We start from the raw sequence: 55492 nt of genomic DNA on the forward strand, positions 1-55492 counted from the left end.
TCGCCCTGGTATGCGCCCGCGAAACGGAGCTGCACGCCATCGTGTTTCATGATCCCGTACTGTTCGAGGGCCGAGCGCATGATCCCGCCGCACGTCCATTCGAGCACGATCTTTTCGTTACCGAAATCAATGCCGATCGGGCCATTCATGCCGCCGGAACGATAGTCCTCCATCTTTCGCGTGAGCTTGGGCGGGGTCACTTCGGTGACTTCGCCGCGATAGTTCTCGCCGTTTTGGAACAGGTTGAAAGCCTTTAGCTTTTTCGGCAATGCCATGTTTTCTTACTCCTGGTTGAACCGGGTTAGGCCTGAATGCGCGAGGCGAAGTCGGCGAGGTAACGGTCGGTGATGCGCTGGCGCAGCTGCAGGTTTTCGATCGGCGGGACCGGCGTGTAGTCGTAATCGATGTAGAGCTTTCCGCTCTTGAGCGAGTCGACGGTGTTCGGTTCTTCGTCGTACCAGGCCGAGCCGCCGATCAAATAGCCGTTTGCGACCAGCTCGCGAAACTTCTGGTTGATGCTTTCGATCAGGTCACGGACGAGTGAGGGGTGCATGTCCTTGTCGACGTATTCGAGATGTGCATCGGCCATCGTGTCGGCGAGCACTTGCGCGGTGCGCGTGTAGTTCTCAAACGCGAACAACGCATCGGATGAACAGGTACGCGAACCCCAAAAGCGAAAACCCTTGCCAGGATTCACGAGCGTCGTTACGTCTTGCTCGTTCAAATAACCCGCATCTGTTGCCGGGTCTTGCAGGTCGAAAAACACGTCTTGCGAGATACCCGTTACGCCATTGACCGGGACGTTAGAAAGCGTCTTGTGCCAGCCCGTTTCCTCGTCGATCTTGGCACGCAAGCCGAGGGCTGCAGCGGTGGCCGGCAGGGTCGACGTGATCTTCGTCACGGTGTCGAAAGCGGTGAAGTCAGGCCAGATAACCATTACTTCGCGCTGTGCGAACGTCTTGCGATACGCGGTCGCGTCTTCCTTCGTCTTGGCGCCGTTGGCCGACACGTAGGCAAAGCCGCGCAGCTTTTGCGCGATCGAGGCAAGTGCAACAGCGACTTCAGACGTATCGAGACCAGGCACGCCCAGGATGCGCGGTTTAACGCCGAGCTTGGCTTGCGCAGCCAGCAACGCATTCATGCCGGTGTATTTGCCGTCAGCACTGACGCCGCCAATGATTGCGGCCGAGGTTGCAGCTTCGTCCTGGGCGGCAGCAACGCGCACGACGACACAAACCGGCTTCGTCTGCGCGGCGATCGCCTTGAGGATTTTGCTCAACGTGCCGATCTTGCCGGCCTTCGCTTGAGCCGCGATCACGTTCGTGATGAGCACGGGCGTGTCGAGCGGGAACGCGAGCGGGTCGGCATCTTCGGCCGTCGCAACAAAGCCGACAACGGCCGTTGATACGGTGCGAATCGGGCGCGTGCCTTCGTTGATTTCGAGCACTCTTACGCCGTGGTGGTAATCCGTAGGCATTGGGTTTTCCTAGTCCGTTGAGGTGAGGGGAAACGGGAGCGTTTGCGCGTTAGTCGACGATTTCAGCGTCGGCGAACAGGTAACGATTCGGGTTGCCGGCCATCGCCGGATTCAGGGGTTCGGCCGGCATCGGCGCGGCGAGCTGGTGCTCGCAGAATGCGCGATGGTCTTCGCCGGTGTCGGGGGTGGTGTCGAGCATGACTTGCGCAATGCCGATCGATTGCAGTCCGTCGCGGGCAGCCTGTTCATCGAAGTAACTTGCGATATCGACATAGGTCGCTTTTGCGTCCAGGTCGACCGAGTAACGGCGAATGGTGTGAAACGAGGCCGGCACGCCGATAGCGGCGATACGTATGGTTTTCTTCAAAGGCATTTCGTGTGCTCCTGGTCAAAAGGGGTTATTGCGGTGAAACAGGCCAGTCGATCGAGGTCGGGAAACCGGCCTGGCTTGTGAGGTCGCGAAGCGCCTGGCGATAGGCGGTGTATTTCTCCTTCACTGCGATCGGTACGTCAGGGGTTTGCGTCCAATCGGTTTGAGCGAGCAGGTAGTCGCGCCGCTCGCGCGCTTCTTTTCCTGGGAAGGTGTTGCAATGGCATTCGTGAAATCGCGCCTTCATCAGAGCGATATTCGGTTGCGGTACTTCTTTGTTGTCCCATCGAAACAGGTAGGCATCGGCACATTGCGTTTTGCCGTCTTTGGGGTCGAGTGGGTGAGCGACGAGAAAATCGACGCCATGCTTAAGCCCAAGCTCTTGCTCAATCGAATGAGCGAGTTGATCGTGTGTAATCATGGTTATTGGTTCCTCAGCCAAACGATGCGCATATAAATTCGGTTGTTACCGCCGACCGTGCGCAAGCCTTGCAATACCCAAGGGGCGCCGGCGTCCATCGTCACATCGGCGCCGGTCACGACTCCGGCGAGTTCTGAAATGCCGCTTCCCCATTGCACTTGTGCGCTCTTATCTGCCTTCCCATTGGGGTCAAAATTGTGCGAACCCCATAGCGCCGAGCCGATCGTGCCGTCGACGTACGCACGAAAATTGCCGTCCCAATTGATGACGATTGATTGCACGGTGTCAGAGCCGACATACCCGGAATTTCGGTTGCTAAAGTTGCGAACCGGGGCATAGTTCGAGGGCGTCAAATTGCCCTCGTGCCAAAGGCGATATCGAACGTTCCCCATCGAGCGGCCGCCGACCGCCCATTGATTGTCTGTATCGAGGCCGAAATAGGCAGCCCATGCGCCTTGGCGGTGAAACTGGATAACGGCGGATGCCGCTTGATTGCCGTCTGTGCCGATTGTGAGCGCAACGTTATCGCTATTGTTCGACGAGGAAATCGCAGCGATCGAGGGCGGTGAAGACGAGTTGAGGTAAAGGGATTGCGTGGTGTTATAGGCGTGATTGCGCAGGTAGTCGCCGGCCGCCTGATAGCTTCCCGCCGGTTGATAGTTGCCGGCTGGTTGATAGGCGGCCGGGTTGAAGTTGCCCGCATGCCAAACGCGCGACGCGCTAGGGCCGGTGTATAGATCGGCGCCAGGCATGATGTAACTAGCCCCGTCGTATTGCACATAGCGAGTCGCGGCAGCGTTCAGAAACGCGATACCCGCATTTGTGTTTCCGGCCCATCCGCTCACACGCACGGCGCCGCTATCGATATACAGATCGCCGCTCATGCGATCGCCGGTTTTGGCGACGCGTGAGGCCGGGTTGAAATTCCCATCGTCCCAGGGCGTATTACCCCAATTCGGGCGAGTGCGCAGAGTCATCAAGCCCGATTCGGCAAGGGTCATATTGACCGTGCTACCGGCGCCGTTGACGACTTCGATTGCACCGCCCGATGCTTTCGACGCGCGAATAACCGGGGCGTAACCGTCAGCGTTGAGAGCAAGGCCGGCGCTGTAGTTCTTTCCCGCACCGCCATACAGTGACAATCCGCCGGTCAGCGTGCCGCCGGACAAATTCAGCTTTGCATCGAGCGCCGATTGCAGTCCGTCGACTTCGACGATTGCGTGACGGTGGCCGACATTCGATTTCGTCGCGAGCGCGGGGCCGAGGGTTGCTTGCAAACCGGCCGGCGTGACTGCGCGTTGCGTGTCGGTGCCGGTGATCGCCTGGGCGTTCGTCGCCAATTGGACAACGCCTTGTCGATCGGTGGTCGCCGGCGGGTTCGTGAAAGTCGCATCGCCGAAAGATATCTGCGCCGTGTCGATCGATTTGAACGCCATATCAGCCGCGAGCAAAAGCATTGCCGCCGGCGACTTTTCCATAATCGGCGTGGCCTGGCTGTAGGTGCCAAACAGCACGCCGTTTTCGAAGTACAGGCCGAAACCATAGAGCGTGTATTCATCGTCCGTATCGTCTTTGAGCGTTACGTGGATCATGTCGGCCGCGACGTTATCGCCGGCAAGCGTAGCAATGCGCTTGCGCTCGCCTGGCAGCACTTTGAGCGTCTTGTCGGTCGAGTCAAAGGCAACAGTGCTCACGCCGATTTGCGTGACTTTGTGCGCAGCCGTGCCCGTATTGCCGGCCGAGACAAGGGCAGCTCTACCGGCATCAGTGACAGTGAAAAGATTTCCGGCCATGTTTATTGATCCGTGAAAGAAAGACGGCGATACAGGGCCGGCCGCAAGGCGCCGGCAACGCCGAGCGCGCTTTGCATGCCGAAACCCTGGGTGAATGAGTAGTGCGCGCGCACGGGCTTGGTCCGGTCGATTTCCGCGATGATGTCGGCTATGTATTCGGCGGTCGGTGCTTCGCCGGCGCGTGATCCAACAGTCAACACAACGTCGAATGTTCCCGGCTTGCCCTTGGGTTGCATCTCAAACCATTCGCGTAACGCGATGTTTCCGCCGAACGCGGCGACGACTTCGCGCACGGCCGCAGCGGTGCCGTTTTTGCGGGCGATCGAGATAGCGGCCTTCACGCGGGCGCGCTTCACTTGCTCGGGCCAATAGTCTTTCCACGCATCGATCCCCAGGTGCCAAGCAAGCCAGGGCAGCAACGCGAGCGGGATCGTGTCGGGGTTCATCAGGGCCGTGATCGGCGTAGGGATATCCGATATGCGGGCGTTGACCGTGGCGAGGTTGCGCTCGGTGGTGGTCGAGTTCGGGGCGAGTAGCTTGCTCATTCCGTGCCCCCGTCATAAACACCGCCGTCGATCAGCTCGATCAACTCGCAATAAGCCGCTTGCGCTTTCGATACAGCAATGCCGCCGATCGGCGAAATGAGTTTTACTTTTTGGACTCCTGGCGCACGCATCGCCGAGAACAAACCATCCTCGGTTATTTCCATGCCCATACGGTGCATTTCGTCCGTATATGCGGCCGTGCGTTTTTGCGCTTCCTTGAGCACGACCGAGCGATCGGGGCCGGCGAAGAAAACGAGCGTGGCGCGTGCCTGGTAGCGCAGGATTTGCGCACCGCGAACCGTTACTTCATCGGTCAACGGGCGCACGTTGTCGGCTTGCAGGGCGGCCGTTACCTTGTCGACCAGCTCTTGCGATGCGGTGCCGTCGCCTTCGCGCGACAGGATCGTGACAACGACTTCGCACGGCGCGGGACTCGTGGCCGAGGCATCGAGCACGCGGCCGTCAGTGTTCAACGCATGCGAGATATACGCGCCCTCGGGGCCGGCTACCGAATAGCCTTGCGGGGCGAGCTGCGTGCGCTTTCGCAAGTCGGTGTCCTCTTCGTAGACGCCCTCAATGTCGTTTGCCGGGTCAGGTTCGACGATGGTGAGGCGCTTGATACCGAACAGGGCCGCTACCTGGTCTAGATCCTCTTTGACCGCGTAGGCGAGCATTACGGCGCGCGCGGCATCGTTGACGCGTTGACGCAAGACGACTTCGCGATACGTGCTTTCCTGCAATTGAATGTTCATCGGCTCCGACTCGAGTTCGAGCGCGGCCGCGACTTCGGCTTGATCGTCGGCCGGATAAAGCGAGACGAGTTTCGCCTTGCGCTCGGCGAGCAACGTTTCGTAGTCGATGACTTCGACGACAGCCGGAACGGGTAGGCGCGAGAGATCGATCGGGGTCGCGCTCATGCCGCACCGCCGTTCGTGAGCTGCACACGGGTCGATACCTGGTCGCCCGATTCGGTTGTCGTGCCTTCAATGTCGAGCACTTGCACGCCCGCGCCCGTCTCGCTCACGTCCGTCGAGAGCTGCACGCGGGAAAGCCGCAAGCGGGGTTCCCATTGCATCAGCGCAGTCGCAACAGCGGCATACAGGCGCACGCGGGTCGCGAGGTTGTTCGGGGCGTCAACCAGGTCGGGCAGCTCGGAACCAAAATTGCGGCGAGCGATGCGCGTGCCGAGTGGGGTCGTCAGAATCTTTTCGATCGATTGATACAGGTGTGACAGGCCGAACGTTGCGCGGCCGGTCTTGGCGTTCATTCCTTTCATATCGGTTCGCTCACTGGTTTGCCGTCGCCCTGTTCCATGTGCGAGTGATGCGCGCCGCTCTTGCCGCCGGCGATCACGTCATCGCTTACGGCGACGGTGCCGGAAATGACCATTGCGGGGCCGCCGCTTGTGCCGGCCTTTCCGCTCACGCCGCTTTCAAATGAAAACGGGCCTTTCACGACCATCGAGCGCGTAACTTCGACATCAGCATCGAGCGTTACCTTGTCGGCCTTTACGTTGGCGGTTTTCGTATTGATATTCACCGCGTCGGGGGCGGTGACATTGACCGTTGCGCCGGCGGGCAAATCGACGTTGAGAATGTGGGCGGAAAAGTCGTATTCGACGAACGCGCCATCGCGGTATCGCCGAATGTGTTTATTAGGGTCGAGGCTCGGCGATTCGAAATCCTCGGTATAGAAACCGCGCAGTGCGACGGCTTGCGCCGGGTCGCCGCTCGGGCACACCAGCATCACGCCTTCGCCGATCGAGGGCGCAAGCCACTCGATCGTTTCTCCGGCACAAGGCACGAACCATTGAATCCAGTCGGTAGTTAAATCGCCGCTCTCTACGCGACATAACGCGCCGGCCAGACCTATCACGGTGCCTTTGCGTATGCCGTTCAAAAATTGGCGTGTGGATTCGTTTGAGTTCATTCCCCAATGGTGCCGAGCACGCACGCGCGAGTCGACAAAGCGCAGTTGTTCGCGCCTTGGGTACATAGTTAGAAAGCCGAATGGTTATTTGACGATGTGTTTAAGCAACATATCGCGAATCATGTCGCGATCAGCCTCGCTAAATCCGACCAGCACGCGGGCATCGTATTTGTGCTCAGGGCCGCCCTTTGCGACGCGATCGATTAAGCCGTATTGATGCACGCGAGCAACGCGCGCAATGCGATCAGAAAACCCGACAGTCAGGCTAACCGCGTCGGATTCGGCGCGCAGATATTTCGCCTGGCGCAGCTTCGCAAACATCGCCCCGTTTTTGATGCGGCCTTTCTTATCGCGCAGTTGTTTTTCGTGCCTTGGCTTGCGGGGTTTGTAGGCGCTACCGTCCGGGTTCTTTTGCTGTGCGATGCGCGCCGTTTGAGTGCGGCGCAGCTCGCGCGCGATATCGCGCAACGCCGCGCGCCTGGCGGGCGCGTCGAGCTTGGCGAGCAAACGCCCCGCCCAGGCTTCGAGGGCGTGAAGTTCATCCATTGCCGGCGAACAGCGTATCAAGGTTCCATTCGGGCACAGGCTCGTCGATATGCGTGATCGTGTGCGCGCCGGCCTGGTCGGTGTCGACGATCACGCCCTCGGTAAGCGAGAGCTTGATAGACAGGTCAAACGTTGATTGCGTCAGGTGATCGACTTCGAAAGTGATGCCGTTCGCCCGCTCGTCGACGTTGGCGAGTAGGTCGGATTGATTGCGTTGAACCCAGGCCATCAGCGCGACGAAAATCGTGTCGGCGTCGCCCGCGAAGTCGAGCAGGATCGCATTGAGCACGAAACGATATTCGAACGACAGCGACGGCGCGGCCGTGGCGACGATGCGCCCTTGATCGATGAAAACGAGCAGCTTGTCGGGGTCATCGTTGAGCGAAGGAACGGCCGAGGCCATCGCCTTTCGAAAGCTGGCGGCCTTATTCATGAGTGCCCCCCTCGGCGCCGGCCAGGTTGTGCGCCTGACAAGCGACAACCATATCGACGCGGGCCGCACAATCGCCCCAGGCAGCGCGCGCCAGGTCGAGCGCGTGCGCCAGGTCGCCGTTACGGCGCGGCGACATTGCCGGCATCGTGCATGCCGTTATCGGCGCGCACTGTTGAAAGGAGGTCGGCGGTTCCGGTGAGCGCGGGGCTTGTGTACAGGCGCACAACGTCATCAGGAATAGCGCCATCAGCCCAGGCGCGCACGGTTTCGCTTTCATGCTTCAAAGCCTCTAGTTCGGATTCACGAGCGGCCAGGTCCGCCGCGACGCCCTGGCGGGTGCGTTCGAGCTGCGCGAGCTGGCGGGCGTGCTCGCGTTCGTTTTTCTGTAGTTGCACGATCGTGGCGTCGCGCCGGTCGACCGTCTCTTGCGCGGTGCGTGCGGCGTCTTGGGCGGCCGCCAGGTCGCCGCGTAAGGCTTGGACATAGAACCAGGCGCCGGCGAGCGTCAGGGCCGCCACGACGCACGCAACCAAGCGAGCGGCGATCGCATTCATGCCGCCGCCTTTTCGCGCTCGTCGTATTTCGCATAGGCCTGGGCGAGCTTCGAGTCGTACAGGTTTCGCGCGTAATCCGGGCCGTTGTAGCCCTTGGCGAAGGCCGCCCACTTCCTACCCTTCAGCGCCGCGAGCAAGGCCGTGTCGGCCGCGATAAAGCGCACGAACGCGTCGAGGTGATCGCCTTCGCTTTGCTCCATGCGTGCGACGAAATCAGTGACGCTCGAATACTGCAAGCGTTTCCAGTGAAAGCCCATGATTTGAAACGCGCCCCAGCTCGCCGACTCGTGCGCCGCGTCCGAGTTGATGCGTTCGGCCAGGGCGAGGCGTGAATACTCGGCCGCACCGCCCAGGTATCCGCCGGCGGTGCTCGATACGATGTTCGGATATTTCACGGCGAGCGGCGCCGGGTCGATCTTGCGATCGGCCAGGGCTTGATAAAACTTGTGGCGCTCGAAAAGGATCTTCGGCCGGCCGTCAGGCAAGAAACCTTGTCCGCGTGATTCGACTTCATTCACGGCGCGCACGGCCGCGACAGACACGCCCAGGGTGCCGGCCGCTTTCACCAGGTCGGAATCTCTCAGGTGTGACGGCAGCGCCAGGCCTGGCAGAGCGATAAGCGTTTTCGGGCCGACAATGCCATCGATCACCAGGCCGCGAGCGCATTGCAGCGTCATCACCGCGGATTCGGTTGCATGGTCGAAAATGTGAGTCTCATCGACCGGAAAGCCCGCACGCGTGAGGCGCTTTTGAAGCAATGCAACATCGTCGCCTATATCGCCGTATCTCAGAATCATTGTTATTCGCTCCTAAGCAGACGCGCGACATTGCCCCGCGCGCCAAAAACGAGAATCGTAAAAAGGATCGCTCGCACGGCTTCGAATACGCCGATCGCCTTAGCGTGGATAGCCAGCTCGATCGCAGAGCCGCCCAGGACCACGAGCAAGAGCCATGCAAACCAGGCGACGTGATGCCGATAGCGCGCCCCGTCTCGGCGGTATGTGAGGATGCGAAACGCCGCGATGATGTAGGCGATTAGCGCGATCAATGCGAGAGGGTTGTGCATAGGTCAGCCCCTTTTGAACAACGCCAACAGGTCGAACGTTTTCACGCGTTCGATCAGTTGAAGCGTTACCGTTATCGCCAGCGCAGCAGCGAAAAACGCGGCAACGCCCGTGCCCTTTAACGGCGTCCACTGCACGACATCGGACGCGGCCAGGTATCCGGCAATAGTCGAAATCACCAGGTAGGCGAAACGCTTGCCGATCGATAAGTCTTTCGAGGTCACGACGACGAGCGCGGCGCCAGCGAATGCGCCGATCAGTGCGTTACCGTCGACGCCAGGAAACAAGCTGGCAATGCCAATGCTGGCCGATGCGACGGCGAGCGCGGTACTAGGTTCGGCCATAGCGGCGCACTCCTGGTTAATCCCAAAGTTTCACGGTTGAGATGGTTGGTTGATCGTTCGGTGCATCTGGCAAGTCGACGGCTTGGCCGTGCGGCAATATCGGGCCGAGGTCCGCAAGCCCTGCATTCAATTCGAGGGTTGCCTCCACGACGCCCCGCGTGCGCCCGTAGTGGCGATAACAAAGGGAATCGACGGTATCGCCCTGTTGTGCATAAACGCGCATCAGATCAGCTCTATCGTTGTGCGCGAGAGGCCGCGCATATCGTTGATCGCGTGGCGCGCGTTGCGGCGATCGGCGTCGATCGTTGTCGCCAGCTCGTCGGCATCAGCGGCGCCCGACTTCGTGCTATCAAAGTCGCGATATTTTTCGGTCAGGTCCGCACGCGCGAGGTAATGCACCGCACGGCGATATCGCGCGAGCTGCACGCTCTCATCGCCGATTTTGTCGGCCGGCAGCTCGGCCAGGCTTGCGACGTTCGCCGCCTGGTGCGCAGCTCGCCAGGTCGACAGCTCGCGATTTACTTCGTCGATTGCGGCGATCACCGCATCGCGCAAGCGGGCATGTGTCACCGTGCCATCGAGGCGCACCGCTTCGCGCATGGCGGCCAGGTCAATAGGCGGAAACCAATCGATGTTTTCGACGATCAGCGACGCGGCCGGCGGGTTCGGTTCGGGGGTAATGCTCGGCGCGGCGATCGCGTTAAAACTCGTCATGGTTTCAGCTCGGAAAATGTGGGCGGTGGGCCGGCGTCGGAAATGCGTAACCGTCAGGCGTTGCATTTCGTCGGCCGGCGCCGCCCAGCCGGGGGGGGGCTCGTTACGTGCGGTCGGTATTAGCCGGCCGCGTTGCTCGCTTTCTCAATACGAGCAATGTCTTGCTTCACGCCGACGCGCGAATCGAGTTCGAGCGCACGGCGTAGGTGTCGGAGGGCGAGCGCGCTATCGGTGCTTTGCACGGCGTAGCCGATCGCCTTGTGCATCTTGGCGCGCACCTGGTCGTGCATATCGGCCGGCGCGGTGAGTTCCGCGACTTCGCCGAGCTGCACGAAATCGATCGCAATGCCCTTTTTGAAATCCGCGAGTGCCGCCTCGGCGAATTCCTCGGCGATCGCGGTCGCGAGCGGCCGGTCGTATTGATCGGGCAAGGTCATTCGATGTTTGATCGCATACCGGGCGATATCGAGCGCGCCGGCGTAGTCGCCCGCATCGATGCGCCAGATCATCACCGTGGTTAAAACGTCGTCTTGAGCGCCCCGCCCGCCACTTAATGAGCCGGTCACGTAGTCGACGTATTCGGGTAACAGCTCGTCGCGCTTTACCTTGATCTTTTGCTCGATCGAGGCAATCGACTTCAAGCGGCGCCGGTCGGTCGACAGCTTCACAAGCATCAGCTCGTATGCGTTCGCGCCGGCGAGGGATTCGCCAGGCGCGGCCGATGCCGCAGCTTGTTCGGCCGACACGCGTTCAAAGTGGCGTTGGGCGGGGCTTTTCATCATTAGACCGCCGTGATGTTTTCGACCATGCAACCAGCGCCGAAATCTTCGACGACATACGCATCGTTGCTCGATTCGAAGTTCTCGATACGGTCGCGCTTGGCGTTGTCGACGATCGTGCGACGGCGTGCGCCCTCTTGCCAGTAGATCGACAAGTTATCGAGGCGTTGCACCATCATGGCGTTGGCCGGGAAGTAAGGAACGGACACAGCCGGCAAGCCGCCGATGCGCTTCTGACTCACGATCATGTCGGCCGCCGCTTGCTCGCTCGGCTTGTTGTCCTGGTTCAGAATCGGGAAATACTTATCGTGCAGCAGCTCGCGGCCGCAGATCACGACGAGCGCCGTATCCTCGCGGTGCCATGCGTCAACCAGGCTATTCACCGCGTCATACACCAGGGCGTCGAGGTTCGCGTAATCACCGCCGGCGCCGACTTGCACCTTACCGGCGGCCTTGCCCTCGGCCATCACGCGGGCCGCAGCTTGATCGCGATACGCTTGCAGCCATCCGATATTCACGTCTTGCAGCAAGGGGTTTGTGCCGCGATTGGACGTCGCCGCGCGCGTCTTGCCGTTGAATCCGATCGTGATGCGATCGAGCGCCATGCGTTGCACGATCGCGTCGCGCAAGCGGGTTTGAAAGTCCGCAAACTTCGCCCAGGCGTCGAGCTTCGCATACGGCACATGCGAATCGAAGTTCGTTTGCGAGGCGAAATACTTGTGCGAGTCGATATCGGTCGGGTCGGTCGTTTCGCGGTCTTTCACCTTCGTGTCGGTGGTGCTCGCGATCGGGCCGCCGATGCCGAGGCCGAGCTTTTCGCCCTGTTGTTCCGATACCGGCATCACGTTGATTTTCGACAGGAACGTGCTCGATTCCTGCATGCGCGTTTCGAGCTTTTGTTGCACGCTCGGGTCGACCGCAAACTTTGCGGCCGCGCTCGGCACGCCGTTGAGCTGCGCGATTGCTTCCAGGTAGGCATTGAAAGCGAGGCGGGTTTTATTCTGCATGTTGTGTGTTACTCCAAGGGTCGAGGAAGTGCCGAGGGCGTCGGTTTAGCAGTCGGTTTTGATATCGGCGTTGGCGCCGGTTGCCGCCGGCCGCAGGGGTTGCCCGTTGCCGGTTGTCGAGAGCTGTATTTGCAGCTCTGAGAACGCTTGGCGATCGCGCTCGCCGGCGGCCGTCAGCTCGGCGACGGTCTCTTGCAGCGCGGCCAATGTCGCCGCCTGTTCGTTGCCGTGCGTGGCGATCGCTTCGACCGCTTGCGTTACGTCAGCGAATCGCGTGTCGTCTTTCGCGCCCTTCTCTTTCGCCAGGCCGAGCAGCTCGGCAACGCGAGCGAACAGCGAGGGCGTAGCCGGCGCCGGGTCCGCTTCCAGCTCGATCACTGTTTCGTCGGCGACCGTAAAGAGGTTCGTCGGGCTTACCTTGCGACCAGCGAACGGCGAGGCCGCCGGGTTTTGAGCTGCGAAGGAAAGGATTTCAGTGCCGAGGCTCGCGGGGCTATCGGTCACGGCCAGGCCGACCAAATACGCTTGCTTGGTGTCGGCGAAAGACGGGTCGACTTCGCACGAGGTATAGATTTTTTGCTTGGCCTTCGTCAGTGCGACGAGTTCGGGCGTCGGTGCAATTTGCGCATAGAGGCCGAGCTTTCCAGCGAGCACGCCCGTTTCGTCGCGGGTTTCGAGTGCGAGAACGTCGCCGTATGCCTTGAACGGGCCATCGGGAATGATGCCGCGATAGTGTTCGAGATTCAGGCGTGCGCCGTACAGCTCAGGGCTGTAGTTCTTCGCCATTTGCGTGAGCCATTCGCGCGAAATGTTGCGGCCGTCCGTGGTCGCGCCTTCGACAGCGATGCGGAAAAACTTCGTTGCCGCGTGCTTCACTGTGTCGGCGTTCGCGCCGGCCAGTGCGATTGATCCGATGCCGAGGGCGCCCAGGCCATGCGCGGCGAAATCGATCGGGGCAAGTACGGTGCTCACGGCGAGCGTCGCCGCGTGTGCGTCCATTGTGAAAGCGAACGCGATCGCCGCAACGGCGAACGACATAAGCGACAGCTTGCGAGATTGCATCGTTAGGTCTCCAACAGGGGTTATTACAGGGGTCGTTTAAGGGTTCAACGTGAGTTCACATATTGCGTTCGAGGGCGCAATGTCTCAACGAGCGGCGAGTGTTTTCGCTTTGGATACAAACACTTAGGCTCCTTGCGCGCGCGCGTCGCGGGTACGCTTGCCGCATGCTAGAAACTGCCGACATTGCCCCCGTCCTGGAAAACAACGCCGATCCTCGCCGTATAGCCCGCGCGCTCTACTGGCAGGGTTGGCGCGTCTCGTCGATCGCGAAACACATTGGAGAAAAACGCCCTACGGTCGAGGCGTGGAAACAGCGCGACAAGTGGGCCGATGCGCCGGCGATCGAGCGCATAGAGGCATCGCTCGAAACACGCATGGCGGTGCTTATCGCGAAGGATGAGAAAGACGGCCGCGACTTCAAAGAGATCGACTTGCTAGGCCGCCAGGTTGAACGCCTGGCGCGCGTGCGTAAGTACGGCGAGACGGGGAAAGAAAGCGACTTGAACCCGAATATAGAGACGCGCAACACGGCGCCCCGAAAAGAGAAAGCGACACGCAACGCAATCAGCGACGATCAGGCGCAACAGATTCGCGAGGCGTTTCTCGATTCGCTATTCGAATATCAAAAGGTCTGGTATCGGCAAGGGCATCAGCGAACCCGCAACATCCTCAAATCACGCCAGATAGGCGCTACCTGGTATTTCGCACGCGAGGCCTTAGACGACGCGATCAACACGGGCCGTAATCAAATTTTCTTGTCGGCCAGCAAAGCCCAGGCGCACGTTTTCAGGCAGTACATATGCCAGTTCGCCCGCGAGGCCGCAGACGTTGAATTGACCGGTGAGCCGATCGTTTTGCCGAATGAGGCGATTCTTTATTTCCTCGGCACGAACGCACGCACCGCGCAGAGTTATCACGGCAACTTTTATTTCGATGAGTATTTTTGGGTTGGCGGATTCCAGCAGCTCAACAAAGTCGCCTCCGGCATGGCGATGCACAAGCAATGGAGAAAGACGTATTTTTCAACGCCGTCGAGCATAGGTCACGGCGCCTATACGTTTTGGAGTGGCGAGCATTACAACAGGGGCCGCGCAAAGGTCGATCACCTGCATATGGACGTAACGCACAAGATGCTCGCCGGCGGGCGTCTTTGCGAGGATAGGCAATGGCGCCAGATTGTGACGGTCGAGGATGCCGTGCTCGGCGGTTGCGACTTGTTCGATATCGACGAGCTGCGCCTTGAATACAGCGCCGAGGAATACGCAAACCTGTTGATGTGCCAGTTTATCGATGATACCGCGTCGATTTTCCCGCTTGCCGACTTGCAACGCTGCATGGTCGATTCCTGGGATGAGTGGGCCGACGACTTCAAACCGTTCGCCGCTCGGCCGTTCGGATATCGCCCGGTTTGGGTTGGTTATGACCCTGCCCTATCGGGCGATTCCGCCGGCCTAATCGTGCTCGCACCGCCGGCCGTGCCTGGTGGCAAGTTTCGCGTGCTGCATAAGTGTCAATGGCGCGGCATGGATTTCGAGGCACAGGCCGAGGCGATTCGCCAGGTCACGCAGCAATACAACGTGACGTATATGGCGATCGATACGACAGGCATCGGCCAGGGCGTTTATCAGCTCGTGCGCCAGTTCTACCCGCATGCCGTTGCGCTCAATTACTCGCCTGAAGTGAAAGGCCGCCTGGTGCTTAAAGGCTTAAACGTGATCGGCAAGGGCCGGCTCGAATTCGATGCCGGGTGGACTGATTTAGCGCAATCGTTTATGGCGATTCGCAAGACGATGACGGCGAGCGGCAGAAAAGTGACGTATGAGGCCAGCAGGAACGAGGAAACAGGCCACGCGGACTTAGCGTGGGCGTGTCTGCACGCGCTCGGCAACGAGCCGTTAGAAGGCATCACCGCAAACAATACCGGCTTTATGGAGTTCTCAAATTGAGTAAGCGCAGACAGCACACGCACGCCGCACCGCCGGCCGCACCTTCGAACCCGCCCAAGGCCGAGGCCTTCACGTTCGGCGACGCCATGCCCGTGATGGACCGCGCCGAAATACTCGATTATGTCGAGACGTGGGCCGCCGGCCAGTGGTTCGAGCCGCCGGTGTCGCTCGCCGGCCTGGCAAAATCGTTTCGAGCTGGCGTACACCACAGCTCCGCGATTTACTTTAAACGCAACGTGCTATCGGCCACGTTCATTCCTCACAAGTTACTCACGCGCGAGGAATTCGACAAGTGGTCGCTCGATTTCCTGGTGTTCGGCAATGGATACCTTGAGCGACAAAAGAACAGGCTCGGCGGAACGCTCGCGCTCAAGCGCGCCCCGTCGAAATACATGCGCCGGTCGACAGACTTGCAGAAGTTTTACCAGGTCAACGGGCGGCAACAGCAACACGAGTTCGAGGCCGGCTCGATTCATCACTTGATGGAGCCGGACATTAATCAGGAGGTGTACGGCTTGCCCGAATATCTCGGCGCCCTGCACGCGGCCTGGTTGAACGAGTCGGCGACGCTGTTTCGTCGGCGGTATTACGAGAACGGCTCGCACGCGGGTTTCATCCTGTACATGACGGATGCGGCGCAGAGTCAAACCGATGTTGACAACATGCGCGAGGCGTTGAAGAACAGCAAGGGACCGGGCAATTTCCGAAACCTCTTCATGTACGCGCCGAACGGCAAGAAAGACGGCATCCAGCTCATACCCGTTTCAGAGGTCACAGCGAAGGATGAGTTTTTCAATATCAAGAACGTGACGCGTGACGACTTGCTCGCCGCCCATCGCGTTCCGCCGCAGCTCATGGGGATCGTGCCGAGCAATACTGGCGGCTTTGGCGCGGCTGATACTGCCGCCCAGGTTTTTGGCGCAAACGAAATAGAGCCCTTGCAAAGGCGATTCGCGCAGTTAAACGAATGGCTCGGTGACGAGGTTGTGGGCTTCAATCCGTATTCCATCAAGTCGCCGTGGGTCTAAGCGCGAGTACCGGGAATAACTCCGGTGGTTGTGTCAAGAAGGCGAATTACGCACGCGTGGTTCGCAAACTATGGCGATGGCGCGCATCTAGAACGCTATCCGTTGTCTGGGGTGCCCATCGCACCGGGCTAGGCGCGTCATCACGAGAAAAGTTGTCCGGCCATCAAAGCAAGCTGCAAGGCGATTGGCGACCATGTGCCAGGGAAATTTTCACACATTGATTGCGTCCACGAGGGATTTTCGGAATAGGGCGGGATTGTCCGCCATGTATCGCCACACGATTAAATCGACTACTTTTGCTTGCTCGCCGCTTGCTACGGAAATCGTCTGACAGAAAGAATTTACTCCATCGAAACCCAGCTTTTCCGAGATTCGTAGAAGGTGCCGATCTGGCTTTCCAGCGTCGAAACCAAGATTCTTGGCCAAATGCCATGTCGTTATAGGGCCGATGTACGGCAGACGACGAAGCTCGCCAATAGGATCGGATAGGACAGCTTGTTTCATGGTTTCGAACCCTGCCTCCTCTATTTGCTCAGCGACGCGGACGATCGCCATCAATTTTTTTTCGTTGCGAAAACAGGAGCGAGCTGCAACAACGCATGCGCCAGATGCTTCGGTGATTGCCTTCGCTGACTCCCAGTCGCAGAAGCAGAGCGAGATGTAGTCAAAAAGACGTCTGACAGTTGCCTCACGAAAACCTGAGCACAAGATTACCCACGCTGCTTCACGCAGAAGATCAGTCTCCGTGAAACTGCTTAGACTTGTCTGGCGCTGCCACTCTACTTCGTGATACAGACCAGCGGTCTTGACATAGTCAAACGCTCGCTCGAAGAAATGGAGGGCGCCGTGAATATCAGCTGGCATTGGTTCACGATCTCCACGAATTGTCTCGTAGCCAAAGCTTGGCTCTTGTCAAAAGCAATGACGCGGAAGGATGAGTGTCTAAGTGTTTGCTCAGCTCCAACTTGATTTTGTGACGACGTTTTTGGTAAAGAAAATCTCGTTCTGGAATCTCAACGCCAATCGCAGATGCCATGTCGTATCGGTCGAGCACGCGCCGGCATTCTGTATCGTCCAAAGTTTGGCCGGCCAAAATATACCCAGCTTCGCGCTTCACTTCTGCATATATATCCAGACTTCGCTTGTGGGCGTCAGATCTACCTTTCCAATCGGTCTTGAACTGCACGATAGTAAGAAAAAAAGTGCCTATGCTCAGGATGCCCACCCAAATTTGACTATCGATATGAAAGGGAGTCAATGATATGTTGATCCTTGGTTCAACGAACGCCAGTGCGACGAGCCATGTTGACAATCCGATGATTGACAGATCCAAGATGAAGGCTCGTCGAGAGAAACGATCACGCAGACCGGCATGTGCGGTGCAAAGGGAATCCGAGACGCGTCGAATACGCTCTAGTTCACTTCTCATTTTTATTCGTCAAGTCCGAACAGCGCTCGCCACTGAGACGCTGACCCGGCGGCAGAGGCGTTTCGCATGCGCCGCCCCAGCCTACCGATCACATGGCTGATGGCTTGACGAGCCTCGCTTCCTTCGACACCAAGATAGGCATCAACATGGACAGACTGGCCAGAGCTATCCCTTATCGGCGATAGAACGAGGGCACGTGCGCGTTCGAATAAGAATGGCAACATGGCGCTTGTTGTCTTGTCCCCTTGGTAACCTCGAAATGCAGCAATGGCCAAACTTTCCATGTGATAACCGCTCAGGCGCTGAGGTTCTGGCAGTTGTCCGTTTATAGCCTTCGCAAGCTTGATTGTGGGAACAAGCTTTCCAGCGCACTCCTGATTCCGACGCGTTAAAACCTCCTGAAACGCGAGAGGATCAATCTTCGACCAGTCATCGCGCCGTGATGACGGAACCTTCAGATGTCGTTCGTTCTCGCGGACTGCGGGGAGTAGTTGAATTACCATGCCATCGGCGTACGTCACCGTGATAGCCATGCGACCGTGCTCCACTTTGGCCGTGCCTCCAAGCCCATCCGTCAATATCTGTTCCATGTGCTGGAGAGCTTTCTGTGGGCTGTGATTCATCAGCTCGGTATCGTTGATGACAAGGAGAGAGTCGATATCGCTTAGGCCGTCCACGTACGTATGCTTTGCCACCGATCCACCAAACAGGTGGTCAAACGCACCGTCGATTTCATTCTCGAGAAGATCCTTCAGATTTCCCAGTCGCGCAGTGACCAGTTCGGAGTCTCGCGAATTGTAGCCACCCAGCAGCGTACCTAGCATGGCGGCCAGTTCCGCTTCAAACGCCGCCACGGTGCTCTTGTTCTCAGCCTTACGGACGATCTCGCGGAGCTTCGCCGGACTCACATTGTCGAACGGACCGCCGCTGGAACCACCCATCTCACACCTCCAATGCTTCGATGACACTTCCAAGAGTTGCCTGGAAAAGGTCACGATGATATTTGAACCACTTGAAGTCATGCCCGTTCAAGTAACGACGCATCTCGTCCTGCAGATTCGCCATGTAATAGTAGTTATCGTTCCAACATCGCGCGTCAATGACGTGTGACGACGTGCTGACACCGAGTTCCAACGCCCCGTAGTTATGCTTGTACAGAGTTTGCCCCTCACGGAAAGCAAATCGTAGCCAAGTGAGCCCATCGAAAATGTCGGCGCCCGCTAGGAAGTATAGAGGGGTGGTGACCGTATCAAGGCTTCCAAACACGTGGATCGGAATATCCAGACCGGCTCTATGCAACGCCAACCGAATTCGAGCGATGTTCTGCATCCGAGTCATGATGGAATTGCCCACTTCCTTTTCAGTTACGCCAATCGCATCGAAGCCTGCGAAGCGGTGAACCTGCCGCACGATAGCCGGAATCTGCAGGTATGACTGGGTGTCCGTCTCAGGCTTCAGAAGTATCTCGCGCAGAAAGCCGTTCCGGCTCGGCGCCATTGCAAGCGCACGATCGATCTGTTTGGCTACGGTAAGTCGCTCTCTTGGATGATCATAGCTAATTAGCACGCTCGGTACGGATGGTTGCCACGTCGCGAGCTGTTCCTCGTGCATTTGCTGATTCCAGCCCCGAGGCGCATGGTCTCTATCGCCGAAATCCGATAGATCCACGTGGTCCTTTGATGCTTCGTATCCACCACTATCAAGAAAAATTAACGACGGAAAATTGAAGGGTGGAGCAATTTCCTTGTAGTGAAGATCATAGGCGCTGACAAGCATCGGACCGTCGATGATCTCGGAGTTATATTCGACGATCTTCTCGACATCGGGAAAACCCTTGCTTGAGAATGAGGGGACGAGGAGTGGAGTGCGCTCGATTTCCACTCCGTCCAGTTTTAATGCTCGGCGTTTTGCTAGGTTCGAAGCGCTATCCTTGTCTAGCATTGAAGCGCCCTCCTGTCGAGGCAGGAAGCACAAACACCGCAGACTGGTTCGGTGCCGGCTTCGCAGCTGTAAGTGAAACCGATCGGAATCCTCGCCGTCAGAAAATATTCGTACACCTCTTGTTTCGTCCACTCGATGAACGGGGCAACAACCGATATTCGACCGTCGGTGTGCTCTGCGACAAGTTTGCTAATGGATGAAACGAATACCGAAGAACAGTCGTAGTACGGTGTGCCTGCATGTAACCCTAACGCTAACGCGCTTGACTGACCGCCGGTCAGAAAAAGGGTCGAAAAGATCAAGAACGCGTTTCTTCCAAGCAATTCTCCCGCGCCAAACTGTTGAGGGCCAGAGACGGCAAACGTTCGTAGCGGAAGGTCCAAATGCGCAGCCAATCTCAATGCTGCATGGTGCTCTGCCGTCGCCGCGGCCTGTCCATAGTCGAGAAAGACCGCATCAACATCCTGTCCAAGCGTGCATACAAAGTGCGCGCAGGCCGCGGAGTCGATACCTCCACTCAACAAAACCGTCGTTTTCGGTCGTGGCCCCATACGCTTGTCTCATTTTTGTTAATTTGCGTGATCGGATAGTACAAGAAGTTGAGCCGCCGGCGAAACTCCAATACTTTATTTCGTGCAAGGATGCCGGATGGCTCCGCGCAGTCCCCTCCGCGCCTGACGGCTCCGCTTGCACCATCGGTTTTGATGCAGTTCGCGATGGACCCTTAAAGCGTTGCAGCAGGCGCCCGCCTAACGATTTCGCGTGCAATAAAGTGGTGCGTTTTGATGCGCGTACTGACCAAGACGATGTGTAGGTGACAGAATTTCATAGAAGGCGAACTCGACAATCGTGTTCGCCAATCTAGACACCCTTGATCTAGTGCAATTTTGTTCCGGCCTGATTTTGCGCAGATCGCTCAACTTGGATAACTGGTTGCTCCTCCGCTGGATCCTCTTGGCCACCGACTGTGGTATCCAAAAGCTGCTGGATGGTTGCTGCTAACGGTTCGTCAGACCTTGTTGGCTCGAAGTCACAGCCGTATATTTCTTTATACGCATCGCGAAAATCTTTTCTTTCTCTAAAACTATTGAAAAGCGGCCAATCGTGATAAACCGCTTGCGTCACCATATCCCCTACCTTTCCTATGGCACGCATAGCTGCAAGCGCCCCCTCAAAATCATCTCTCAGAACCGCTTGCGCAAGCTTGAAGTCACGAGGCGTTGCTGACCAGTCATATGATCCAAGAAGCTCTTCAAGTTTTTCGGTAGATTTACATTCTTTATATGCGATCGCGAGATTAATAACTCGAATTCTCACATCGATCTCTTTCGCCGATTTTCTCATTTCATTCGTAAGAGAAAATTCACCTAGCCGAGCGGCTAAACCCCATCGTTCATGCTGGAGCAAGTCGTATATCGAGTTGGTCAAAGCGTCGGTCGCTTGCGCAATCTCTTCGGGCAGAATTTTCCGCCAAAGAGTGTGAGTTAGCATGAACGCAACCACAGACAAGACGGTACACGTTGTGAAAAAATATCTCGGCATGATTCGCAATTTTTTGCCGATCTTCGGTGGTGGGTCGTTGAACTTAACTCCATGGTCTCGGCACACCGTCAGGTATTGATCGCTGACCGCCCCGTCGTTGTGTGTCATCAAATTTCTACGTTGCGTCATTTCGATGAACATCGGCCACTCATCAAATTTTTTGAGGGTGTTTATTTTAAAACGATTTTCCATAATAGAAAATTGTTCGCCATAACTTTCTCGGCGAATCGATTCTACTTCTTTCTCAAGAATATGATCTTTGGCAGCATCCACCGATCCAAAGCGAATCAGTTCGCTTAGTGTAATTCCGCGACTGATGGAGTTTAGTAAATCTGGTTTTTTTATGAAAATCGTTTTCAGGAACTCGCCAATAAATGCATCGAATTCACTGAAAATACCTATGAAAAGACTCCGTTGAATGACGGAAATAACCTTGCTTTCGACGAGCCTGTCGTACTTTCGAAGGGCATCAACCAATTCGACTGATTCTCGGATATCTTCGGGGAATTTTATCCTGAATGTTTTTTCGTTTGACTCAACGATAAACGGGTCTATTTGCTTCTTGTGTTCGCTGCGGCGTTTTTCTAGCTCGGAAACGGCAGCATCGCAAGCAATAACGTACGCTTGCGCCATATCCTCCGTGCGAAACAAAAACTTCCTTGCAATCTCATCTAGAGGGTGATGATCAGGTTCCTTCGCGTCGGTCGACTCAGTATGTTGAGATTCGCCGCCTTGCGACTCGTCAATAGCCGCGTGTTCCGTCGCCTGCGCACCGCCGCTTCCCTTTGACGTTGTCGTCGGTGCTGCTTCTGTCGCAACAGTGTCCGTTGCCTGACGATCCGTTGTTTTTAACGTCGTTGATTTTCTTCCACGCGTGCGGGGCGCCGGTGCTGGCGACTCCTTCAACTCTTCCACCGTCTCGACTGCGCAATTAGTTTCCTTCATATCTGGCCCCGTTTTTGTTTTGAATATGTAGACGTCAACGTCCTCGGAATTGTACCGACTGTAACTGGATTGAGATCCTTAATCTGAACGACGTTTCGATGAGTACCGTCCGACCAAATCGCGGCGCGTTCGGCATGGCTTCCGTGACCCCTCGAAGTGGGTTGAAGAAAGCAAACGGCAGGAGGAACCGGAAATTTTGGTTGTGCCCTTGATCGCTTGACGAAGTACGAGTGACCCAAATACTCGACCGACGGATAAGGAGGCTTCAGCATGAGGTAGGCAGTCCGGACAACATTGCGGCCAAATTACACCTAGGCTGGTGTGGACTACCTTGGATTCACCATGATTGCCGCTGTGTTTAAAGCGTGCGAATTGCGTAAGGCTTTGATTTATAAAGACACTTCGGGCGCCAGTAAAACTCAGTGGGCGGTGGTCGATAATGTGCATAGCCCGTCTGAGTTGCTTTGTATGATGCCGGGGGAGATAAAATTTAGCGCTTGATCCGACCATTAGCATAGATGAGCTAAAAAATGATTGAAATCACAGCGGTTCTGAATGATTACCTCACGACGGGAACGGGAAAAGTTCCGGGGACGAACGGCACTGCGTCTTTGAAGGCGATCCGCGAGGACATTCCCGCGAAACTTCGGATGTTTGTAGGCGCGGCGTTGAAGAACATCGGTGATTACAAAATTGTTGGGAGCGTGGGCGAAATAAATTTTACTTACGCGCAAATACCTTGGGTGGGAGTGTTCCGGCGGTCAGCGACCACGTCAGCACGCAGAGGTGTCTACATCGTTTTGCTTTTCTCAAAAGACATGCAGTCGGTGTGGCTTTCCCTCAATCAGGGATATACGGACTTCTCAATGCGGTACAAACCTTCGAAAGCCGCTACGGATGCGGTGAAGCGGTGTGCTTCGGCAGCGCTGAACTACATTACCGTTCCCGCGGGGTTTGTCAGCGGTCCAATTGGCCTTCAGGCTGTCACGCAGCTCGGGCAAGGGTACGAGCAAGGGGCAATTCTTTCGAAGCAATATTTGATAAGTCAAGTGCCGTCGGACGCGCAGCTCGAATCTGACCTCGTCGTACTTCTTGCGGAATACGACAAAATTGTTGCGTTGAATTTGAGATCGCTTGTCGAGCTAGATGTGCTTGATGAGAATGGTTTCCAAGCTTGCGTGGATAGCCTCGCCGACGAATCCGACGTCGGCGAACCGTCAGAAGGGCCGCAGCCACCGCCTCCGCTTAAGTTGCCAGGCGCCGGCGCAGGCGGATTCAGGCGAGACGCGAAGGTGGCCGCGCGGGCCATCAAAAGCGCGAAACACATGTGCAGCTTTGACTCCGCTGCGAATGCGCACTCCTACTTTCAGTCGAACCGAACCAAGAAAAATTACGTCGAGGCACACCACTTAATTCCCTTCAGCCAACAGGCAGGTTTTCCGCACAGCCTGGATGTTGAGGAGAATGTGGTCGCATTGTGCCCGAGCTGCCACAAGCTGTTACATCACGGAGTTGCGGCAGCAAAACGTCACTTGCTAGAAGGTCTTCTAAAAAGTCGGGAGGCCGGACTGCAGTCGCGAGGACTCGTTGTGAACGCCGGCGCTCTTGTGGCGATGTACGGCGATTTGCAGAACGACGACTGATTGGTGGTCGTGGCGCTGCACCTAAATTACACCTAAGCTCATCCGTTTTCACCTGGATCGACCTTGTTCAGCCTTGGTTTTGATTTCGCGAGTCGTGTAAGGCATTGATTTTAAAGGGGACTATTAGCGCGTTTACTTCTCCGAAGGCAGGGGTTGCTGGTTCGATCCCAGCCGGGCGCACCAATATTAGTAACGATCTAAAGAATGTCCCTTCGCGTGTGTCCCGTTCTCAGGAATGTAAGGGGAAGAGCGCGATCCTAGTCGGACTTGTCGCAAAACCGGCAAATTCACCTGAAATGCGAATGTACCCAAGAAGGGCCTTCCCGCCTGTACGAAAGCATTGAACGTCAACGGTCTACTTAACGTCAATTGCGCATGACCTATGGTCCAAACGTCTAGCTGAACGCATTCGCTGCGCAATGTCCGCATGCGCTATCGAGCCATGAACAGCCACGGCGTCGCAGTGCAATATCTGGGACGGATGGGCAAAACAGCTTTTCGGCGCACGCCGGTTGTCAGCTTTTGATGAGCCTCCTGCGAATGAGCGCGCTTGTAGCGTCGGAGCAGAGAGTTCGAACTGTTGGATTGGGAATGTCTGCGCCCAAGCAGGCTCTCATGAACGGGGTGGCTTAGGGAAAAACACGGCGCCTGGTAGACCGTCGAAATGCGCGTCACACGTAAGCAAATCCGCACCCTGCTGCCGTGCTGTCGCATAGACGATCGCATCTGCCGTTGCCAGTTTGTATTCCCGATGCAGTTCGGCTGCCAACAACGCAATGCCCGTGTCCAACGGAACGACTATGCATTTCTGCGTGTAGGCAATAACTTGGTCTGCTCGGTCTTCACCGACCTCGCGTACCAGCCATTTCGATAATTCGAGTTGTACGATCGTCGGCACGATGCAGCGAGACTTGTCCGGAAATTCCTTGCTCAGCTTCTTACCTAGCGTACTGTCGACTAACCACTCGACCCAGGCAGAGGTATCGATCACGCGCATTGATCTCGCCATTAGTACCGGTCCTCGCGGTCACGATAGCCGTCTTTCTTGGCGCCCCTCGCGATACCGGCCAACTGTTCCAATTCGGGTACAGGCATAACTAACACACCCTTGCCCTTCGGAATGAACACAAACTCTTGTCCCGCCTCCCAATGCTGTTCTTCACGAACCACTTTAGGAATGGAGATCTGAAATTTGCTGGATAGCGTAGCAGTGGCTGTCATTACCTTACCTCCGATATATCGATCTGGATTTAGTAAGAATACCGCTGTTCCCGTGCCATGCCAAGATGGATAGAACAAAACGGTAGGCTATATTGATTCTTGGGCCTGCGCCCACATGTGGTGGTGTAGATAAAAACGAGCATAGGCGGGCCGATAAGCATGACCAAAGCTGAACTTACCGAGAATGACCGCGCGCGTGCCGAGTTGCTATGTTTCCTCGTCGCAATCGCAGCGGCGTCGTACGCGTTGCATCACGCATGGCGCGTGGACCATGTCGTTGAATGTTGCCGTCGATGGCTTAAGAAGAATCAACTGACGATGCATTGGCTCGAGCGTGTCCGAATCGGCCAACTTGCGTTGAAGATTGCTAGTGAAGACTTGCTGGAAGCAGGGGTCGCGGTTCGTCTGTCGAGCGTGCAGGCACTCTTCACCGATGAAATGGAACTCAATAGTTCGAGCACAATGGTGCAGAGGATGATGGCGCTTTGCCACGATGCGCTTTAACGGCATCACTCCATTTGGGAGCATATTGCAGGATGTAATCTCGGAAGGTCGCTCGTAAGCGACACCGGCAGGGCGACGGCTACGTACCCGAATCCTTTCACGCGTCCATCGTAAAGCGGCGCCTGAGCCACTGCGAGCAGTAGCTAACCAGCAGCGCCGTCACCCCGACCGCGGGCGCATAACCCACCAGGCTCCAGGCTCCAGGCCGCCGTACAAACATCCATGTAGCGCCCGATGCGCCTTGTTGCCGAAGGTTGCTCGCTCGCCTGTTTGGCAAAAAGAGAAGCGGAGCGTGCAGTGTCATGATGGAAAGGCGAGCTTCCCCGGGCGACGCGGATCCAAATCACAAGACCGATCGACAAAAAATGCCAAAAAACCCCGTCAAGCCGACGTTGCGCTTACCGGTAGAATGCCCACATGGAACTTACTGGCATTGGCCTATACACCCTTCAGGAAGCAGAAGGACTCACCGGCGCTCAATCGCGCGAGGTGAGCCGCTGGCCGTTCGGCTATGCGTTCAAGGGTGGTGTCGGTGCTCCACTATGGAAGTCCCAGCTTGCCGATTTCGACGAAAAGGTCATCGGTTTTCGCGACCTGATAGAACTATGCATCGTCAAGGCGTTCCGCAATCATGACGTGCCACTTCAGGTAATTCGTGGTGCGATCGAAGGCGCGAAAGCCATGTCTGGAACTGAATATCCTTTTACTGCACATCGGTTTTTTTGACCGATGGCAAATCCATCTCTGCCGAAGCGTTGCACCAACACCGCGACGCTGAAATGACCGATCTTGCCAAGCGCCAATTGGTGTTTGAACACATCGTTCGGCCGGCGTTGTACATGGGGATCGAATTTGCAGGTGACAGTCAAGCAACGCGTTGGTGTCCGCTCAATCGCAACAAGGTGATCGTGCTCGATCCGGCAATCGCGTTTGGCAACCCTGTGCTCACTGACCATGGCGTCAGAACGCATAGTGTCGCCGAGACCTTCAAGGCCGAGAAAAACAAGGAGATGGTCGCATCATTGTTTGATATCCCGCTCGCCGCAGTCGAAGCCGCCATCCGCTACGAGCAGATGGCAGCATGAAGTACTTCTTCGACAATAATCTTTCCCCGCATCTGGCTCACGCCATCCAGGAACTCTGCCGAGTGGAAAAGACTGTCGCGCGTGCCATCCATCTGCGTGATGTGCTACGTTTCGAGTGCCATGGCGGTACAGCGGCGGAAAATTCGAACAAATTCCGCTGTAGTCCATGAGCGAAGTACGACGGCCTCTATCCCCCACCCAACTCCGTCCCGTACCCCCATCCCCGTTCCCTCAAGTACTGTCGATACCCCACCGACAGTCGATCACAAACCTGATGCAACTCCGCGTGCGGATCGAGCGGAAGCCTCTTCGGCCATTGCGATTCCACTATCGGCGTGTCCTGCATCAGTATCCGCATATTGAAGTCATACAACGCTTCATCCGAGTGCGTCGACTTGTCCTCAAACACCGACACCATCCACGCCCGCGTCTCCGTTTCACTCACCGGCGACGCCACCAGCAATAGGTGCAACGCCCCCGCACCGTGCTGCGCCGCTTTCGACAGACTCGCCACCAGCGGCCGTTTCACTCGATACACATAGTAAATATCCACGCCCTCCTGTCCCGGCAATCCCGCCGGTTGCCAAAACCGGCATTGCCGAGCCTCAAGCCCGTCATCGATTGAAATTACTTCGTAATCCTGTACTTCTGCGTGCGATGCGTCACCGAGAATGCCTGTGTGCACAAACGGGAAGTGCGCCATATCGAGGAAATTCTCGACCACGCGCGGCGCCGATGAACGCACGGTCTGCGCCGCAAGATTGATCCGGCGCGCGCCCGGCCTGTCGTTTGCCGCGTACTCCGGAAAGAAATCGAGCTGACGCGACGGCTCACCAAGGCACGTCCACACCACGCCGTATTTCTCTTCCACGCGATACGTCAGCGCGCAAGCGCGCTTCGCGGGGCGTATCGACGGATTGGAGGGGATGTGGATGCACTGGCCATCGACGTCGTAACGCCAGCCATGATACGGACACGTAATCAAGCCGCCCGTCACCGATCCCAACGATAACTGCGCCCCACGATGCGGACAGCGATCACGCCAGACGTGGACATCGGTGGAGATATCGGGCGGTGCTGCCGGACCTACAGCCTCCGACGCGTTGCGCCAGACCACCAGTCGCTCGCCTGCCACTACGAACCCACGTAATTCCCCGGCGGGAACGTCGGCGCTGTTACACACAGGCAGCCATTCGCCGAGCAACGCGGCATCGCGCGCGGAGTGAGAGTCATCGGTAGCGTTTATGTCGCCAGTTGAAAGCGCGGATTCAAAGGGTTGCATCGGGCGTCGAAAAATCTACGTAGTGAATAAGAAGCCAAGAAGCCAAATGAAGGTCCGAACATCGATTCGAAAACAAGCGAGGCACAAACGCAACTCGCCAAAACAAAATACCCGGGCGCGCCGCGTGCGTACCACTCGTCCCAAGTGGATCGTAACGAATCAGCATCGGTCCGCCAAAATCTGGCTGAATCAGGCGATTTTCGGCCACTTTTTAGCGACGCAGTACGATTGCAATTCTGTACTACGCAGAAACTGCATAAAACGCGGCATCGATCAGCACATCAGGGAGACTCAGAATGGGGCAGGCGAATGACCCCTTGCATCGGCACCGCGGTTACGTGTGGTCGACTTTTCTCGATCCGGAAAAAGAGCAGGCGACGCTAAGAGTCATACTGTGCGGCCTCGCAACGGCCGTGTACGGCGTGCTGGCGTGGACCATTCCAACGCCCGCCGCCATTGCCAGCTTCCATGCGCTCGCGCTCTATCTGATCTATGGAGTAGCGACGCGGCTAATCATCAGCAGAATGCAACGGCAGTCGAATCTGCGCCTCGCATTCACCACTGTCGCCGATCAGGCCCTGCTCACCGTGATCCTGGGTGCCGGAGGCGCACTCACCTTGCCCATGCTATGGGCGGTCTTCCTCTTTCTGATCGGCGCGGGCGGGCGTTACGGCAAGCGCACGCTGGCATTGTCGTGTGTCACGGCGATGGTGGGCATCGTCGCGTTGTCGGTACTGCAGCCGTGGTGGATGATCAATCGCTCCGCGGCGCTCGGGATTGGCTTGAGTGTGTTCGGCGCATCGGTCTACCTCGCCGTGCTGGTCGGCCGGCTCGGCAGTGCGAACCGCGACCTCGCGCTCAAGGCGGGCACCGACCCGCTCACGGGTTTGAGCAACCGCTACATGCTGGAGCAGACCATCGGCCGGGCAATGATCGCGATATCGACGGGACAGGAAGGCGCGACCGCGTTGCTGATGATCGATCTCGACGGCTTCAAGGAAGTCAACGATACCTATGGCCACGAAGTCGGCGACGTCGTGCTGCAAACTTTCGCGGGCCTGCTGGCAAGAAGGGTAAGAACCACCGATACAGTCGCGCGGCTAGGCGGCGATGAATTTGTCGTGCTGGCGCGGCACGTGACGGGCAATCACGCGGTGCAGACGGTGGCAAACGGCGTGCACGCGGTGCTCGAGGAAATGAAGTCGGTGCAGGACCGGGTGGTGAATGTATCGGCGAGCATTGGTGCTTGCCTGATCTCGCCGGACTTGAGTCCCGGCTACAGAGATATTGCCGTGCTGATGCGCGCCGCCGATCGCGCGATGTATCGCGCCAAGTCATTGGGCAAAGGCCAGACAGAGTTCGCGGCGGACGCGGATTTCGAAACCTGACTGGTTTCCATCCGTCTTTTCATTCGCCGATACTCAAGCCTCCACGCCCGACCAAGCCTGTTCCCGCAACTTGGCCCGCAGCCGCGCAACGGCCTGGCTATGCAACTGGCAGACACGCGATTCGCTGACTTCCATCACGGCGCCAATTTCGCGCAGATTCAAGCCCTTCTCGTAGTACAAGCTCATCAGCAGCTTTTCGCGCTCAGGCAATTTATCGATTGCCTCGACCAGCGCCGAACGCAAGCTTCCATCGAGCAACGCGGAAAGCGGGTCGGCTTTATCGACGCAATAACGATCGAGAAACGGCTCGTCATCGGAAGACCGGTCGAAGTCTTCGTAATAGATCAACTGGCTGCCATGCAGATCCTGCAGCATGGCCTGATATTCGATCAGCGGCATGTTCAGATGCTCAGCCACTTCCTGCTCGCTCGCCGAGCGTCCAAGATGCTGTTCAACCTTGTGCACCGCGGATTCCACTTCGCGCGAAGTCTTGCGCATGCTGCGCGGAAGCCAGTCGTTGGCGCGCAACTCGTCGAGCATCGCGCCGCGAATCCGCTGGCTGGCGTAGGTCTCGAACTGAGCGCCTTGATCTTCTTTATAACGGCTGGCGGCATCGAGCAAACCGATCATGCCGGCCTGGATCAAGTCATCCAGATCGACGCTAGCCGGCATTTTCGCCACGAGTTGCAGGCCAAGCCGGCGCACCAACGGTGCGTAGCGGGTCAGGACCTCGGACTGTGACAGTTTTCCCTGGGCGTTATACATCGCATTCACCTTGTTCCTTCTCTTGCTGCATCACACGGACGCGGCGCTGCTCATCGCAAGCTGCATCAATGGTGTTTCCGTGCGGCGAACCGCGCCGGAGTTGATCGAGCGCTCCAATCCGTGCGGCGTTTCCGCTCGCAAGGACTGCACGGGCCATTCAAACTGCGACGCTTTCGGCATCGGCCAGTACTGCAATTCAGCGGCAATCTGCCGATAATCCCGGGCGGCCGCCGTCGCCGGAAAAGCTTCCACCGCGCAACGCGATAGTTCATGCGCCCGCGCCACGCGCGGATCTTCTGCTACGCAACCGGCAGGCATGAGTTGCACCGCGAGATAACGATTGGCGACGCCGGCGAGGTTATCGAAGGCGATTTTCGCGTCTGCGCCGTTCTTCACGTGATTCACGACAACTCGGAACCGGCCGATCGCGTGTGCGTAGTGCAGACGCTTGATGCAGGCGTACGCCTCGGTGATCGCGGCGGGCGCTACGCGGGTCACGATCACGAAGTCGTGCGCTTGCACGGCCAGATTTGAGAGCGCGCCGCTGCGATCGAGCTGGGTATCGATCAGGACGACATCGGCGGGTCCGTCAAGCAGCACCCGGCAATGCGCGGCGTCCTGGCTGATGCGTTCATCGCGAGGCGCGGCAATCACCGAAAAGCCGAACGGCGTGCGCGTGACGGCGTCCTGCAAAAAACGCTTGCCGGACAAGACCGCGCCCAGTGCACCGTTATCCGGCACCTTGGCCAGCCGGGTCACCGACAACCCGTTCTGGCGTTCATCGATTACCAGCACATCCTTGCCTTGCGCGGCGAGGGCGGACGCGAGGTTCACCACCGTCGACGTATTGCCGCTTCCGCCCATTCCACCTGCCGGGGCGCCACACACCGCGACGACCCGCGAGCCATTGCGCGTCAGCAGCCGGCGCAGGCCTTCAGCCTGATCGGACACGAACTTATCCAAAGTGAACCTCATGCAGTTCGGTGGAAGCGCGCGCGGAAAGCGCGGACAGGAGCGGCGGCACATCGTCGTCTTGCGGCACGAACGGCGAGCCGTCGCGCGGGATGCAGAAGGCGCTTTTAATCAGGAAGCGCTTGGTCGCGACATACAGGTTTTCCGGCACCTTCTGTCCCGTCGATACGTAATGCACGGGCAGCTTGTAGCGGATCACGGTGTCGAGCACGCCGCCCAGGTTCGTGGCTTCGTCGAGCTTGGTCAGGATGCAGCCCGCGAGCGGCGGCTGGTCCGGCGTGCTCTGGTACGCCTGAACTACTTCGTTTAACGTATCGCCGTGGCTGGTTGCGTTGAGCAGCAGCAGGCGTTGCACCGGATGGCCGGCGCCGCACAACATGGCGATGTGATCGGCCACAGTGCGGTCACGCTGGCTCATGCCAATCGTGTCGATGAGAACAATGTGCTTGTTACGCAGTTCGGAGAGCGCGAGTTGAAGGTCGCCCGCGTCTTTCACCGCATGCACCGATACCCCGAGGATCTTGCCGAAAATACGCAGCTGTTCGTGCGCGCCGATCCGGTAGCTGTCGGTGGTAAGCAGCGCGACCTTGCTGGCGCCAAAGCGCATTACGCAGCGCGCGGCGAGCTTGGCGGTGGTCGTGGTCTTGCCTACGCCCGTCGGTCCCATCAGCGCGAAAACGCCGCCGCGGTTCATCATCGATTCTTCGCTGTCCATGACGGGCAGGTTGTTTTCGAGCACTTGCTGAACCCATTCCATCGACGCTTCGGCTTGTTCGATCTCCGGCATGTTGTCGATCAGCATCCGGACCAGTTGCGCGGAGAAACCAGCAGCGAACAGGCGCTTGGTCAGTGCGGCGTGGTTCGGGCTGCGGCGTTGGCGATCACCCCACAGCAAGCCGGCGAAGTGCTCTTCCATCATGCCGCGCATCGACGACAGTTCATTCATGACGGTGTCGTTCACGACTTGCTCCATGCGGCTGCGGATGGCTTCAGTCACAGCGGCAGCCGCCGATGCCGGCAGGCCCGCGAACGCGCCTTCCTGCATCGAACTGGCGGATTGGGCCGCGGACGTGTTGGCTTCCTGCTGGAACTGGGCCTGTGCGGTTTTTTGTTCTGCGCGGCGAGCGGCGAGTTGCGCCGCTTCGCGGGTCCATCCCGGGGCTTGCGAGGATGCCTGCGGCGTGACGGTCACGGGATTACCCAATCCCTTCGCAATCGCCGACGATGCGCTCAGCGCGCGCTGCGGCGCGGTTTCAGCGGCCGACTGCGCCACCCGGCGGGCATGTTCGATCAGCCAGGGATTCGATTCAGCCATCGTGCGCGATACGTCGTCTGCTTGCGGTTCCGGCTCGAAATCATCCAGCGGTTCGGGATTGGCGCCGAACACTGACGAAAAGACATCGCCGTTCGCGTAGGGGTTGGAACCCGCGTTCGAATTCGAACTCGGCTGCTCGTAGGACCGTGACGGCCCCGCCAACTGATGATTGCCGGCCGACTCCCGCAGCTTCATTTCGCGATGCTGAGCGGCGGCTTTCGGAGATATCTTCGCGAGATCGCCGTCGGCGACCGCAACGATCTCGACGCTGCCGTCTTCGGTTACCCGATTTGACAACACGACCGCATCGGGGCCCAGTGCTTCACGGACGAGCCGGAACGCTTCGCGACTCGTGGCACCGATGAATTTGCGGATGTTCATTTACCCCCCGATGAGCTCGCGCTCACTTTGATCTGTTGCGGTTGACCGGTGCGCCACGTTTTGAGCGACGTACCGTTTTCCTGTGAATGAATTATTGCAAGGGTGGGTGTCGGGCCATCGGCTGATAAGAGCCGGGAAAGCGGGGTAATTCGGGAGATCGATGCCGGAAGCGGTTCGCGGGCGGCGTCGGGGAAGTGCGGGAAGGTTTAAACGTCAGACAATTGCAATGGTGTTCACGGCAACTGCAATGAAAGACTCGTAGAGATATTTCATTACCCGTCGTGTTATTCCGCTGCAGGGCCGCGGTGATTATTTCGCCTCTCGTTTTATTGTTCCGCAACACCGCGCCCTATAGTTCGTAATATCGATCTTATTGAGTTTTTGAAACGACTTCAATCAAGTTTGAAAATCAATGAACAGTGATTGACTCGACAAAATATCTATCGTCCATCAAGACGAACCTACCTATAATAAATCGAAGGACAATTCAAATAAATTGCAATAGCAGAGCATGCATTTCACGTCCTGACATTAATCAAGGAATATAAAAATGGCGGAAAAACTATTCACGCACAACCATTCCCACTCCCGTTCGATACAAAAACAACTGCACCGGTCGTGATCGAGATGCAGCGTGATTTTGTCGAGCCGGGAGGCTTTGGTGAAGCGTTGGGAAACGAGGTCTCTCTCGTGCGCAGCGCGATTGTCCCGTGCGGGAAAGTGCTGAAGGCGGCGCGTGACGCGCAGCTGCTGGTGATCCATACGCGTGAGGGTCACCGTGCCGACCTGGCCGATTGTCCGCCTGCAAAACTGACGCGCGGCGGCAAGACGTTCATTGGCACGGACGGCCCCATGGGCCGCATCCTGGTTCGCGGCGAGGCCGGGCACGACATCATTCCAGAGCTGTACCCCACGTTCGGCGAACCGATTATCGACAAACCGGGTAAGGGCGCATTTTATGAAACCGACCTGCAACTAATCCTGCAAGACCACGAGATCAAGACGCTTGTCGTGTGCGGGGTGACCACTGAAGTCTGCGTGACTACGACCGTTCGCGAAGCGAATGACCGCGGCTACGAATGCATTATTCCGGCGGATTGCATCGGATCGCATTTTCCGGAATTCCAGAAATCCGCGCTGGAGATGATCAAGGCGCAGGGCGCAATCTTCGGCTGGGTCAGCGACGCAGCCGCCATTGTCGACGGCTTGCGTGGCTGACTTGCGTGACTGACAACAGCCGGACCGCCATGGCGCGCCTCCTCACTTTTCCCGTGTGCTCGGTCGGTTATATGGCGGAGCACGGGCCGCACGAGACGCTGCGGTTCTGGGTTCATAGCTGCTTTGAGCACGCCATGAACATGGCGTCGGCGAGCGGCGAGTTGTTGACCTTGCTGAGTCCACGGTATCAGAACCTGCCCACGGCGATCAGGCTTGCAACGCCGCCGGGCCGGGATTGGCGGCATCAGGCGCACTCTCGCCAGCCCGTCACGCTGGAGAACAACGAGCTGCTGCGCGGCACGCTCTGGCGGGCGAACCTGAGCCTAGCGCCGTGCTGGCGCCCTGGAGCGGATCGCGTGCAGAGCGGCCAATCGCCGCGCGTGCTGCTGGCGGCGTATCCGGTGCTGGCGAGCCAGTTGTTGGAGTACTGCATGGAGCGCGAGGTGCGCAGCAGCCTGCAGTTACTGCCGGGCTCGCCACCGGGCGGCCGCAAATCTCGCTTGAACCCCGAGGACGGAAAGGCGGAGCTGGAAAGCGGTGTTGCGGAACTGATCGGTTACGGCGCCGGGCTGACGCCGGATGGCGACGACTATCTGCTGGGTTATCTGGCGTCGTTATGGCCGTGGCAGCACCTTGGCGCCATATCCGCTCATTTGAAACTATTGCGTCCGGCAATCAAGAGTCAGCTTCACCGGACGACCAGTATCAGCCGGCATTATCTGGAACTTGCGTTACAGGGACACTATTCACAATCAATCCATCATTTGACGAGCCTCCTGATTCACGGAACCACACCGGCAGTCATGAAACTTTCGGCAATCAATGTGATGAAATTCGGCTCGTCATCGGGCGCGGATTGTCTCGGAGGTTTTCTGCACGGAATAAGAGTGCTTGGGAAAGTAGAGCGGAAGGAATGAACTGATCCTTTATACGGATTAGCGGAAAAACAGTATTGAGTTAATCGGGCTGATGGCATCCAGCATATGTAACGCCGGGTTCGCCAAGGCGGACACTCGGCTGAATCTCGACCATGCAAGTGTAACGATTACCGGAAGCTGAAATGAGCATAAGAACCAAGGTCTTCAAGAACATGTATCAGGACTCTGTTTCCCTGATGCAGATATCCGCGCACATCTCGATGCTTGACGGCATCGAGCAGGCCTCCGTGGTGATGGGAACGAGCACCAACCTGGCGCAATTGCGTGACGCCGCGCTGGACGACGGTTGTAAAGCCGGTCCGAACGACCTCGTGATCGCGGTGCGCGGGGAGATTGCTGCATGCGACGGCGCGCTCGTCATTGCGGAGGAGCGTTTGAACAGCAAGCCGGAAGAGTCGAGTGGCGACGGTGTACGCCCGCCGCCGCTTGGTAGCCTCGGGATGGCGGTGGAACAGCAGGCGGCATCGAATCTCGCCTTGATCTCGATCCCGGCGATTACGCCGCCGCCGAAGCAATCAAGGCGCTGCGGTTGGGGCTGTCGGTGATGCTTTTCAGCGACAACGTCAGCCTCGCCCACGAGCGCGCAATCAAGACGCTCGCACGCGAAAAAAACCTGCTGGTGAAGGTGCTGACGTTCGTTGCGTGGATCTTCGGATCGCTGGTCGGGTTCATGACGGTGAAGGGTGTGTTTTCCTTCACGAGCATTCCGTCGCTCGATTCGATAATCGTCGCGTGTGCTTGTTATGCGATTTTTAGTCGGGTTACCAGGTTGCGAGGGGTTGCACGGCTTTGAGGGCGTTCGCACTTGGTCTGGTGTTTGGTGCCGGGTTGCGCGGGTTCTAGCGTTAGCGATCGGGTGCAGTGCCGGGTTGCCAGGTTCTAGCGTTAGCGGTCTGAGTCATTGCCGGGTTGCTGCTTTCCAGGTCTTCGCGGGTTTTATGTTGGCTGATTTCTTTATCACGCCACTGCGCGTGGCGGCACGTCATTTCTTGGTCCTTAGCGAAAAAGAAACGAAGCAAAGAAAACGCTTTCACCGCTCTACCCTAAGTGTCCACAGCGTGCAGTTTTGATTCATGGGTGCCCCAAAAGCACGGTGCTCGCCAGAGCTTAGGATGTGTGAACCCCTCCTTCTCGCGAATCCTGACAGTAAAACGCTTCGCCCCGTACGCTCTCGGGCAAGCACTAGCGACTGAACCTGCCCAAGGAACACCCCGCGCTATCCGCGGAAAACCAATCACTGAATTTGTACGCATGACGAACCAAAATGCCAACACACCTCTAAACAAGCACACCAAAACGCGTGAGGCCGTACCCAAGAATTCCATGCAACCGACCAATCAACTCACCAAAAATTGAAGCATTAGTGCGCATCAGGCTGGGATTGGCGAAGCTGGCCACGCTTCTGCAGCGCAGACCACTCAACCAAGCTACAAAGAGACGGAGCCGCAAAAACGCGTAAGGCCGTGCAGGTCCGTGGGGCAAGGGTGCTTGCCCGAGAGCGTACGGGGCGAAGCGTTTTACTGTCAGGATTCGCGAGAAGGAGGGGTTCACACATCCTAAGCTCTGGCGAGCACCGTGCTTTTGGGGCACCCGTGAATGAAAACTGCACGCTGTGGACACTTTGGGTAGAGCGGTGAAAGCGTTTTCTTTGCTTCGTTTCTTTGTCGCTAACCGCTAAGGACCAAGAAATGACGCGCCGCCACGCGCAGTGGCTAATAGTGATAAAGAAAACATCGAACACTAAACCCGCAAAAACCTGGAAAGCAGCAACCCGGCGATGACTCCGACCGCTAACGCCAGAACCCGTGCAACCCGGCAATGAACCAGACCGCTAACCCCAGAACCTGGCAACCTGGCATTGACCCCAACCCATACCCGTCCACGCCCAAACCCCGAGCGCCAGCGATCACCCCTGCCCAATCAAATTCATCACCTTGATATTCCGTGTATCCGGAACCTCTGCATACGACAATACCTTCAACTGCGGCAAACTCCTCCGCAGGAACCTCGCAAGCATCGCCCGCAACGAATGTTGCACCAAAAGCACCGGTGGCAATCCCATGTTCTGCTGACGCAAAATCGCGTTCTGGGTTGAGTTCAACAGCGTCTGCGCCAAGCCCGGCTCCAGCCCTGGATTCGCACCCGTCTGCAACGCCTGCGACAACACCCGCTCCAGATTCGGGTCCAATCCCATCACCTGCAACTCGCCACTGCCCGGATACCACTGTTGCGTAATCGCGCGGCCCAACGCAAGACGCACCGCCGCAGTCAGGTCGTATGCATCCGATATCTTCGGCGCGTGTTCCTGCAATGCGTCCAAAATCGTGCGCATATCGCGGATAGGAACGCCTTCGTCCAGCAAGTTCTGCAACACCTTCTGCAAGCTCGTCAACGCCAACGTCTTCGGCACCAGATCGTCCGTCAACGAAGGCGTGTCCTTGCCAACGCGCTCCAGCAACGCCTGCACTTCCTGACGACCCAGCAATTCGGCCGCGTGCGTCACGACCAGATGGTTAAGGTGAGTCGCCACGACGGTGCTGGCATCGACCACGGTGTAGCCGTAGACCTGCGCCTGTTCGCGCAGGTTTGTATCGATCCACACAGCTGGCAAACCAAACGCCGGATCCTGCGTCGGGTTCCCCGGCAACGTCGCCGAGACTTGCCCCGGATTGATCGCAAGCCATTGGCCCGGGAACGCTTCGCCAACACCCACTTCCACGCCCTTCAACGCAATCCGATAACCATTCGGACGCAACTCCAGGTTGTCGCGGATATGGATCACCGGCGGCAGGAAGCCGATTTCCTGCGCAAACTTCTTGCGAATTCCCTTGATCCGCTTCAACAACTCGCCGTCCGCATTCCGGTCGACCAGCGGTATCAGCCGATACCCCACCTCGAGCCCAAGCGGATCGATCATCGCAACATCGTCCCAGCTCGCTTCCGTGTTTTCCATCGGCGCAGCGGCGGCAGGCACAACGTCGGTTACCAGCGATGCTTTCTTTTTCGCCAAAATGCGCTGGTTCATGGAACGCGCGGCGTAGATCAAACCGCCGCCCAGCAGCAGGAACGCGAAGTGCGGCATCCCCGGAATCAACCCCATGATCCCGATGATCACGCCCGTAATCATCAACACGCGCGGGTTGTTGAAAAGCTGCCCCGTCAACTGCGTGCCAATGTCTTCTTCAGTCGCCACGCGCGACACGATCACGCCCGCTGCCGTCGAAATGATCAGCGACGGGATCTGCGCGACGAGGCCATCGCCGATGGTCAGCAACGTGTAGTTCGTGGCCGCGTGCGCGAAGTCCATGTCGTGCTGGAGCATCCCGACAATCAAGCCGCCCACGATGTTGATGATCATGATCATCAAGCCCGCGATGGCATCGCCGCGAACGAACTTGCTGGCGCCATCCATGGAGCCGTAGAACTCGGCTTCCTGCGCTACTTGCAAGCGGCGCTTGCGCGCCTGGTCTTCGTTGATGAGGCCGGCGTTCAAGTCGGCATCGATAGCCATCTGCTTGCCCGGCATCGCGTCGAGCGTGAAGCGCGCGCCCACTTCGGCAATCCGCCCCGCGCCCTTGGTAATCACCATAAAGTTGATGATCATCAGGATTACGAACACCACGATACCGACCGCGAAATTCCCGCCCACAAGGAAGTGGCCGAAGGATTCGATCACCTGGCCGGCGGCATCGGGGCCGGTATGGCCTTCGAGCAAAACGATCCGCGTGGACGCTACGTTCAGCGACAAGCGCAGCAGCGTGGAGAACAGCAGCACGCTCGGGAACGCGGCGAAGTCGAGCGGCTTCTGCGTGTACATGCTGACGAGCAACACCATCACGGAGAGCGCGATGTTGAACGTGAACAGCAAGTCGAGCAAAAAGGCCGGCAGCGGCAAGATCATCATGCCGAGGATCATGCAGATCAGCACCGGGCCGGCTAAGGCCCGCAAATTCTGCGATCCCAATGCGTCAGGGCGCTTCGAGAAAAATCCGGCGCGCGCGTTCATGCTTTGCTTCCTTTCATCGAGTCATTTCCATCATTGGCGGCAGAGTCGGGAGCCAAGGCTTCAGCGGCTTCCTGATCGGCTTCTGATTCGGGGACGCTGCCTTTATCGAGTTCGGGAGGAACGTCGAGGTTCTCGGGTTCGTCCGGCCGGCTGCCGCCGTCTTTCTTGAACTTGCGCAACTGGTACACCCACGCCAGCACCTGCGCGACGGCGCCGTACAGCGCGCCCGGAATCTCGCGGTCGATCTCGACGTTGTGATACAGCGCCCGTGCAAGCGGCGGCGCTTCGAGCAGCGGTACGTTATGTTCGAGCGCCAGTTCGCGGATACGCGCGGCCACGAGGTTCACGCCCTTCGCGACGACCCTCGGCGCGCGCATTTCGCCATCGGCATATTTCAGCGCGACGGCGAAGTGGGTCGGGTTAGTGACGATCACGTCGGCGGTAGGGACGGAAGTCATCATCCGGCGGCGGGCAGCGGCACGTTGCTGCGCACGAATGCGCGCCTTCACCGCCGGATCACCATCGCTTTCACGATGCTCGCGCTTAACCTCCTCCTTGCTCATGCGCAGCTTCTTGGCGTGCGAAAAGAGCTGGTACGGGACATCGACCGCAGCGACGAGGAACAGCCCCGCTATCGCCGTGCCGCAGCAGACCACGAGCAAGTGCATGGCGTCGGCGAGCGCGAGGCTCAGCGGTTTCGTGACGAGGCCCAGCACCTGGTCCTTGCGGGTCCACATCGCCCAACCGGCCAGTCCGCCGACCACCAGGGTCTTCAGGATCGACATGCCGAGCGCGATCGGCCCTTGTATCGAGAAGATCTTGCCGAGCCCGCTGATAGGATTCAGGCGGCTGAATTTCGGCGACAAGACCTGGGTGCTGAGCAGCCAGCCGCCGAGCGCCAAGGGCGAGCCGGCCGCAGCGAGGGCCGTCAGCGCGAGCACCGGCCATAAGGCCATGAAACCTTCCTTGCCGGCAGCGGACGCGCCAATCAGCATCTGGTTGGTATCGAGGACAGTGTTGTGATTGAACGTGAACGCGCCGCGCAAGATGGCCTGCATATGCAGGCTGACGGGACCGGAGAATCCCCAGATGCCGACAAATCCCGCAGCAAGCAACGCGAACGACGTCAGCTCCCGCGAGCGCGCGACCTGGCCTTCCTCCCGCGCCTTTTCGAGGCGCTTGGGAGTGGCTGATTCGGTCTTTTCGACGTCACTCTCTTCTGCCACTTCGCTGTGCTCCAGTCCTGCCGGGCTTCCGTGAAAGCCTGACGCATTGATCCAGTGGAGCGATTATTGCGAAAAGCAGCGAGCGGCCATCGCGTGATCAGGGCGGAGAAACGGGGGTAATTCGGGCGATGGAAGGGGCTCGGAGCTTAGACGGCCACGTGAAATGAAAAACGCGCCGGTCCCGAAATGGGACACAGCGCGCAGCGAAGCGTTTTGAATCGGCCGGCCTTTGAACGCAGAACCGGTTTTACACCCCGTAGATCCCCGGCACACGCCCATCGGGACCATAGAACGCCGACTTCGGCGGCGCCATGGTCAATGCGGCAAGCGCGTTACGGTTGTATTCCATGCGTGAGCGGATCAGCACGCCAATGCTGTTATTGCCGCGCCTCGCGCGTCCCGCCGCGGCGAGCAATTCCTGCCAGCGCGAGGCCAGCGCCTCGTCGCCGGTAACGGCTTTTTCCATGCCGATAAAACCCTTCGGCAGTCCAAGCGCGTCAAGTTGCTCGTCGCGCTGGCGTTCCAGTGCGGCAAGCTGCTCGGTCAACGCAGTTTTTTGTTCGATGATCGAAGGCAGCGTTTCAAGCGGCGAGGCCGCAATCAGCGCTTTCTCTTCGTGGACCAGCAGCGACTCGAACGCCTGAACGGCAGCGGTTTCGTCAATAACAGTGGCAAGCAGGGCGTCTTTCATGGGCGACTCGCTAAAAACTCCGGCCCGCATTCATAGCGGTGCCAAGGTCAAAAAAAGCCGCCCGGCGCTGCATCGTGGAATCGATGCGTTTATCTGAAGCCTATCGTCCTGTGCCACGGGCTCGCTCTGCGCGTCGCCTGCAACACATAGCCGCTATGCTCAGCCACCGGCCGGCGGGGTATTCGTTCGAATCAGTTCACGTGCGCTGCTCAGCATGCCGTCGGCGATCTTGCCCGAATCGACCTTGTAGCTGCCGTCGTTCAGCGCGGCCTTGATCGACGCGACTTTCGCCGTATCGATATCTGCCGACGAACCCGACGTGCGCAAATCCGTCGACAGCGCCGACAAGCTCACGGTCGAATTCGAACTTCCGGCGCCGCCGGTGCTGCTGGTCGTGCCGCCCGTCGTGCTGGTCGGTTGCGCGTCGGCTTGCGCCGCACGCTGTTGTGCAGCTTCTTGCAATGCTGCGATCTGGCTGGTGTTGCTGGAATCGATTTTCACGATGGTCTTCCCTGACGATGTGATCCTTTTATCGGCGGACCGATGTAAAAACTTTAACCCTCCCGCCGCTCAGACCCCACGCCAGTTACCTCGATCTCCCGCTCAGCCTTGCTGGATAAGCTTGGCAAGGAATTGCAACAAATTGAAACAAGTGAGGGATAACCCACATAGGGGGTTCCCGACCCCTTTCTCAAAGCTGGATTTCCACGGTCGAGCCGTCCTTCACGACGCCGGAAATGATCTGTCCCCCGGCCGTCTTGACGCGGACTTGCTGCCCGGGCGCGGCGTTATTCATGGCGCTGCCTTCTGCCGATATCGAAAAGCCAGCGCCGTTTGTTACCACGTGCACGCTCTGTCCGATCACTACGGCGCCGGCGCCTCGCAGCATGTCCGTACGCAGCGGCAGCCCCGCCGCGAGCCGCGACAACGTCACCGCTCCAACGGCTTGTGACGGGTCCGTGACAATGGCTTGCGGCATCGACGTGAGATCGCCGTCGCGGGGAATCAGGTCGGCGGCCGTGAGCACTTCGCCCGGCGCAACCGCGCGGGCGGCAAGGTAATACGTGGCCATCACCGAGACGCGTGCTTGCAGATAGAGCGTCCAGGGCCGGTCGCCGGAACAACGCACGCCGACGGTGGTGCGGCCCCAGAGACGCGAACCCGCCGGCAGGAACGGCTCAAGCGTCGAGCACGCCGCGAGGCCGCGCGGGAAAACGGGTGTCACGGTGATATCGGCCTTGCCGGGCAAACCTGCCGCCTGCTGCGTCAGGAAGACGAGCGCGGCGGCACGCACCGCGTCGCCATCCTGCGTGGCCTGGTTCGGCGCACCGGCCATGGCGGGTGCGGGCTGGAGCGGGGCGCGGATGGGCGCCGGGGCGCGCATCGAAACGGGCATCATGCCGGCGACCGGCGCGGCGGGTGCAGCCGCGATGGGCCTTGCCTGGAAGCCTCGCGAGGCAACGCGCGGAATGGTTTGGGCCGATGCGCTGCCGTCCGTCGCGACGACCACGGGCATCACGTCACGTGACGATGTCGTGACGCGAGGAAGGGTATCGACGGCGGTTTTTCCAGCGTTACTAATAGAAGTAGCCGCTTTCGGCTCGCCGTTACCGGGGATCTCGATCATTCCGGCGGCATTGGGCGCATCGGAGGAATTGTTCGATGCAGCCGCCGTCCGGCTTGGCGTCATCGCCAGCCTGGGCGCTGCGGCCATGGGCTTCGCCGCCGTCTTCGCCTCCCCCGGCCCTGGAATCACAATCAGGCCGCTGGTATCGGCGGCAGAGGAGGATGCGTCGGCGGCATCGGCGTGGGCATCGAGTGCCAGCGCGGCCGCGCGCATGGCGGCATCGGCTGCATGAGCCGCCGCGGCGTAACCCGCAGGACGCGACGTGCGCGCCGGCTGAGCTTGGCTCGTGCTGCCGTCCACGGACATGCCGGCGTCTTTCGCCATCGACACGACATCCGCGGGATTGGTTTCGCCGGGACCGGCAATCATGATCGTGCCGCTGCCGCCGCCCGCATCCTGCGCGCGCGCGGTCGTCACGCCGGCCGTCAGCAGAGCCAATGCAAGCACGCAAAGCGCAACCGGACCGCGCAGCGCAACACCGCTAGCCAGACGCGCGCGGGCTTTCACCAGGCCGTTCGCGGCCAGGCGATGAACCGCCGGCTTGCAAGCAGGCGCAGTGAAGCTGTGCATTGTGCTTCTCCCAGATAAATCCCAAACAGATCCAGCGAATCCGGCCAACCGCCAACGTGAAACCCATCAACGATCGACCCACGAGACGAATTCTAGGTTTCGCCGGCTAAAGGCAAGCGTCGAATAGAGGCCGCCTTTCCCTGTTATTCGTCTGATTGCATCTTGCGTCTCGCTCCTAAGATTCGTCTCATGCAAAAGTCTTCGATGGCCGACGGCAATCCCGGCGCCATCGATCACGAGACATCGAAGGTGAAGGAGGACCGCATGCTTGACAAGCTCGACCAGGAATTTGCGTTTGGCCGCGAAGCGCTGGATGTGCGCGCCTACCGGCAGGAACTGTTGTCGTCGAATATTGCGAACGCCGATACCCCGGGCTACAAGGCGCGCGACGTCGATTTCGCAAGCGCCCTCGCAGGCGCGCTGAAAAAGACCGGCGCGCCGGCGAACACCACGGCGTCAGCCACCGCGCCGCTGCGGATGGCGCAACCGGTGAGCGTGTCGACCGGCGCGGCGCTCGCGACGACATCGGCGGGACATATGTCCGGCACCACGACACTCACCGCCAGCGGCGGCAGCCCCGACGACTACGGCAAGCTGGCTTACCGGATTCCGAGCCAGCCGGCGCTTGACGGCAATACCGTCGACATGGATTCAGAGCGCGTCCAGTTCGCCGACAACGCGCTGCATTTCGAGGCCGGCATGACCGTGGTGTCGTCGCAGATCAAGACGATGCTCTCGGCGATCACGTCGAACTAAATAACGAGGAGAAGCAATGCCCTCTCTGATGAACATCTTCAACGTTGCCGGTTCGGCGATGTCCGCGCAGGCGCAGCGCCTGAACGTGACCGCCTCGAACCTGGCGAACGCGGACAGCACGACCGGCCCGGACGGCCAGCCGTACAAGGCGAAGCAAGTGGTATTCGCCGTCGATCCGCTCGGCGGCGCGCGCACGGCGTCCGGTCAGCAAGTGGGCGGCGTGCAGGTGACGGGCGTGATCGACGACCCCACGCCGATGAAAACCAGCTACGACCCGACCAATCCCGCAGCGAACCCGGACGGCTACGTGACCTTGCCGAACGTCGATCCGGTGCAGGAAATGGTCAACATGATTTCGGCGTCCCGTTCGTATCAGGCGAACGTGGAAACGCTCAATACCGCCAAGCAGCTGATGCTTAAGACCCTGACGATCGGAACCTGAGGACAACCCCGTGACAACCAATACTTCGATCGGCAACAACGGCGCGACGATGTCGCAGACGCTGCTGAACACCATGAACGGCACATCGAGCAGTTCGTCTGCCAGTTCGAGCTCCAGCGCGACCGGCACGCAATCGCCGGCCGACTTGCAGAACACCTTCCTGACGCTGCTCGTCACGCAGCTTCAGAACCAGGACCCGACCAACCCGACCGACAGCTCGCAGATGACTTCGCAACTCGCGCAGATCAGCACGGTGTCGGGTATCGGCCAGTTGAACACGTCGCTCAGCTCGCTTGCCACGCAATTGTCGGCGGGACAGGGCGCGCAGGCCGCGTCGCTGATCGGCGGAACCGTGCTCGCCCCGGGCAACACCATGACCGTGAGCGGCGGCAAGGCCAGCACCTTCGGCGTGCAGTCTGCCAACGCGCTCAGCGACATGACGGTGAGCATCACGAACAGCGCCGGCCAGGTTGTCCAGACGATCGACCTCGGCGCGCAGCCCGCAGGCGTGGTGCCCATCTCGGGCTGGACGCCGACCGACTCGAAGGGCGTGACGCTGCCCGACGGCACGTACACGCTTTCGGCAGGCGGCACGGTCAACGGTACGGCTGCAACGGCGACCGCGCTGTCCGCATCGGTCGTGCAAAGCGTGGTGCAGCAGCCCGACGGCACGGCAGGCGTGATGCTGTCGACCGGCAAGACGGTGCCGCTGACCAGCATTGCGTCGATTCTCTAAGCCCTTATTCATTAGCTCAATCTTCTAGAAGCGGAGACCGTCATGGGTTACCAACAAGGTTTATCTGGTTTGTCCGGCGCGTCGAACGACCTCGATGTGATCGGCAACAACATTGCCAACGCGAACACCGTCGGCTTCAAGCAAGGCCAGGCGCAATTCGCCGATATGTACGCGAATTCGGTGGCCACCGCCGTGAACAACCAGATCGGCATTGGCTCGCAGATGTCGGAAGTGCAGCAGCAGTTCGGCCAGGGCACGATCACCACGACCAGCCAGGCGCTGGACGTCGCAATCAATGGCAATGGCTTCTTCCAGATGTCAGCGAACGGTGCGAACGTGTACTCGCGCAACGGCGTGTTCAACCTGGCGGCCAACGGCACGATCGTCAACGCAGCCGGCCAGACGTTGATGGGTTATGCAGCCAATGCGCAGGGCGTGATCAACACGTCGTCGACCGTACCGCTCGTCGTGCCGAACTCGAACTTGCCGCCGGCCGCGACCAAGAACGTGAGTTTTCAGTTCAACCTGAACTCGCAGGCTACGGTCCCGACCCAAACGCCGTTCGATCCGACCAACGCGAACACCTATAGCGCCACCAGCCAGATCAACGTCAACGACTCGCTCGGCGGCACGCATGCGGTCAACGTGTTTTTCGTCAAGCAATCGACGGGATCGTGGGAAGCGTATGCGACGACCGGCGCCGGCAACACCCCGGTCACGGGAACGTCGACTGGCGTAGCTGGCGACCTGGGCAAGGTTTCGTTCGACCAGTCGGGCAACCTGATACCGACCCCGCCCGCCACCGCGATCACGCCGTTCTCGTTTTCGATTCCGGATGGCGCGTCCAATAGCGCCACCGCGGTGCAAACCATGTCGATGTCATTTGCCGGCACGACCCAATACGGCGCGACGACCGGCCTCGTGAACAGCACCCAGGACGGCTATACATCGAGCGAACTGGCGGGCTTTTCGGTCGGGCCCGACGGCACGCTGACCGGCACGTACACCAACGGCAAGACGCAAGCGCTCGGCCAGATCGCGCTCGCCACGTTCGCTAACCAGAACGGCTTGCAAGACCTGGGCGGCAACAACTATCAGCAGACCGCGGCATCGGGTCTGGCGCAAGTGTCGGTGCCGGGTTCGACCAATCACGGCTCGCTGCAAGGCGGCGCGGTGGAAAACTCGAACGTCGACCTGACCAGTTCGCTGGTTGACCTGATCACGGCGCAGCGCAATTACCAGGCGAACGCGCAGACGATCAAGACGCAGCAAACCGTCGACCAGACGCTCATCAACCTGTAAGAGCCGCAGCCAAGCCGCGCACGAGAGAGTCATAAATGGACCGTCTGATCTATACCGCGATGAGCGGCGCCGCACAGGCGCTCGAGCAGCAGAGCGTCACGGCGAACAACCTCGCCAATGCGTCGACGACGGGCTTTCGTGCGCAGCTTTCCGCGTTTCGCCAGGTGCCGATGAACTTCGAGAACGGTGCGTCCGGCGACGCGACCACGCGCACTTTCGTGCTGTCGTCCACGCCGACCGCCGATTACACGCCGGGTCCGATCCAGCAGACCGGCAATCCGCTCGATGTCGCCGTCCAGGGTCCGGGCTGGCTTTCCGTGCAGACGGAAGATGGCGGTGAGGCGTACACGCGTGCAGGCAACCTTCACGTGGATGCCAACGGCCAGCTGGTCACGGCAAACAACCTGCCGGTGCTCGGCAATGCCGGCCCGATGTCGATTCCGCCGGGCGCGGAAGTCACCATCGGCAAGGACGGAACGGTGACTGCGCTGATGCCGGGCGACCCGCCGACATCGATTGCGACGGTAGACCAGTTGAAGCTGGTCAATCCCGAAGCAGGGGCGTTGACGCGCGGTGACGACGGCCTGTTTCGCACCGCCGATAACCAGCCCGCCGACGCTGATCCGACGGTGACGGTCGCGCCCGCGTCGCTGGAAGGCAGCAACGTGAATGCGGTGTCCGCGATGGTCGACATGATCACCAACGCCCGCCAGTTCCAGATGCAGACCAAGTTGCTCGATTCGGCCAACTCGAACGATCAGTCGGCTAACAAACTGCTCGACTTCAGTTAATCCGCAGTATCAGGATAAAAAACATGAACCGCTCTCTCTACATCGCCGCAACCGGCATGAACGCCCAGCAGTCGCAGATGGACGTGATTTCGAACAATCTCGCCAACGTCAGCACGAACGGCTTCAAGGGCTCGCGCGCGGTGTTCGAGGACTTGCTGTATCAAACCGTCCGCCAGCCGGGCGCGAATTCAACGCAGCAGACCGAACTGGCGTCGGGCAGCCAGATTGGTACCGGCGTGCAACAGGTCGCTACCGAGCGCCTCTACACGCAGGGCAACCTGTCGCAGACCGGCAACTCGAAGGACGTCGCCATCAACGGCAACGGCTTCTTCCAGGTGACGATGCCCGACGGCACGACCGCCTACACCCGCGACGGTTCGTTCCAGACCAACGCGCAAGGCCAGCTCGTTACATCGAGCGGTTATCAGGTCAGCCCGGCCATCACGATCCCGACGACCGCAACCGGTATCACCATCGGCTCGGACGGCACGGTCACGGTCACGCAGCAGGGCAGTTCGGCTAACACAACGGTTGGCCAGCTGCAGCTTGCGACCTTCGTCAATCCGGCCGGCCTCGACGCGCGCGGTGAAAACCTGTTCGCCGAAACGGCTTCGTCCGGCAATGCGAACGTCGTGACCCCGGGTTTGAACGGAGCGGGGCAGTTGCAGCAGGGGTATGTGGAAGCATCGAACGTGAACGTGGTCCAGGAACTGGTCAACATGATCCAGACCCAGCGCGCCTATGAAATCAACAGCAAGGCCGTGACCACGTCGGACCAGATGCTGCAGACGCTGAGCCAGATGCAGGTTTAAGCCGGGGCAACCCGCGCCTACCGCATCAATTGCATCAGCAGCGTCATTCCGAAGGACCACGAAGATGTCATCACAACTTTCACGCTTATCACGCATCCGCAGCGCATCGGTGCTGGCGCTCGTCGCGTTGGCGGCCTGCGCGCTCGTGCCCAAAGAGCCGATCACGCAGCAGCCGATGACGGCGCGCCCGCCGGCGCCGCCGCTGAATTCGGCATCGCCTGGCGCGATCTACAACGCGGGATACGCGGGACGGCCGCTGTTCGAAGACCAGCGTCCGCGCAATACCGGCGACATCATTACTATCGTGATTGCGGAAAACGTGAATGCGACGAAGTCATCGGCGGCGAATGCGGCGCGTAACGCCAGCGAGGCGTTCGCCGTGCCCGTCACGCCGGGTCTCTTTGGCGGGCTGTTCCACAACACCAACCTGAGCGCCAGCGGTTCAAACGGCTTCAACGGCGCAGGCGGCGCGAGCGCGGCCAATACCTTTAACGGCACGCTGACGGTCACCGTCACCGACGTGCTGCCCAACGGCAACCTGGTCGTAAGCGGCGAGAAGCAGATGCTGATCAACCAGGGCAACGAATTCGTGCGCTTCTCCGGCGTCGTCAATCCGACGACCATCTCCGGCACCAACACTGTGTTTTCGACTCAGGTGGCAGACGCGAAGATTGAATATTCGGCGAAGGGTTATATCGATGAATCGCAGCAGATGGGCTGGCTCCAGCGCTTCTTCCTCAACGTGGCGCCCTTCTGACCATGAAACTCTTTCTTCGCTCCGTTTCCATTGCGCTGGCCTTGATTGCCGCCGTCGCCGCACTTCCGCAGACCGCGCAGGCGGAGCGCCTCAAGGACCTGGTTTCGTTCCAGGGCGTACGTGATAACCCGTTGATCGGCTACGGCCTCGTGGTCGGCCTCGACGGCACCGGTGACCAGACGACCCAGACGCCGTTCACCACGCAAAGCCTGGTGAACATGCTCGGCAACCTCGGCATCACGCTGAACGCCGCGACCACGCAGAACATGCAGTTGAAGAACGTCGCCGCCGTGATGGTGACGGCTGTCTTGCCGCCGTTCTCGCGGCCGGGCGAAGCGATCGATGTAACGGTGTCATCGCTTGGCAATGCGAAGAGCTTGCGCGGCGGTACGTTATTGATGGCGCCGCTCAAAGGCGCCGACGGCCAGGTCTACGCGATGGCGCAGGGCAATCTCGCGGTCGGCGGTGCGGGCGCCAGTGCGAACGGCAGCAAGGTCCAGGTCAACCAGCTTGCAGTCGGCCGCATTCCGGGCGGCGCGCTGGTCGAACGCGCGGTGCCCGCAGCGGTGACGCAAGCCGGCGGCGTGATGACCATGGAGCTGAACACACTCGACTTCGACACCACGCAGAAGATCGTGGCGGCAGTGAACAACGATTTCGGCATGGGCACGGCCATCGCGCTCGACGGCCGCACGATCCAGTTGCGCGCGCCGGCCGATCCGTCGCAAACGGTGTCGTTCATGGCGCAGCTTGAGAATATCGATGTCAGGCCGGCGCAGGCCGCAGCCAAGGTGATCGTGAATGCGCGCACGGGTTCTATCGTGATGAACCAGATGGTCACGCTGCAGAACTGCGCGGTCGCGCATGGCAATTTGTCGGTGGTGATCAACACGACGACCGCCGTGAGCCAGCCGGGCGCGTTCTCCAACGGACAAACCGTGGCGGCGAAGCAGTCGAGCATCCAGTTGAAGCAGGACACGGGCGCGCTCAAGCAAGTGGCGGCAAGCGCGACGCTCGCGGACGTGGTCAAGGCGTTGAATGCCCTCGGGGCGACGCCGGCGGATCTGATCTCGATTTTGCAATCGATGAAAGCGGCGGGTGCGTTGCGCGCCGATCTCGAAATTATTTAAAGGCGACAGGTCATGAACGCGAACGGGACCGGTACGGCAAGCAACGCGCTCGCATCGATGAACACCTCCGACACGGGCAGCGGCCTGGGTTCGTTGTCGAACCGTTTTGCGCTCGACGTGCAGGGCTTCGACGCCATGCGCGCGCAGGCGAACGCGAATCCGCAGCAGGGTTTGAAGGCGGCGGCCAAGCAGTTTGACTCCGTTTTCACGCAGATGATGTTGAAGAGCATGCGCGACGCCACGCCGTCGGACAGCCCTTTCGATTCGAACGACAGCAAGACCTTCACGTCGATGCTCGACCAGCAGCTTTCGCAGAACATGGGCGCAAAGGGCATTGGCGTAGCCGACATGATGCTCAAGCAACTGATGCGCAACGCCGGTGGTGGGTCGTCCAGTGCGGGCGCGGGCGGGCAGATGGATGGCGTGGGCGCGAGCGGCGACAGCAGCGCGAACGCCGGCAACATGGCCGCCATGAACGCGATGGCAAAGGCGTATGCGAACGCGGCGGGGTCATCGACGGCGGCATCGAAGGCATCGCTTAGTGGCAATGGTTATAGCGCCGACAGCGCGCTGACGCCGCCCGCACGCGGCGTGGGCACGGACAAGGTGGCGGCTTTTGTCGACCGGCTTGCCGCGCCGGCGCAGGCCGCGAGCTCGGCGACCGGGATTCCGGCGCGATTTATCATCGGCCAGGCGGCGCTGGAGTCCGGCTGGGGCAAGCGCGAGATCAAGAATACCGACGGCAGCTCGAGCCACAACGTGTTCGGCATCAAGGCGACCAGCGACTGGAGCGGCAAGACGACGAACGCGGTGACCACGGAATACGTGAACGGCAAACCGCAGAAAGTGGTGGAGAAATTCCGCTCCTACGACTCGTACGAAGACGCACTCACCGATTACGCCAGCGTGCTCAAGAGCAATCCGCGCTACGCGCCGGTCGTGGAAGCCTCGCGCGATGCCGCCGGTTTTGCGCACGGAATGCAGAAAGCGGGCTACGCAACGGACCCGCAATACGCTAAAAAGCTGATTTCGATCATGCGGCACATTGCGTGATCGAGTGCAATCTGAGCGTGATCCGCGCGTGACCCCGGTGTGAACCGGGCGCGACGCGTGTGCGGACTGGCGCACCTTTTGCGTCATCTAGTTAGCTAGACCAAACATATTACGAGTAAGGTATCAAAAGCGACGGGGCCAATGTCGCAATAAAAACACGATGCAGGCTGACGGCGAGGATCGGGCGCATGGTGCGTCCGAAGGCAGCCGGCCCGGGCCGCAAGGCATCGAAATGGAGAGAACGTGCTGGTTCGTTTCGATTTGCGCGCTTTGCGAACGTTTTCGGCCGCCGGATACGGGATCAGGAAAGTTTTTTTTACAGCCAACCCTAAATATTCAATCCCGGTTGCCGCTAAATGAAACATCGAAGTGCCGGATCCACAGGGTCCGGTTGGACGCTCAAACAGTCCCGGAAAACGGGACGCGAGCGAGCAAACGAACACGGCAAGCTCCATGAACATGAATCCGCCAAACGGTTCCGGCATTGCAGACGACGAATCCGATGCTCACGATTTCGGCCGGCGTAATCCGCTGGAAATCGGCGTCTCGCTACGCAACCTCGTTAATCGAGCCGACTTCCTGACCGTCGATCACGGCACGGGGCAGATCGTCACGCGCCTGCTCGACGTGAATACGGCAGCGCATACCTTTATCTTCGATTGGGGTGGCATCCCCGAGCAGAACCAGGCCATGCTGCGCTCGGAAAACCTGATGTTCCACGCGAGCCCCGACGGCGTGCGCGTCGAATTCGCCACCGGCACGCCGCGTGAAATCGTTTTCGAAGGGCATCCGGCGTTCGAAGCGGAATTTCCGCCGGTGCTGTTCTACATGCAGCGGCGCGAGTATTTCCGCGTGGAAGCGCCCGTGCTGGATCCGTACATCTGCAGCGGCGAACTGCCGAATGGCGAGCGTTTTCGCTTTGAAGTGAACGACCTGTCGCTGGGTGGCGTGGCGCTGCGCACCATGGACGAGCGGGTTGCGTCGATGGAAGTCGGCCTGATCCTGCGTTCCGTGGAACTGCACTTCAGCAACCCGGGCAAGGTCGTGCTCGACTTGCAACTGATGTCGAACCGGCAGACAGTGAATTCACGCGGCGATCTGCGCTATACGCTGGGCTTCAAGTTCATGAGCCTGCCGGGCTCAGCCGAAAACACGCTGCAACGCCTGATTACGCAACTCGAGATGAAACGCCGGTCGCTGGCGCGCTAAATCGATGCGGCGGCGAGCCCCTGTGCTCGCCGCGCCTCACTTCTTTCCCCGCAACGCCGCTTCCATCCACGCCGCTTCCATTCGTCGAACTGGCGCCCAATCTCCCCGCTGCTTCACCAATTGCCTCACTCTGCCGCGGTGAATAATCCGTCATGGGGCAGTGTGCGTGCGGATTTCATCGGAGAGGGAACTGCACTGCGCCCAAAAATCACGCGTGCCCCGATTCAGCACGCCGGAATTCAACTTTTTCTGCAATCGGCCGATATACACCAGTTGCCGTCAGCCAGCGGCGGCCCGGGTTTTGGGCCTTTACCAGGATTCCTTGCATGTCCCTATTCGATATCGGCGTCAGTGGTCTTAATGCAGCCCAATGGGGTTTGACGACCACCGGACAGAACATCAGCAACGCCGCGACCCCGGGCTATACCCAGGAGACGCCGGTGTACCAGGAGGCGTCGGGGCAATACACGACGTCGGGTTACCTGGGCTCAGGCGTCCAGACCGCGACTGTCGCGCGTTCATACAGTTCTTTCCTGACCACGCAGCTCAATAACGCGCAGTCCAACAGCAGTTCGCTGAACACCTATTACTCGATGTTGTCGCAGCTGAACAACCTCGTGGGCGATCCGACCACGGGTATTGGCGCGGGCATGACGGGCTATTTCACGAGCTTGCAATCGGTCGCGAACAGCCCCGCTACAACGTCGACGCGGCAATCGCTCATGAGCAGCGGGCAAACGCTCGTCAACCAGATGAACGCCGCGGCCGCGAACTACAACCAGCTTCGCTCCGGCGTCAACCAGTCGCTCACCAGCGCGGTCACGCAGATCAACAGCTACACCAGCCAGATCGCCACGCTGAACGGCCAGATTGCCTCAGCGAGCGCGCAGGGCCAGCCGCCGAACCAGTTACTCGATGCACGGGACCAGGCGGTTGCGAGCCTGAGCCAGTTGACGAACGTGCAGGTCACCACCGTCAACGGCGCGTACAACGTGTCGATCGGCACGGGCCAGCCGCTGGTGAACGGAACGACGGCGTATCAGTTGGCGGCGGTGACATCGACGTCGAACCCGAGCGAGTTGTCGATCGCGTATGCATCGCCAGACGGCTCGCCGCAGACGCCCGCGCAAACGCAATATCTGCCTGACTCCACATTCGGCGGCGGGACGGTAGGCGGATTGCTTGCATTCCGCAGCCAGTCGCTCGATCCCGCGCAGGCTCAGCTTGGTTCGCTCGCCACCAGTTTCGCCGCGCAACTGAACCAGCAAAACGCGCTGGGCGTGGACCTGAACGGCAACCCCGGCACCGCGCTGTTCTCGACCGGCAGCCCGACCATTTATGCGAATTCGCGCAATACGGGCACGGCTCAACTGAGCGTATCGATTGCGGATCCGACCCAGCCGCCCAGCAGCAATTACACGTTGTCCCTCAACGGCTCGACCTACACGCTCACCGACAGCCAGAGCGGCGCGTCGCTTGGCACGCTCACGGCCGATCCGGTGACGGGCGCGGTCAACGGCACGATTGCGGGCATGAATATCTCGTTGACGAGCGGCATGAAGTCCGGCGATTCGTTCACCATCCAGCCGACGAGCGGCGCACTTTCCGCGTTCTCGATGGTCACCACGAACCCGACTGCGATTGCGGCGGCGTCACCGGCGGTGGCATCGGCGGGAGCGAGCAACGCCGGCACCGCAAACATCTCGGCTGCGACGGTCACCGCGGGTTATTCGCTCGCGTCCACCGGCATGACGCTGACGTACAACGCGACCGCCAAGCAATTGACGTCGAATCAACCCGTCACGCTGCCAAGCGGCACCGTCGTGCCGGCAAACACTCCGTTCGCCTACGACCCATCACAGGGCTTGACCGTATCGAATGGAACGGGTGTCAGCGCGACGATCACCGGCACGCCTGCGAACGGCGACAGCTTCACGATTGCGGCGAACAAGGGCGGCAGCAGCGACGGCAGCAACGCGCTTGCGCTGGCGAACCTCGGCAAGACGAAGTCGTTGAACGGCGGCACGGACTCGTTGACGAGCGCGTATGCGAACTACGTCAACCAGATCGGCAACGAGACCAACAATCTGCAGAGTTCCAGTACGTCGGCGACGGCAGTGCTGACGCAAGCGACGACGGCGCAGCAGTCGGTATCGGGCGTGAACCTGAATGAAGAGGCCGCCAACCTGATTCAGTACCAGCAGTTGTACCAGGCCAACAGCAAGGTCATCCAGACCGCTTCCACGCTGTTCTCGACGCTGCTCGGCATCTTCAACTGAGGCTTTCACGATGCGCATCTCCAGCTCCCAGTACTTCACGATGAATGTCCAGACGATGGACAATCAGCAGGCGTCGCTTGCCAACATGTACGCGCAGATTTCATCGGGCAAGGCCTTGCAGACCGCGGCGGACAATCCGCTCGGCGCCGCGCAAGCCGTGGCGCTGACCGCGCAGGCCGCCACGCTCGCACAATATTCGACCAACCAGTCGTCCGCGCTGACCTCGCTGCAGCAGGAAGACTCCACGCTCACCAGCGTGACGAACGTGATGCAGAGCATCCAGGCGCTGGTCGTGAACGCCGGCAACGGCACGCTCAACGACACCGACCGCAGCTCGCTTGCGACCCAGCTCCAGGGTTATCGCAGCACGCTGATGACGCTTGCCAATACCACCGACGCCAACGGCAACTACATCTTTGCCGGGTTCCAGGGCGGCTCGCAGCCCTTCACCGACAACGCTTCGGGTATTGGCGCAACCTACGCGGGCGGCCCCGGTCAGCGGCAGGTGCAGATTTCCGACACCCGCACGATCAACGTAGCCGATCCGGGTTCGGCGATTTTCCAAAGCGTTTCATCGAACGAAAGCACGCCGGTTTCGGCGGGATCGTCGGGCAACACGGGTTCTGGCACGATCGGTCCGGTCAGCGTGAGCAACAGCAGCGATCCTGCCAACTCGTCGACCTATACCATCACGTTCGGGACCACGACCACCGGCACGCCGCCCACGACCACGACGGTCAGTTCGTACTCGGTCTCAGCGCTTGACCCTGCGACGGGCACGTCCACCACCGTCACGCCGCCGACGCCTTATACGGCTGGCGACAACATCACGCTGGGTTCGCAGACCGTCGCTATTTCCGGCGCGCCGGCATCGGGCGATACCTTTACCGTGGCGCCGGCAAACACTGGCCACACCAGCGATACCGACATCTTCACGTCGCTCGATACGTTGGTGAGCGCACTGAAACAGCCAGCCGATTCGGCGGCGGCCCAGGCGACGTTGCAAAACGCGCTGACCACGGCAGGCACGAAAATCAACAACACGGCCAACAACATACTGACGGCACAGACGGCGGTGGGCGGCCGCGAGCAGGAAGTCACGACGACGCAGAACGCCATGCAGACAACGTCGACGCAAACCGCCAACAATCTGGCGGACCTGGTCAGCGTCAACCTGCCGAGTGCAATCAGCCAGTACGAGATGACGCAGAACTCGCTGCAGGCCGCGCAACAAGCGTTTGCGCAGATCCAGAAAATGTCGTTGTTCAACTATTTGGGTAGCAGCTAAGCGCCGGAGGCGTGTAGGGAAGAATTGATGTGGGTTGTAGGATGTGTTTTGGGCCGCCGGTTTGAAGGGCGGCCCTTTTTATTGGGCGGAGTAAGCATGACGGAACAGCCTGAAACCCGTTCGGCATAACGCATGCGGCGAATAGCGGGCCTATTCTCCGCATTTTATGCGGAGAATAAATCACCGTTTGCGGTGAATACATCTCATAATCACCGCATGAAACGCGGAGAATCGAC

The 55492-nt window shown here is 59.3% G+C and carries 63 protein-coding genes (2 of these 63 running past the window's edge); 25 read left to right on the forward strand and 38 right to left on the reverse strand.

What is annotated here, in order from left to right:
- The 21 genes from ACMX25_RS01590 to ACMX25_RS01690 all read right to left on the reverse strand — a co-directional run.
- Nucleotides 1-275 carry the 5' portion of a phage major tail tube protein gene (locus ACMX25_RS01590; RefSeq protein WP_414947797.1) on the reverse strand. It extends 235 nt beyond the left edge of the window, so the window shows 275 of its 510 coding nt (coding positions 1-275); the start codon lies at nt 273-275; its stop codon lies beyond the left edge, outside the window.
- A 26-nt stretch (nt 276-301) separates the two neighbouring features.
- On the reverse strand, nt 302-1477 hold the full coding sequence (locus tag ACMX25_RS01595) for a phage tail sheath protein (protein ID WP_414947798.1): 1176 nt from the start codon (nt 1475-1477) through the stop codon (nt 302-304).
- 49 nt (nt 1478-1526) lie between these two features.
- A complete protein-coding gene (locus ACMX25_RS01600) occupies nt 1527-1850 on the reverse strand; it encodes a hypothetical protein (RefSeq protein ID WP_414947799.1) in 324 nt (107 codons plus the stop codon).
- A 25-nt stretch (nt 1851-1875) separates the two neighbouring features.
- Nucleotides 1876-2289 (reverse strand): tail fiber assembly protein, encoded by a 414-nt coding sequence (locus ACMX25_RS01605; RefSeq protein WP_414947800.1) that lies wholly within the window; start codon nt 2287-2289, stop codon nt 1876-1878.
- Nucleotides 2271-4061 carry a hypothetical protein gene (locus tag ACMX25_RS01610; protein WP_414947801.1) on the reverse strand — a complete coding sequence of 597 codons (1791 nt, stop codon included), beginning with the start codon at nt 4059-4061 and terminating at the stop codon, nt 2271-2273. The genes ACMX25_RS01605 and ACMX25_RS01610 overlap by 19 nt, the downstream gene beginning before the upstream one ends.
- Nucleotides 4062-4063: 2 nt before the next feature.
- Complete coding sequence (locus ACMX25_RS01615; protein WP_414947802.1) at nt 4064-4606, reverse strand: phage tail protein I; 543 nt, start codon at nt 4604-4606, stop codon at nt 4064-4066.
- On the reverse strand, nt 4603-5523 hold the full coding sequence (locus ACMX25_RS01620; RefSeq protein ID WP_414947803.1) for a baseplate J/gp47 family protein: 921 nt from the start codon (nt 5521-5523) through the stop codon (nt 4603-4605). Before ACMX25_RS01620 ends, ACMX25_RS01615 begins: the two co-directional genes overlap by 4 nt.
- Nucleotides 5520-5882 (reverse strand): GPW/gp25 family protein, encoded by a 363-nt coding sequence (locus ACMX25_RS01625; RefSeq protein WP_414947804.1) that lies wholly within the window; start codon nt 5880-5882, stop codon nt 5520-5522. Before ACMX25_RS01625 ends, ACMX25_RS01620 begins: the two co-directional genes overlap by 4 nt.
- Nucleotides 5879-6535: a phage baseplate assembly protein V gene (locus ACMX25_RS01630; protein WP_414947805.1), complete on the reverse strand. Its 657-nt coding sequence runs from the start codon at nt 6533-6535 to the stop codon at nt 5879-5881. Before ACMX25_RS01630 ends, ACMX25_RS01625 begins: the two co-directional genes overlap by 4 nt.
- A gap of 84 nt (nt 6536-6619) precedes the next feature.
- On the reverse strand, nt 6620-7081 hold the full coding sequence (locus ACMX25_RS01635) for a phage virion morphogenesis protein (RefSeq protein WP_414947806.1): 462 nt from the start codon (nt 7079-7081) through the stop codon (nt 6620-6622).
- Nucleotides 7074-7514: a phage tail protein gene (locus tag ACMX25_RS01640; protein ID WP_414947807.1), complete on the reverse strand. Its 441-nt coding sequence runs from the start codon at nt 7512-7514 to the stop codon at nt 7074-7076. Before ACMX25_RS01640 ends, ACMX25_RS01635 begins: the two co-directional genes overlap by 8 nt.
- The gene (lysC, locus tag ACMX25_RS01645) at nt 7507-7746 is read right to left on the reverse strand and encodes an Rz1-like lysis system protein LysC (protein WP_414947808.1); all 240 of its coding nucleotides are present in this window, start codon (nt 7744-7746) and stop codon (nt 7507-7509) included. The genes ACMX25_RS01640 and lysC overlap by 8 nt, the downstream gene beginning before the upstream one ends.
- Nucleotides 7634-8068 (reverse strand): Rz-like lysis system protein LysB, encoded by a 435-nt coding sequence (gene lysB, locus ACMX25_RS01650; RefSeq protein ID WP_414947809.1) that lies wholly within the window; start codon nt 8066-8068, stop codon nt 7634-7636. The genes lysC and lysB overlap by 113 nt, the downstream gene beginning before the upstream one ends.
- Nucleotides 8065-8865, reverse strand: coding sequence for an N-acetylmuramidase domain-containing protein (locus ACMX25_RS01655; RefSeq protein ID WP_414947810.1), 801 nt, complete (start codon nt 8863-8865; stop codon nt 8065-8067). Before ACMX25_RS01655 ends, lysB begins: the two co-directional genes overlap by 4 nt.
- A 2-nt stretch (nt 8866-8867) precedes the next feature.
- Nucleotides 8868-9134: a phage holin family protein gene (locus ACMX25_RS01660; protein WP_414947811.1), complete on the reverse strand. Its 267-nt coding sequence runs from the start codon at nt 9132-9134 to the stop codon at nt 8868-8870.
- Nucleotides 9135-9137: 3 nt separating this feature from the next.
- Complete coding sequence (locus ACMX25_RS01665; RefSeq protein WP_414947812.1) at nt 9138-9476, reverse strand: putative holin; 339 nt, start codon at nt 9474-9476, stop codon at nt 9138-9140.
- 16 nt (nt 9477-9492) lie between these two features.
- Nucleotides 9493-9699, reverse strand: coding sequence for a tail protein X (locus tag ACMX25_RS01670; RefSeq protein ID WP_414947813.1), 207 nt, complete (start codon nt 9697-9699; stop codon nt 9493-9495).
- Nucleotides 9699-10190, reverse strand: coding sequence for a head completion/stabilization protein (locus tag ACMX25_RS01675; protein ID WP_414947814.1), 492 nt, complete (start codon nt 10188-10190; stop codon nt 9699-9701). Before ACMX25_RS01675 ends, ACMX25_RS01670 begins: the two co-directional genes overlap by 1 nt.
- Before the next feature lie 119 nt (nt 10191-10309).
- Nucleotides 10310-10969, reverse strand: a complete 660-nt coding sequence (gene gpM / locus ACMX25_RS01680; protein ID WP_414947942.1) for a phage terminase small subunit — start codon at nt 10967-10969, stop codon at nt 10310-10312.
- Nucleotides 10970-10971: 2 nt separating this feature from the next.
- Nucleotides 10972-11976 carry a phage major capsid protein, P2 family gene (locus tag ACMX25_RS01685; RefSeq protein WP_414947815.1) on the reverse strand — a complete coding sequence of 335 codons (1005 nt, stop codon included), beginning with the start codon at nt 11974-11976 and terminating at the stop codon, nt 10972-10974.
- 45 nt (nt 11977-12021) lie between these two features.
- Nucleotides 12022-13038 (reverse strand): GPO family capsid scaffolding protein, encoded by a 1017-nt coding sequence (locus ACMX25_RS01690; RefSeq protein ID WP_414947816.1) that lies wholly within the window; start codon nt 13036-13038, stop codon nt 12022-12024.
- A gap of 164 nt (nt 13039-13202) precedes the next feature.
- Here ACMX25_RS01690 and ACMX25_RS01695 point away from each other — a divergent pair, with 164 nt between their 5' ends.
- Both ACMX25_RS01695 and ACMX25_RS01700 read left to right on the forward strand, forming a co-directional pair.
- The gene (locus ACMX25_RS01695) at nt 13203-14984 is read left to right on the forward strand and encodes a terminase ATPase subunit family protein (protein WP_414947817.1); all 1782 of its coding nucleotides are present in this window, start codon (nt 13203-13205) and stop codon (nt 14982-14984) included.
- Nucleotides 14981-16012, forward strand: coding sequence for a phage portal protein (locus tag ACMX25_RS01700; RefSeq protein WP_414947818.1), 1032 nt, complete (start codon nt 14981-14983; stop codon nt 16010-16012). The genes ACMX25_RS01695 and ACMX25_RS01700 overlap by 4 nt, the downstream gene beginning before the upstream one ends.
- Nucleotides 16013-16222: 210 nt before the next feature.
- Here ACMX25_RS01700 and ACMX25_RS01705 read toward each other — a convergent pair whose 3' ends face one another.
- The 6 genes from ACMX25_RS01705 to ACMX25_RS01730 all read right to left on the reverse strand — a co-directional run bounded on the left by ACMX25_RS01705 (nt 16223) and on the right by ACMX25_RS01730 (nt 21869).
- Nucleotides 16223-16876, reverse strand: coding sequence for a hypothetical protein (locus ACMX25_RS01705; protein ID WP_414947819.1), 654 nt, complete (start codon nt 16874-16876; stop codon nt 16223-16225).
- A 4-nt stretch (nt 16877-16880) separates the two neighbouring features.
- Complete coding sequence (locus tag ACMX25_RS01710) at nt 16881-17345, reverse strand: hypothetical protein (RefSeq protein ID WP_414947820.1); 465 nt, start codon at nt 17343-17345, stop codon at nt 16881-16883.
- Nucleotides 17346-17443: 98 nt separating this feature from the next.
- Nucleotides 17444-18382: a CBASS oligonucleotide cyclase gene (locus ACMX25_RS01715; RefSeq protein WP_414947821.1), complete on the reverse strand. Its 939-nt coding sequence runs from the start codon at nt 18380-18382 to the stop codon at nt 17444-17446.
- A 1-nt stretch (nt 18383) separates the two neighbouring features.
- On the reverse strand, nt 18384-19382 hold the full coding sequence (locus tag ACMX25_RS01720) for a hypothetical protein (protein WP_414947822.1): 999 nt from the start codon (nt 19380-19382) through the stop codon (nt 18384-18386).
- Nucleotides 19376-19933 (reverse strand): 7-cyano-7-deazaguanine synthase, encoded by a 558-nt coding sequence (locus tag ACMX25_RS01725; RefSeq protein ID WP_414947823.1) that lies wholly within the window; start codon nt 19931-19933, stop codon nt 19376-19378. The genes ACMX25_RS01720 and ACMX25_RS01725 overlap by 7 nt, the downstream gene beginning before the upstream one ends.
- Nucleotides 19934-20258: 325 nt before the next feature.
- Nucleotides 20259-21869 carry a hypothetical protein gene (locus ACMX25_RS01730; RefSeq protein WP_414947824.1) on the reverse strand — a complete coding sequence of 537 codons (1611 nt, stop codon included), beginning with the start codon at nt 21867-21869 and terminating at the stop codon, nt 20259-20261.
- 530 nt (nt 21870-22399) lie between these two features.
- On the opposite strand from ACMX25_RS01730, the gene ACMX25_RS01735 reads away from it, so the two are divergent.
- Nucleotides 22400-23512: an MrcB family domain-containing protein gene (locus ACMX25_RS01735; RefSeq protein WP_414947825.1), complete on the forward strand. Its 1113-nt coding sequence runs from the start codon at nt 22400-22402 to the stop codon at nt 23510-23512.
- Nucleotides 23513-24125: 613 nt separating this feature from the next.
- On the opposite strand, the gene ACMX25_RS01740 is transcribed toward ACMX25_RS01735, so the two are convergent.
- Together ACMX25_RS01740 and ACMX25_RS01745 are read right to left on the reverse strand one after the other, a co-directional pair.
- A complete protein-coding gene (locus ACMX25_RS01740) occupies nt 24126-24509 on the reverse strand; it encodes a type II toxin-antitoxin system VapC family toxin (protein ID WP_414947826.1) in 384 nt (127 codons plus the stop codon).
- Nucleotides 24510-24520: 11 nt separating this feature from the next.
- Nucleotides 24521-24733, reverse strand: coding sequence for an AbrB/MazE/SpoVT family DNA-binding domain-containing protein (locus tag ACMX25_RS01745; protein WP_414947827.1), 213 nt, complete (start codon nt 24731-24733; stop codon nt 24521-24523).
- A gap of 159 nt (nt 24734-24892) precedes the next feature.
- On the opposite strand from ACMX25_RS01745, the gene ACMX25_RS01750 reads away from it, so the two are divergent.
- From ACMX25_RS01750 to ACMX25_RS01765, 4 genes are all read left to right on the forward strand, one after another.
- Nucleotides 24893-25237, forward strand: a complete 345-nt coding sequence (locus tag ACMX25_RS01750) for a hypothetical protein (protein WP_414947828.1) — start codon at nt 24893-24895, stop codon at nt 25235-25237.
- A 417-nt stretch (nt 25238-25654) separates the two neighbouring features.
- Nucleotides 25655-25963, forward strand: coding sequence for a hypothetical protein (locus ACMX25_RS01755; protein ID WP_414947829.1), 309 nt, complete (start codon nt 25655-25657; stop codon nt 25961-25963).
- Nucleotides 25960-26322: a DUF433 domain-containing protein gene (locus ACMX25_RS01760; protein WP_414947830.1), complete on the forward strand. Its 363-nt coding sequence runs from the start codon at nt 25960-25962 to the stop codon at nt 26320-26322. The genes ACMX25_RS01755 and ACMX25_RS01760 overlap by 4 nt, the downstream gene beginning before the upstream one ends.
- Complete coding sequence (locus ACMX25_RS01765) at nt 26319-26492, forward strand: hypothetical protein (RefSeq protein ID WP_414947831.1); 174 nt, start codon at nt 26319-26321, stop codon at nt 26490-26492. The genes ACMX25_RS01760 and ACMX25_RS01765 overlap by 4 nt, the downstream gene beginning before the upstream one ends.
- 17 nt (nt 26493-26509) lie before the next feature.
- On the opposite strand, the gene ACMX25_RS01770 is transcribed toward ACMX25_RS01765, so the two are convergent.
- Nucleotides 26510-27604, reverse strand: coding sequence for a Rieske 2Fe-2S domain-containing protein (locus ACMX25_RS01770; protein ID WP_414947832.1), 1095 nt, complete (start codon nt 27602-27604; stop codon nt 26510-26512).
- 296 nt (nt 27605-27900) lie between these two features.
- On the opposite strand from ACMX25_RS01770, the gene ACMX25_RS01775 reads away from it, so the two are divergent.
- Complete coding sequence (locus tag ACMX25_RS01775; protein WP_414947833.1) at nt 27901-28992, forward strand: GGDEF domain-containing protein; 1092 nt, start codon at nt 27901-27903, stop codon at nt 28990-28992.
- A gap of 33 nt (nt 28993-29025) precedes the next feature.
- On the opposite strand, the gene ACMX25_RS01780 is transcribed toward ACMX25_RS01775, so the two are convergent.
- The 3 genes from ACMX25_RS01780 to flhF are packed head-to-tail and all read right to left on the reverse strand — an operon-like array spanning nt 29026 to nt 32425.
- Nucleotides 29026-29757, reverse strand: coding sequence for an RNA polymerase sigma factor FliA (locus ACMX25_RS01780; protein ID WP_299719865.1), 732 nt, complete (start codon nt 29755-29757; stop codon nt 29026-29028).
- Nucleotides 29758-29787: 30 nt separating this feature from the next.
- Nucleotides 29788-30720: a MinD/ParA family ATP-binding protein gene (locus tag ACMX25_RS01785; protein ID WP_414947834.1), complete on the reverse strand. Its 933-nt coding sequence runs from the start codon at nt 30718-30720 to the stop codon at nt 29788-29790.
- Entirely contained in the window at nt 30713-32425 is a 1713-nt protein-coding gene (flhF, locus tag ACMX25_RS01790) for a flagellar biosynthesis protein FlhF (RefSeq protein WP_414947835.1), read from the reverse strand. Before flhF ends, ACMX25_RS01785 begins: the two co-directional genes overlap by 8 nt.
- A gap of 534 nt (nt 32426-32959) precedes the next feature.
- Between flhF and ACMX25_RS01795 the strand changes: the two genes are divergently transcribed.
- The 4 genes from ACMX25_RS01795 (at nt 32960) to ACMX25_RS01810 (ending at nt 35374) form a co-directional block, all read left to right on the forward strand.
- Complete coding sequence (locus tag ACMX25_RS01795) at nt 32960-33643, forward strand: cysteine hydrolase family protein (RefSeq protein ID WP_414947943.1); 684 nt, start codon at nt 32960-32962, stop codon at nt 33641-33643.
- 5 nt (nt 33644-33648) lie between these two features.
- Complete coding sequence (locus ACMX25_RS01800; protein ID WP_414947836.1) at nt 33649-34560, forward strand: oxamate carbamoyltransferase subunit AllH family protein; 912 nt, start codon at nt 33649-33651, stop codon at nt 34558-34560.
- A gap of 143 nt (nt 34561-34703) precedes the next feature.
- Nucleotides 34704-35126: a hypothetical protein gene (locus tag ACMX25_RS01805; RefSeq protein ID WP_414947837.1), complete on the forward strand. Its 423-nt coding sequence runs from the start codon at nt 34704-34706 to the stop codon at nt 35124-35126.
- On the forward strand, nt 35123-35374 hold the full coding sequence (locus ACMX25_RS01810) for a hypothetical protein (RefSeq protein ID WP_414947838.1): 252 nt from the start codon (nt 35123-35125) through the stop codon (nt 35372-35374). The genes ACMX25_RS01805 and ACMX25_RS01810 overlap by 4 nt, the downstream gene beginning before the upstream one ends.
- A 1113-nt stretch (nt 35375-36487) precedes the next feature.
- Here the strand turns inward: ACMX25_RS01810 and flhA are convergent.
- The 5 genes from flhA to flgA all read right to left on the reverse strand — a co-directional run bounded on the left by flhA (nt 36488) and on the right by flgA (nt 42701).
- Nucleotides 36488-38587 carry a flagellar biosynthesis protein FlhA gene (gene flhA, locus ACMX25_RS01815; RefSeq protein ID WP_414947839.1) on the reverse strand — a complete coding sequence of 700 codons (2100 nt, stop codon included), beginning with the start codon at nt 38585-38587 and terminating at the stop codon, nt 36488-36490.
- The gene (gene flhB / locus ACMX25_RS01820) at nt 38584-39813 is read right to left on the reverse strand and encodes a flagellar biosynthesis protein FlhB (protein WP_414947840.1); all 1230 of its coding nucleotides are present in this window, start codon (nt 39811-39813) and stop codon (nt 38584-38586) included. Before flhB ends, flhA begins: the two co-directional genes overlap by 4 nt.
- A 247-nt stretch (nt 39814-40060) precedes the next feature.
- On the reverse strand, nt 40061-40504 hold the full coding sequence (locus ACMX25_RS01825) for a flagella synthesis protein FlgN (protein WP_414947841.1): 444 nt from the start codon (nt 40502-40504) through the stop codon (nt 40061-40063).
- A 159-nt stretch (nt 40505-40663) separates the two neighbouring features.
- Nucleotides 40664-41005, reverse strand: coding sequence for a flagellar biosynthesis anti-sigma factor FlgM (gene flgM / locus ACMX25_RS01830; RefSeq protein WP_414947842.1), 342 nt, complete (start codon nt 41003-41005; stop codon nt 40664-40666).
- Between the two features lie 190 nt (nt 41006-41195).
- A complete protein-coding gene (gene flgA / locus ACMX25_RS01835; RefSeq protein WP_414947843.1) occupies nt 41196-42701 on the reverse strand; it encodes a flagellar basal body P-ring formation chaperone FlgA in 1506 nt (501 codons plus the stop codon).
- 264 nt (nt 42702-42965) lie between these two features.
- Here flgA and flgB point away from each other — a divergent pair, with 264 nt between their 5' ends.
- From flgB to ACMX25_RS01900, 13 genes are all read left to right on the forward strand, one after another.
- The gene (flgB, locus tag ACMX25_RS01840) at nt 42966-43457 is read left to right on the forward strand and encodes a flagellar basal body rod protein FlgB (RefSeq protein ID WP_414947944.1); all 492 of its coding nucleotides are present in this window, start codon (nt 42966-42968) and stop codon (nt 43455-43457) included.
- A gap of 16 nt (nt 43458-43473) precedes the next feature.
- Nucleotides 43474-43899 carry a flagellar basal body rod protein FlgC gene (flgC, locus tag ACMX25_RS01845; protein ID WP_087646941.1) on the forward strand — a complete coding sequence of 142 codons (426 nt, stop codon included), beginning with the start codon at nt 43474-43476 and terminating at the stop codon, nt 43897-43899.
- A gap of 10 nt (nt 43900-43909) precedes the next feature.
- Nucleotides 43910-44635: a flagellar hook assembly protein FlgD gene (locus ACMX25_RS01850; protein ID WP_414947844.1), complete on the forward strand. Its 726-nt coding sequence runs from the start codon at nt 43910-43912 to the stop codon at nt 44633-44635.
- Between the two features lie 42 nt (nt 44636-44677).
- The gene (gene flgE / locus ACMX25_RS01855; RefSeq protein ID WP_414947845.1) at nt 44678-45937 is read left to right on the forward strand and encodes a flagellar hook protein FlgE; all 1260 of its coding nucleotides are present in this window, start codon (nt 44678-44680) and stop codon (nt 45935-45937) included.
- 35 nt (nt 45938-45972) lie between these two features.
- The gene (flgF, locus tag ACMX25_RS01860; protein WP_414947846.1) at nt 45973-46728 is read left to right on the forward strand and encodes a flagellar basal-body rod protein FlgF; all 756 of its coding nucleotides are present in this window, start codon (nt 45973-45975) and stop codon (nt 46726-46728) included.
- Nucleotides 46729-46751: 23 nt separating this feature from the next.
- Nucleotides 46752-47540 carry a flagellar basal-body rod protein FlgG gene (flgG, locus tag ACMX25_RS01865; protein ID WP_414947847.1) on the forward strand — a complete coding sequence of 263 codons (789 nt, stop codon included), beginning with the start codon at nt 46752-46754 and terminating at the stop codon, nt 47538-47540.
- 64 nt (nt 47541-47604) lie between these two features.
- A complete protein-coding gene (locus ACMX25_RS01870; protein ID WP_414947848.1) occupies nt 47605-48297 on the forward strand; it encodes a flagellar basal body L-ring protein FlgH in 693 nt (230 codons plus the stop codon).
- A 2-nt stretch (nt 48298-48299) separates the two neighbouring features.
- Nucleotides 48300-49427, forward strand: a complete 1128-nt coding sequence (locus ACMX25_RS01875; protein ID WP_414947849.1) for a flagellar basal body P-ring protein FlgI — start codon at nt 48300-48302, stop codon at nt 49425-49427.
- 57 nt (nt 49428-49484) lie between these two features.
- A complete protein-coding gene (gene flgJ, locus ACMX25_RS01880; protein WP_414947945.1) occupies nt 49485-50480 on the forward strand; it encodes a flagellar assembly peptidoglycan hydrolase FlgJ in 996 nt (331 codons plus the stop codon).
- A 459-nt stretch (nt 50481-50939) separates the two neighbouring features.
- Nucleotides 50940-51689: a flagellar brake protein gene (locus ACMX25_RS01885; protein WP_414947946.1), complete on the forward strand. Its 750-nt coding sequence runs from the start codon at nt 50940-50942 to the stop codon at nt 51687-51689.
- Nucleotides 51690-52015: 326 nt separating this feature from the next.
- Nucleotides 52016-53968: a flagellar hook-associated protein FlgK gene (flgK, locus tag ACMX25_RS01890; RefSeq protein WP_414947850.1), complete on the forward strand. Its 1953-nt coding sequence runs from the start codon at nt 52016-52018 to the stop codon at nt 53966-53968.
- Nucleotides 53969-53978: 10 nt separating this feature from the next.
- The gene (gene flgL, locus ACMX25_RS01895) at nt 53979-55256 is read left to right on the forward strand and encodes a flagellar hook-associated protein FlgL (RefSeq protein WP_414947851.1); all 1278 of its coding nucleotides are present in this window, start codon (nt 53979-53981) and stop codon (nt 55254-55256) included.
- A 216-nt stretch (nt 55257-55472) separates the two neighbouring features.
- On the forward strand, nt 55473-55492 hold the start of the coding sequence (locus ACMX25_RS01900; RefSeq protein WP_414947852.1) for a Fic family protein. The gene runs 1096 nt beyond the window's last position; the window shows 20 of its 1116 coding nt (coding positions 1-20); its start codon is at nt 55473-55475; its stop codon lies beyond the right edge, outside the window.

The organism is Caballeronia eucalypticola (genome assembly GCF_047608185.1).
Classification (GTDB): Bacteria; Pseudomonadota; Gammaproteobacteria; order Burkholderiales; family Burkholderiaceae; genus Caballeronia.

Bases quoted from the DNA above. Each gene is read 5' to 3' on its own strand.
- ACMX25_RS01595 (WP_414947798.1), bottom strand. From the start codon at position 1,477: ATGCCTACGGATTACCACCACGGCGTAAGAGTGCTCGAAATCAACGAA.
- ACMX25_RS01600 (WP_414947799.1), bottom strand. From the start codon at position 1,850: ATGCCTTTGAAGAAAACCATACGTATCGCCGCTATCGGCGTGCCGGCC.
- ACMX25_RS01610 (WP_414947801.1), bottom strand. From the start codon at position 4,061: ATGGCCGGAAATCTTTTCACTGTCACTGATGCCGGTAGAGCTGCCCTT.
- ACMX25_RS01615 (WP_414947802.1), bottom strand. From the start codon at position 4,606: ATGAGCAAGCTACTCGCCCCGAACTCGACCACCACCGAGCGCAACCTC.
- ACMX25_RS01620 (WP_414947803.1), bottom strand. From the start codon at position 5,523: ATGAGCGCGACCCCGATCGATCTCTCGCGCCTACCCGTTCCGGCTGTC.
- ACMX25_RS01625 (WP_414947804.1), bottom strand. From the start codon at position 5,882: ATGAAAGGAATGAACGCCAAGACCGGCCGCGCAACGTTCGGCCTGTCA.
- ACMX25_RS01630 (WP_414947805.1), bottom strand. From the start codon at position 6,535: ATGAACTCAAACGAATCCACACGCCAATTTTTGAACGGCATACGCAAA.
- ACMX25_RS01635 (WP_414947806.1), bottom strand. From the start codon at position 7,081: ATGGATGAACTTCACGCCCTCGAAGCCTGGGCGGGGCGTTTGCTCGCC.
- ACMX25_RS01640 (WP_414947807.1), bottom strand. From the start codon at position 7,514: ATGAATAAGGCCGCCAGCTTTCGAAAGGCGATGGCCTCGGCCGTTCCT.
- lysC (WP_414947808.1), bottom strand. From the start codon at position 7,746: ATGACGTTGTGCGCCTGTACACAAGCCCCGCGCTCACCGGAACCGCCG.
- lysB (WP_414947809.1), bottom strand. From the start codon at position 8,068: ATGAATGCGATCGCCGCTCGCTTGGTTGCGTGCGTCGTGGCGGCCCTG.
- ACMX25_RS01655 (WP_414947810.1), bottom strand. From the start codon at position 8,865: ATGATTCTGAGATACGGCGATATAGGCGACGATGTTGCATTGCTTCAA.
- ACMX25_RS01660 (WP_414947811.1), bottom strand. From the start codon at position 9,134: ATGCACAACCCTCTCGCATTGATCGCGCTAATCGCCTACATCATCGCG.
- ACMX25_RS01665 (WP_414947812.1), bottom strand. From the start codon at position 9,476: ATGGCCGAACCTAGTACCGCGCTCGCCGTCGCATCGGCCAGCATTGGC.
- ACMX25_RS01670 (WP_414947813.1), bottom strand. From the start codon at position 9,699: ATGCGCGTTTATGCACAACAGGGCGATACCGTCGATTCCCTTTGTTAT.
- ACMX25_RS01675 (WP_414947814.1), bottom strand. From the start codon at position 10,190: ATGACGAGTTTTAACGCGATCGCCGCGCCGAGCATTACCCCCGAACCG.
- gpM (WP_414947942.1), bottom strand. From the start codon at position 10,969: ATGAAAAGCCCCGCCCAACGCCACTTTGAACGCGTGTCGGCCGAACAA.
- ACMX25_RS01685 (WP_414947815.1), bottom strand. From the start codon at position 11,976: ATGCAGAATAAAACCCGCCTCGCTTTCAATGCCTACCTGGAAGCAATC.
- ACMX25_RS01690 (WP_414947816.1), bottom strand. From the start codon at position 13,038: ATGCAATCTCGCAAGCTGTCGCTTATGTCGTTCGCCGTTGCGGCGATC.
- ACMX25_RS01695 (WP_414947817.1), top strand. From the start codon at position 13,203: ATGCTAGAAACTGCCGACATTGCCCCCGTCCTGGAAAACAACGCCGAT.
- ACMX25_RS01705 (WP_414947819.1), bottom strand. From the start codon at position 16,876: ATGCCAGCTGATATTCACGGCGCCCTCCATTTCTTCGAGCGAGCGTTT.
- ACMX25_RS01715 (WP_414947821.1), bottom strand. From the start codon at position 18,382: ATGGGTGGTTCCAGCGGCGGTCCGTTCGACAATGTGAGTCCGGCGAAG.
- ACMX25_RS01720 (WP_414947822.1), bottom strand. From the start codon at position 19,382: ATGCTAGACAAGGATAGCGCTTCGAACCTAGCAAAACGCCGAGCATTA.
- ACMX25_RS01725 (WP_414947823.1), bottom strand. From the start codon at position 19,933: ATGGGGCCACGACCGAAAACGACGGTTTTGTTGAGTGGAGGTATCGAC.
- ACMX25_RS01730 (WP_414947824.1), bottom strand. From the start codon at position 21,869: ATGAAGGAAACTAATTGCGCAGTCGAGACGGTGGAAGAGTTGAAGGAG.
- ACMX25_RS01735 (WP_414947825.1), top strand. From the start codon at position 22,400: ATGATTGAAATCACAGCGGTTCTGAATGATTACCTCACGACGGGAACG.
- ACMX25_RS01740 (WP_414947826.1), bottom strand. From the start codon at position 24,509: ATGCGCGTGATCGATACCTCTGCCTGGGTCGAGTGGTTAGTCGACAGT.
- ACMX25_RS01745 (WP_414947827.1), bottom strand. From the start codon at position 24,733: ATGACAGCCACTGCTACGCTATCCAGCAAATTTCAGATCTCCATTCCT.
- ACMX25_RS01750 (WP_414947828.1), top strand. From the start codon at position 24,893: ATGACCAAAGCTGAACTTACCGAGAATGACCGCGCGCGTGCCGAGTTG.
- ACMX25_RS01755 (WP_414947829.1), top strand. From the start codon at position 25,655: ATGGAACTTACTGGCATTGGCCTATACACCCTTCAGGAAGCAGAAGGA.
- ACMX25_RS01765 (WP_414947831.1), top strand. From the start codon at position 26,319: ATGAAGTACTTCTTCGACAATAATCTTTCCCCGCATCTGGCTCACGCC.
- ACMX25_RS01770 (WP_414947832.1), bottom strand. From the start codon at position 27,604: ATGCAACCCTTTGAATCCGCGCTTTCAACTGGCGACATAAACGCTACC.
- ACMX25_RS01775 (WP_414947833.1), top strand. From the start codon at position 27,901: ATGGGGCAGGCGAATGACCCCTTGCATCGGCACCGCGGTTACGTGTGG.
- ACMX25_RS01780 (WP_299719865.1), bottom strand. From the start codon at position 29,757: ATGTATAACGCCCAGGGAAAACTGTCACAGTCCGAGGTCCTGACCCGC.
- flhF (WP_414947835.1), bottom strand. From the start codon at position 32,425: ATGAACATCCGCAAATTCATCGGTGCCACGAGTCGCGAAGCGTTCCGG.
- ACMX25_RS01805 (WP_414947837.1), top strand. From the start codon at position 34,704: ATGAGCATAAGAACCAAGGTCTTCAAGAACATGTATCAGGACTCTGTT.
- flhA (WP_414947839.1), bottom strand. From the start codon at position 38,587: ATGAACGCGCGCGCCGGATTTTTCTCGAAGCGCCCTGACGCATTGGGA.
- ACMX25_RS01825 (WP_414947841.1), bottom strand. From the start codon at position 40,504: ATGAAAGACGCCCTGCTTGCCACTGTTATTGACGAAACCGCTGCCGTT.
- flgA (WP_414947843.1), bottom strand. From the start codon at position 42,701: ATGCACAGCTTCACTGCGCCTGCTTGCAAGCCGGCGGTTCATCGCCTG.
- flgB (WP_414947944.1), top strand. From the start codon at position 42,966: ATGCTTGACAAGCTCGACCAGGAATTTGCGTTTGGCCGCGAAGCGCTG.
- flgC (WP_087646941.1), top strand. From the start codon at position 43,474: ATGCCCTCTCTGATGAACATCTTCAACGTTGCCGGTTCGGCGATGTCC.
- flgE (WP_414947845.1), top strand. From the start codon at position 44,678: ATGGGTTACCAACAAGGTTTATCTGGTTTGTCCGGCGCGTCGAACGAC.
- flgF (WP_414947846.1), top strand. From the start codon at position 45,973: ATGGACCGTCTGATCTATACCGCGATGAGCGGCGCCGCACAGGCGCTC.
- flgG (WP_414947847.1), top strand. From the start codon at position 46,752: ATGAACCGCTCTCTCTACATCGCCGCAACCGGCATGAACGCCCAGCAG.
- ACMX25_RS01870 (WP_414947848.1), top strand. From the start codon at position 47,605: ATGTCATCACAACTTTCACGCTTATCACGCATCCGCAGCGCATCGGTG.
- ACMX25_RS01875 (WP_414947849.1), top strand. From the start codon at position 48,300: ATGAAACTCTTTCTTCGCTCCGTTTCCATTGCGCTGGCCTTGATTGCC.
- flgJ (WP_414947945.1), top strand. From the start codon at position 49,485: ATGAACACCTCCGACACGGGCAGCGGCCTGGGTTCGTTGTCGAACCGT.
- ACMX25_RS01885 (WP_414947946.1), top strand. From the start codon at position 50,940: ATGAATCCGCCAAACGGTTCCGGCATTGCAGACGACGAATCCGATGCT.
- flgK (WP_414947850.1), top strand. From the start codon at position 52,016: ATGTCCCTATTCGATATCGGCGTCAGTGGTCTTAATGCAGCCCAATGG.
- flgL (WP_414947851.1), top strand. From the start codon at position 53,979: ATGCGCATCTCCAGCTCCCAGTACTTCACGATGAATGTCCAGACGATG.